Here is a 57,671-nt window from a genome sequence, read left to right on the forward strand (position 1 = left end):
CTGATGACTCAGAACAACCTGAGCAAATCTCAGTCTTCTCTGGGCACCGCGATCGAGCGTCTGTCCTCCGGTCTGCGTATCAACAGCGCGAAAGACGACGCTGCTGGTCAGGCGATTGCTAACCGTTTCACCTCTAACATCAACGGTCTGACCGTTGCTGCACGTAACGCCAACGACGGTATCTCTCTGGCGCAGACGGCAGAAGGCGCACTGAGCGAAATCAACAACAACCTGCAGCGTATCCGTGATCTGACCGTTCAGGCACAGAACAGCTCTAACTCTGCTTCCGACATCGACTCCATCCAGGCTGAAGTTAACCAGCGTATGGAAGAAGTGAACCGCGTAACGACTCAGACAGACTTCAACGGCATCAAAGTGCTGAACACCGGTTCAGGCACCAGCAGCTACAGCTTCCAGGTGGGTTCTAAAGACAGCGAAACCATCTCTATCGGCCTGAGCAGCTCTGATAGCTACAACCTGTTCAGCGTCAGCACTGCGACCGGTGCTACAGGCGGCATGGTGAACGGTAACGCACGTACCACCTCCGCAGAAGGTTTCGACGTTCTGAGCGGTACTGTGACCTCCGGCGGTACGACCAACGGTAGCCCACTGGCAGACATCGATGCGGCAATCAAATCCGTAGACAACCAGCGCAGCCTGCTGGGTGCGTCTCAGAACCGTTTTGAGTCTACAATTACCAACCTGAACAACACCGTGAACAACCTGTCTGCTGCCCGCAGCCGTATTCAGGATTCAGATTACGCGACCGAAGTGTCCAACATGTCTCGTGCGCAGATCCTGCAGCAGGCTGGCTCTTCCGTACTGGCTCAGGCCAATCAGGTTCCGCAGACCATGCTGTCCCTGCTGCGTTAATCGCCGTTATGACAGACAAAAAGCGCCGCATGTCGGCGCTTTTTTCTTTTAAAATCAAGGTGAAATAAGAAAATAAAAAAATATCAAAAGATCTAAAGTTTGCAAATGCCCTGTCGATAACCTTTATGAAGGCGATGAAGCCCCTGGCAGCTAGCCGGAACTCATAATCAATTAAAGGATACTTACCATGGCAGTGATTAATACTAACACTCTGTCGCTGATGACTCAGAACAACCTGAGCAAATCTCAGTCTTCTCTGGGCACCGCGATCGAGCGTCTGTCCTCCGGTCTGCGCATCAACAGCGCAAAAGACGACGCTGCTGGTCAGGCGATCGCTAACCGCTTCACCTCTAACATCAACGGTCTGACCGTTGCTGCACGTAACGCCAACGACGGTATCTCTCTGGCGCAGACGGCAGAAGGCGCACTGAGCGAAATCAACAACAACCTGCAGCGTATCCGTGATCTGACCGTTCAGGCACAGAACAGCTCTAACTCTGCTTCCGACATCGACTCCATCCAGGCTGAAGTTAACCAGCGTATGGAAGAAGTGAACCGCGTAACGACTCAGACAGACTTCAACGGCATCAAAGTGCTGAACACCGGTTCAGGCACCAGCAGCTACAGCTTCCAGGTGGGTTCTAAAGACAGCGAAACCATCTCCATCGGCCTGAGCAGCTCCAACGCATTCAACCTTTACAATGCCACTGGCGCAACCTTTACTACTACTGGCCAAACCATCAACGGTAATGCACGTACAACAGCAGCAGAAGGTTTCGACGTTCTGAGCGGTACTGTTAACGCAACCGGTGGAGTTGACGGTGGCCCACTGGCAGACATCGATGCGGCAATCAAGTCCGTAGACAACCAGCGCAGCCTGCTGGGTGCGTCTCAGAACCGTTTCGAGTCTACCATCACCAACCTGAACAACACCGTGAACAACCTGTCTGCTGCCCGCAGCCGTATTCAGGATTCAGATTACGCGACCGAGGTGTCCAACATGTCCCGCGCGCAGATCCTGCAGCAGGCTGGCTCTTCCGTACTGGCCCAGGCCAACCAGGTTCCGCAGACCATGCTGTCCCTGCTGCGTTAATTGGAGTGGCGTTAAAAAGGCATCTTCGGATGCCTTTTTTTTTGGCCAATCGCCAGATATAGAGAGGTTTCTGCCAGTTTCTTTGCGCCATGCTTTGTTAGCCATCATGCAAAATAATCCGATAGTTTATCGCGTCTTACGTACGCGCTAGCGTTCTGCCACAAAAAGGATCCTACATGCCACGCTATCTGGTCAGTGTTGATAAATTTGAAGCCTATACCCCGTGCACTCTCGAAATTCTTGACCTGATAGCATTCTGGCTGGCTTCTGGGTTAGAGGTTGATATTTGTACGGAATCTGCAGGCAGGGGGCTCAAGGATAAAATCAGTATGCTGCAGGCAACGGGGCGTTGCCGGCTCGTCACAGAGGAGACGGGGGAGTTGGCGTCCCAATATGAGATGATTTTTATCTGGAAAGGTTTTCTGAGCCAAAAGCTACTGTCCACTCTGGCCGAGCAGCGCCTGCACTGCGCCCTGGTTTTCCGCCATTTCAGCGACTATGACGATCTCTATATTCCCTACGGGCCACAGCGCGAAAATGCGATGGCGTCATTGACGCTGGGGTTGTCAGAGCTGACCTGCGAGCAATTAAAGATCACCGGTATTGATGAACAGCAACTGATGCTAATGCCCTGGCTGGTACCGCCATCATTTACGAATTATGAACCAAAACCACAGGTAAAGACGTTAAGACAGATCCTTTTTATTGGATCTGAGATGACAGCGGAGATGTACGAGCTTCAGCAAAAAGCAGCAGTCAAAGGGATTTCACTCCACTGGCTTGACGACAAAAACCAATTGCATTTGCTCGAACCGGAATGGCTTTCTCAGTATGACGTGATAATTGGCAACGAGTACGTCGTGCCAAAGGCGCTGGCGTTGGGGATCCCACTGTTTCTTGCGGTTAATAACTATGTTGAGGGGTATCTGGGGGCTGATAATCTTGAACGTCATGCGTTTGATCACTTCAGCGGAATCTCTCTGCGTAACTGTCCTGACAGCGATGAGTGGCTCTCGTTGTTGCAAAGCGGCTATCCTCAGGCCGCAGAATGGGCGCTACATAATCGCCTCTACTGGGAGCAGAAATATGGCATATCTGGTGTAATGGACAGGCTTTTATCCAGAACGCTGGCGGTGAAATGCCCCGTGCTGGATAGTCAGGCCTGTTACGCGTTCACTCTCCATCGCAAGGCGCTGTTGGCACACCAGTCTTTAAAATACTCCCTAACCCGCTGGCTGGCGGATCGTCAGATTAGCCCTGCACGACGTCAGGCGATGAGCGAGATCGTTTTGAAGACACCTGGCGCATCTGATATAGGCGTGGTGGTGGTCTCCCGCGACGGAGATGCCGACGCTTGCCGACGTACACTCTCTTCCCTGAGCCAACAGACGCTGGCGGCACTGAGTGTTGATGTAATTGCTGAAAAACCGCTAGCAGAGGTGGGGGAGCCTGTTCAAGTAGCGACCTCGGGCTGGGTAGCATGTGTCAATAGTCTGCTACCGCAACGACGAGCCGGAATGCTGCTGGTGCTCCCGGCCGGATTTAGCCTGAATAACGACGCATTACTCCATTTTGCGCTTTTCAGAGTGACCTCACCTGACTCTCTTGTGGTCTATTGTGATGAGATGATGCAGCAGGCCAACGAAGAACCGAACATCACACTGCGTCCAGGGGTGAATATCGACTTGCTGAGAAGCTTCCCCTACGTTGGGCAGACGTTACTGATTAACCGGGAGGCCGCGCAACAGCTCGGTGGCCTTAATGAGCAGTATCCAGAGATGGCGATTATTGATCTCTTATGGCGTTTTGTTGAAGCGGTTGGCCCTTGCGCCATCGGACGTGTTCCGGAAGTTCTGGTCAGTGCCAGTCGGCTCGCTACCGTGTGGATCCGGGATGAGGATGTTCAGGCGGAACACGAACGGATAGTCGCAGCGCATATGGCACGCCTTGGTATATCGGTGACGGTGGAGCGGGGGGATGATACCCCTGTTTCACGGGTTCGCTATCACTGGAGAGCCACACCTCTCGTCTCCATCATTATTCCCAGCCGGGATCATGTTTCGCTCCTGCGCCGCTGTATTGAAAGTCTGATGGAAAAAACCGAGTATGCTCAATACGAACTGCTGATTGTGGATAATCAGTCAACGGATCCGGATGCCTGTGATTTTCTCCATCAGCTCGAACAGTTGGGAATCGACCAGGTTCGGGTACTTCGCCATCACCATCCGTTCAATTTTGCTCAAATCAATAACCTGGCTGCACAACATGCCAGAGGCGATCTCCTGCTGTTTCTCAACAACGACTGCGAAATTATTGAAGGTGACTGGCTGCATGCCCTGGTTGAACAGGCATTGCGGCCGGAAATCGCGCTGGTGGGGGCTCGTCTTGAATATGCCGATGGCCGCATTCAGCACGGCGGTTATCTGACAGGAATTATGCAGGGGGTGGGAACGGTCTTTGACGGTGCCGAGGGAGGGAGCAGCGGCTATCAGCACTACCTTAATGCACCACATAATCTCACGGGAGTCAGTGCCGCCTGTCTGATGGTCAGAAAAGAGGTCTTCTTCGCACTGAATGGGTTCACTGAAGAAACATTCCCTCTCTATTTTGCCGATATTGATCTCGGGTTACGAGCGCAGCAACTAGGTTATTTAAATCTCTGGACTCCTTTCGCCAGAGTGAAGCATATGGGAGGGGCGACGCGTCTTCTGCACCATAAATTCCAAGTTCAGGAGCGGCCTGTAGCCGCAGATTATGCCGCGCTGCGTAAGACCTGGGGTAAGAAACTTCTGGCGGATCCCTCGTACCATCCGCTGATGCAAAAAACTGGGACTGCATTTACCCTCAGTGAAAATACCGCTCGTTTCCATCAACCGTTGCCGGGGCGTCCACTACCTGTTGTGCTTGCACATCACATTAACTGGCAGGGAAATGGTCACCATCGCGTGTTGCAACCCTTCAACGCGTTGGAGCGCCATCACATGATGGAAGGGGGGATAATAGGTGCAATTCCGGGCGTAATGGAAGTCGCGCAACTTGAACCTGATGTGGTGTTGCTTGAACTGCCAACTGGTGGGCGCTTCCCGGAAGTAATGCAGCAGATGCGGGAGGCCACAGGTGCGAAAATCATCGTCGAGTACGATGACTATCTGTTAAACCTGCCGATGAAAAACGGTAATAACAGCAAGTTCCCGCCAAATATGGTGAAAAGTCTGCGCAAAATTATGGATAGTGCAGACTGGGTAGTGGTGTCTACTGAACCACTCGCCGAGGCTTACAGCCGTTTCCACGGCGATATCCGCATTGCGCAAAACCGTCTGGCACCGGATCAATGGGGACATCTTCAGGGACAGCGACTGACGGGGAAAAAGTTACGTGTCGGATGGGCCGGTGGCAGCTCGCATGCAGGTGACCTTGAGATCCTGCTTCCGGTAATCAAAGAGCTTGAGAACGAGGTGGATTGGGTCTTTATGGGAATGAAACCCCGTAATGTTCGCTGCGAGTTCCATCCGGGGGTTCCCTTTGATATGTATCCAGAGAAACTGGCAAGCCTAAACCTTGATCTTGCTCTGGTACCGTTGGAAATGAACCATTTTAACGAATGTAAGAGTAACCTACGTCTGCTGGAAATTGGTACCTGTGGCGTTCCGATCATTGCGACCGACATTGCGCCGTACCGCTGTGGACTGCCAGTAACGCTGGTTGAAAACCGCTTTAAAGACTGGGTAAACACAATTCGAGCCCATATCAATGACACCACGTTGCTGGCCCGTCAGGGCGATGCATTACGTGAAGCAGTTCACCGGGACTGGTATCTGCGTAAGAGCGGGCTGGATGAGTGGCAGAGGGCCTGGCTAGCAACTGGGAAGTAATAAAAAAGGCGCGGTTAACGCGCCTTTTTTGTGCATCAGCTCTTACCTTCGAACCCAGATATCAAGACGCTTACGCAGGGATGCCTCAGTAAGGAGCCCCTCGTTATGAACCCAGGAATGCAGGTTATCTGCCTGCCGCGATGCCAGTACTGTGTCCAGATGCTTGGTGATGGCTTCTGTCCAGCTTTTGGCGCTGTTTTTCACCCGTGTTACCGGCTCCGGGGTTTGCATACCTGGGATATCGCTGCAGATAACCGGATACCCGCAGGCACCAAATTCCAGCAGTCTTATCGAACTGCGATGGCGGTTGCGGGCGGTGTCAGCCAACGGCTCAACCACCACATCCAGTTTAAGGGATGCCAGTGCTTGCGGGTAGTGCGCGAAGCTCGTCCCAGCATGGTATTCCGCGACGTACTGGCGCAGGGAAGGTGGGCAATAACCCATTACCACCCAGTCGACGTGGTCAGCGAGTTGTCTGACGACAGAGTGGATAATATCCAGATCGGATGCGGTGGAACGGTCACCGACCCAGCCGATGCGCGGTTTTACACCAGAGTTACGCTGAACGTTGAGTTTACCCCACATAAGTGGTGAGAGACCGGGAGAAACAACCTGAATTTCCTTATGCCAGGCGGCGCAGCTTTCTGCTAGCGCATTAGAGGAGACCACAACGCGATCGACATGGCGTAGTGTCGCCTGGAGATCGGTGTGATGGTCTGCAGGTAAAAAATCGTCCAACACAAAAACGGTAAATTGCCCGGTGGCTTTACGCAGACGCTCCAGCCACTCCTGCGCCGCAGGGGTGATCGTTTGCTGAAGGATCAGGCTTGTCGGGGCAATTCTCGCCATTTCTCCAATCGAAGGAGGAGCTAAAGGGAGTAAGGTTCTTGCCAGCGCATGATTATCCAGCATTTCCATTTGAGCGATCAGGTGGTGAGCGCTGGAACGGGAACGATCAACAGGCAGCGTCAGAAGGATGGGGAGGGGCCGCCAGTGTAAAGGATCCCATGTTCCAGGTGCGTCAAGCTGAAGCTGAAAGCCAGCGTTGTTGCGGGACAGGTTCGGATTGTAGGCAGGATCGTTAGCAATAACCGGCAGCCATTTTTGATACATCGCATCCTGTTCACCCATAAAACGCTGGCGTTTTTTCTCCTGGGTTGCTTTATCCACCGTATTTTGACTGACGCTGCCCTCATGCATCACGACAGCATACGGTGTCCAGACGGTAAGATAGCCCGCTTCACGAACTTTAAGGCAGAGATCGACATCGTTATAAGAGACGCGGAACTGCTCCTCATCTAGTCCACCCACCTGTTCATAAACGGCTTTACGAATTAACATACAGGCCGCTGTGACCACGCTGTAGTTTTGATCGGTCTGAAGGCGATGCATATAGCCTGTTTTATCCGGTGTACTGTCGATAAAAGGGTGATCGGCAGGACCACGCAGTCCCATCACCACCCCAGCGTGCTGGACATTGCCGCCAGGGTAAAGCAATTTGGCACCGACAATGCCGACTTCTGGTCGCAGCCCATGGTTGAGCAGATGATCGAGCCAGTAGCCATCAATAATGGCTGTATCATTATTCAGCAGTACCAGATACTCGCCGTGCGCCTCGCGGGCGGCCATATTGTTGATGCCGGAGTAGTTAAACGGATGCGGATATCGCAGTACGCGGATGCGTTGTGGATCGATGGTAGCAATCCCCTTCAGCCACTCAAGCGCTTCCCGCGTTTCGCTGTTGTTATCCACAATAAGCACTTCATAATTTTTATAGCGCGTCTTTTCCAGCAGGGTGGTAACACAAGGGATTAGGACCGCCAGCTGATCTTTTGTTGGAATGATGATGGAAACCAAGGGGGTATCAGCGTGGTTATAGCGCAGGGCATAAATGCCCGGTAGAGGGGTTTCCACCTCCCCCTGGGGATAACCGCGCTGGCGGAGATGGTTACGCAGGATAGCCTTCTCTTCATCCTTAGCAATCTGCACCTGACTATGAGCAGCGACGAGCGGTTCAGGCAGATGGCCTGCGACATGGAGCCCTTTTTGCTCAATAAGCCGTACAATATATTCAAATTCCCATGCCTGTCGGTACATTCTGTTGAATCCGCCAAGAGACACCAAAGTCGAACGTTTAAAAATCCAATGACGAGCCAATTCAGTAGGATTACTTAACAACAGATCAAGGTTAAAGTCGGGGCGCAGGATTGTTCCCGTGAACTGACCCCCTTCATTACAGACTTCATCAAAATAGACGGCATCGCAACTGTTTGCGCTCTCAAGTAGCAAATCGAGCGACAATAACCCGCCACTAAGTAGCGTTTCTCCGGCGTCAATCACCATGACCCACTCATATTGTGAATCAGTGAGGTAACCATTAATTTGGGATACGCTATTAACACGGTTGGTTTCGAGTCGGTCAACCTGATAAGAAAATGCTGCATAGGAGTCGCCAAAGACAACACAGTGAAGGCTCAGACCAAACCCTTGCCAAGACTGAATACTGGCAAGCGTAGTTTCAACTGCTATGTTATCGCCGTGGTAGCGGATTAGAATGCAGAGCGTTTGATTAACATTCCGCTCACGATGCCAGGACAGTGCCAGATCGTAGTGTTGGGGAGGAAGAGATTTTTCTGCCACCCAATTTTTAATCTGAGAACTTTGATACGCCTGTATCGAACGGTGCAGAGAGTGATGTAATGCATGAAGGAGGTTAACGGTATGAGTATCCTGGGGGGATGAAGCCGATGCAATTGTTACGAACTGATTCTGATCTTTATTTCCCTTATACCATCCGAGTTTCTTTATAAGCTGCGGCATGAGTGAGTAGGTTCGGGCAACCTGGTCACGTTGGTGTTTTGCCATCTGACTGATCTGGGCATCAGATATACGGAAAGATGAGAGGGGTTCGAATATAAAAGCAAGATCGCCTTTGTTAAACAACTTCATCATCAATGCTACGTCAGCAAAGTAGGGCATTTCCTGACGATCGATATTGAAAATCTGATCACCAAACGCGAGCAAATCATCTCTGTAACAGAGAAAAACGCTTGGTTCACCGATGAAATTGACTTGGTAATCACACAAGAAAGAGATGAGATCGTTGCCGTTTAGCAGGGTATCCTGTGTGAAGGGAAACGCTGTAGCGATAACATCAGGTAACGTATTGCCATTTTCGTCTATCCGTGTTCTTCGGGAAGAGGCGATGACACAGTTGGGGTTATGCGCAAGAATACCAACCAATCTGGAGACACAATTTTCAGTTAAAACATCATCATCATAAAGGAACTTAACATATTTTCCTTTTGCGTGGCTGAGACAATGTAATACATTGCCGGTTTCCAGTAGGCGTTCGCGGTTTCGGAACCAGCGCACAGGCTTTTTCTGAGCTTGGCTGAGACGTTCACAAATTATTCGAATTGAATCGTTTTCACTGTCATCACAAACGATAATTTCGGTATTCTGCCAGTCCTGTGCCATTGCGCTAAGCAATGCTTGTTCGAAGAAATCTGATTTGTAGGCAGGAATTAAAATACTGACTAGATCTTGCTGAGACATAGTATTTCCGGTGTTAGTCGTTGTTATATTCTGACGAAGCGTTATCTGCTTCAAAATTGAGTCTGACGTAGTATTTTCGACCCTGTTCATCGCGAAAAAAGGCATTCCTCAATTCGCCGTGTGTCAGGGCACGCAAAAGATCAAGGTGTTCCTGCAGAGTACCCGTTGCATTTAGATCAAGCTCACAAAGAGTTTCAAAGTCACGAATGCTGTTGTAGTTCCCCTCACTGGAAAGCCGTACTGTGGAGTAATTTCCTGCAATAATATCAGCCAGATGTTGCTCTAATAATGTTTTTTCCATCGTGATTATTCGTCGGTAGACATCCAGGGACGTATCTGATTGCAGAATGTCGACCGGAGCCTGAAACAGAACTGGACCATGATCAACATCGCTGTCCATAAGATGGACTGTCACACCTGCAGGTTTTTTATTAATAATTGAGAATATTTGTGGAAACCAGCCCCGATTGAACGGATTTAGCCCTGGGTGAATATTGATACAGGTCACAGCATTAACCAGCCGTTCGGGAAAAATTTGCTTGCAGTGCAAGCTAATCACAAGATTGGCTTTCAGTATAATGTTTTCAAGGCTGACAGGATCTTTCAGATTGATAGGCGTTGCTCCGAGTTTTTTCATTACACCCGGATGCTGATTTTTAGCGGAGTAAAATAGTTGAAATACAATATCGTCCCGCCCCGGTAACCTGTTCAAGAGCTGTATAAGATATTCGGATAACTCAGGATTATCGGAAATAACCATGAGGTGCATGTTTTGCCGTTGGTTGGAATTATCAGTCATTCTGAATCTCATCAGGTAGGAAACCACGCCGGAGTCACGTGTAGGCTCAGAATGAAAATTGTAATGGAGGTGCTTCAGATTCATAGGTCAAACAACACTCAGTTTATGAGCTTGCTTTTGCTATTGACCTTATGGTCTGTATCAAATGAGAGCAAATATAGACGTAAAACCTGCGCCTTTTCGACCGATTATCTCCTGGATTTAGGGAATAAGATGGACAGTAAACGACTAAACTGCGGCGCAATAGGTAATGAACAATAAAATTTTTGTGACGAGCCCTTTACTTCCACCTTTGGAGGAGTTCATCCCCTATCTGGAGAAAATGTGGGCCAGTAAAGTCCTCACGAATGGGGGGGGGTTTCATCAAGAACTTGAGGCTACTCTCGCTGATTACCTTGGCGTGAAGTATGTCAGCTTGTTTTCTAATGGTACACTTGCGTTGCTTACTGCGCTACAAGCGCTACGTATCTCTGGTGAGGTAATAACTACTCCCTATTCCTTTGTTGCAACATCTCACACGTTATTGTGGAACGGTTTGACGCCTGTATTTGCCGATATTAACCCTGAAACCTTTAACATCGATCCCGATAAAATTGAAGAACTGATCACGCCGCACACAACCGCTATTATGCCTGTTCATTGCTATGGTATTCCATGTCAAGTTGAAAAAATACAAAAAATTGCGGATATATACGGTCTGCGTGTTATATATGATGCGGCGCATGCGTTTGGTGTAAAGAAAAATGGTGTAAGCGTGCTTACTCATGGTGATTTATCTGTTCTCAGTTTTCATGCGACGAAAGTCTTCAATACATTTGAAGGGGGGGCGATTATTTCTCATGATCTTAAAACCAAACAGCGAATAGATTATCTGAAAAATTTCGGGTTTGCAGGTGAAACCAAAGTAGTTGCGCCAGGAATCAATGCCAAAATGAGTGAAGTGTCTGCTGCATTTGGCCTGCTGCAGCTTAAACATATCGATCGGGCACTAGGAGCGCGTAAAGATATCTATAACCGTTACATGTGCTATCTTGCTGATATTAAAGGGATTTCATTTTATCAATTTAAGGGGGATTATGAATGGAATTACGCCTATTTCCCGGTGCTTGTTGAAGCGGATTTTGCTCTTAGTCGAGATGAGCTCTACGAAATGCTAAAGCTGGATGACATATATGTGAGACGTTATTTCTATCCACTTATTAGTACATTTCCTATGTACCGACATCTTGATTCCGCAGCGCCTGAAGAATTAGTTGTAGCGAGTAGTATTGCGCAAAAAATACTGTGTCTACCGATTTTCCCTGATTTGACAGAAGCGGAACAGGATAAAATTATTGCAGCCGTACGTCGTTTGAGCGTGCAGGCGAATAATGAAACGAAAGGTTCGCAAAAAGTTGCCTAATGAACACTGGATATAGATTTTGAATCATAATTGCTATGAGCCACGATGAGCGCCTGGTTTCTGCCGGGCTGTATACAAACATAGTGTTGATTATTGTCATAATACTGCGTCAGATCAGAAACTGTACATTGTTCATTGGTGCAAATAACCCCCCATTTCACCCACTATTCTCCCGATTAAAACCCCTCCAGAATTGGATAATCATGCCGATAACTCAACTAACGCAGGGCTGTTTATCGTGAATTCACTCTATACCGCTGAAGGTGTAATGGATAAACACTCGCTGTGGCAGCGTTATGTCCCGCTGGTGCGTCACGAAGCATTGCGCCTCCAGGTGCGCTTGCCGGCGAGCGTGGAACTCGACGATCTGCTACAGGCGGGCGGTATCGGGTTATTGAATGCAGTTGACCGATACGACGCTCTGCAAGGAACGGCATTTACGACTTACGCAGTTCAGCGTATTCGTGGTGCGATGCTGGACGAGCTGCGCAGCCGTGACTGGGTGCCACGCAGTGTTCGCCGCAACGCACGCGAAGTGGCGCATGCGATGGGGCAGCTGGAACAGGAACTGGGACGCAACGCAACGGAAACCGAAGTGGCGGATCGTCTTGGCATTGCTGTTGAAGAGTATCGTCAGATGTTGCTCGATACCAATAATAGCCAACTCTTCTCTTATGACGAGTGGCGAGAAGAGCATGGCGATAGCATCGAGCTGGTGACGGATGAGCACCAGCAAGAAAACCCGTTACACCATTTAATGGAAGGGAATTTACGCCAGCGCGTCATGGAAGCTATTGAAGCTCTGCCTGAACGCGAACAGCTGGTATTGACCCTTTATTACCAGGAAGAGCTTAACCTCAAAGAGATTGGCGCTGTTCTGGAGGTGGGAGAGTCGCGGGTGAGCCAGTTGCACAGCCAGGCCATTAAACGCTTACGAACCAAGCTGGGTAAGTTATAGGTGATTGATTCACCTTAAAAATGCCGCACAACGTATTGACAACCAGGAGTTATCATGACGGTGCAGCAATCTAAAAGACGGCCTTTAAGCCGCTACCTGAAAGACTTTAAACACAGCCAGACGCATTGCGCCCACTGTAACAAGCTACTCGATCGTATCACGCTGGTTCGCCGCGGCGAAATCGTCAATAAGATCGCGATTTCTCGCCTCGACACGTTGATGGACGAAGCAGCATGGCTCGAAGAGCAAAAAGAGTGGGTGGCGCTTTGCCGTTTCTGTGGCGATCTCCATTGCAAAGAGCAAAGCGACTTCTTCGACATTATCGGCTTCAAGCAGTTCCTGTTTGAACAAACGGAGATGAGCCACGGCACCGTTCGCGAATACGTGGTTCGCCTGCGCCGCCTCGGGCAGCATCTGACCGTGAACAACATTTCCCGCGATCTGCTCAAAACCGGTTATCTCGACGAGAACCTGGAGCCGTGGTTGCCTGCGACCAGCACCAACAACTACCGGATTGCGCTGCGCAAGTACGCACAATATAAGGTACAAATGCCGGGTGCCATAAAGCAGAAAGCCCACGCCGGAACAACTTCTGATATATATTAAAAAAGAATAAGATGTAGCGCAGTCGCCTTTGACGTTGCAGGCGATTTCTCTACACTACGTAAAAATTCCACTATATCGGGGTATTTATGAAATTTGCACTTCTGGGTCGTCAGGCGCTGATGGGTGTTATGGCCGTTGCGCTGGTTGCGGGCATGAGCGTGAAAACGTTCGCCGCAGAAAACCTGCTGAATAAAGTAAAAGAGCGCGGTACGCTGCTGGTCGGGCTGGAAGGTACCTATCCTCCGTTCAGCTTCCAAGGCGATGACGGCAAGCTGACCGGTTTTGAAGTGGAGTTTGCTGAAGAGCTGGCGAAACACCTCGGCGTGAAAGCGTCCCTGAAACCGACCAAATGGGACGGTATGCTGGCGTCGCTGGATTCGAAACGCATTGACGTGGTCATCAACCAGGTCACCATCTCTGACGAGCGTAAGAAGAAGTATGACTTCTCCACCCCGTATACCGTGTCCGGTATTCAGGCGCTGGTGAAGAAAGGCAACGAAGGCACCATCAAAACGGCTGCGGACCTGAAAGGGAAGAAAGTCGGTGTCGGTCTGGGAACCAACTACGAAGAGTGGCTGCGCCAGAACGTTCAGGGCGTGGATATCCGCACCTATGATGATGACCCGACGAAATACCAGGATCTGCGCGTGGGCCGTACCGACGCCATTCTGGTTGATCGCCTGGCAGCACTGGATCTGGTGAAGAAAACCAACAACACCCTGGCGGTAGCGGGTGATGCGTTCTCTCGTCAGGAATCCGGCGTGGCCGTTCGTAAAGGTAACGAAGACCTGGTGAAAGCGATTGATTCCGCGATTGCTGACATGCAAAAAGACGGTAGCCTGAAGGCGCTTTCCGAGAAGTGGTTCGGGGCAGACGTCACGAAATAAGTTTCTGACGTAAAAAAAGGCGCTTTTAAAAGCGCCTTTTTTATTTCTTACGCGTCTGCGTGCATAATGAAAAATATCACATTTTGTCTGAGTTACCGGAGCATCCATGTCACTACAGAATTTAACGCGCTTTCCCCGCCTGGAGTTCATCGGCGCGCCGACGCCGCTGGAGTATCTCCCGCGATTTTCTGATTATTTAGGGCGCGATATTTTTATTAAGCGTGATGACGTGACGCCCATGGCGATGGGGGGCAACAAGCTGCGCAAGCTGGAGTTTCTGGCGGCGGACGCCCTGCGCGAAGGCGCGGATACGCTCATCACTGCCGGGGCCATCCAGTCCAACCACGTTCGCCAGACGGCGGCCGTGGCGGCAAAACTTGGGCTTCACTGCGTGGCATTGCTGGAAAACCCGATTGGCACGCGGGCTGAAAACTATCTCACCAACGGTAACCGCCTGCTGTTAGACCTGTTTAACGTGCAGGTTGAGATGGTTGACGCGCTGACCGACCCGACCGCCCAGCTCGATGAGCTGGCGACGCGTCTGGAAGCGCAGGGTTTTCGCCCCTACGTTATTCCCGTCGGCGGTTCGAATGCGCTGGGCGCGCTGGGGTACGTGGAAAGCGCGCTGGAAATCGCGCAGCAGTGCGAGGGGGCGGTGAGTCTCTCCTCCGTCGTGGTCGCGTCCGGCAGTGCGGGCACCCATGCCGGGCTGGCGGTGGGGCTGGAGCAACTGCTTCCCGAGGTCGAACTGATTGGCGTGACGGTGTCCCGCAGCGTGGCGGATCAGAAGCCGAAAGTGGTTACGCTACAGCAGGCGGTTGCAGAGCAGCTGGAGCTGAAGGCCAAGGCCGATATTCTGCTCTGGGATGACTATTTTGCGCCGGGTTACGGCACGCCGAACGAAGAGGGAATGGAAGCGGTGAAACTGCTGGCGCGCCTCGAGGGCATACTGCTCGATCCGGTCTATACCGGCAAAGCGATGGCCGGACTGATCGACGGCATTGCGCAAAAACGCTTTAAGGATGAAGGGCCGATTTTATTTGTCCATACCGGCGGAGCGCCTGCGCTGTTTGCCTACCATCCTCATGTCTAAAAATCAGGTCGAAAAATAATAATGCAAGAAAGTATTCAACTGGTTATTGATTCTCTGCCGTACCTGCTGAAAGGTGCGGTATTTACGTTGCAGCTCAGTATCGGCGGGATGTTCTTTGGGCTGGTACTGGGATTTATACTGGCCTTAATGCGCTTGTCGCCTGTCCTGCCGGTGCGCTGGCTGGCGCGCTTTTATATCTCCGTGTTTCGCGGTACGCCGCTTATCGCCCAGCTCTTTATGATCTACTACGGCTTACCGCAGTTCGGAATCGAGCTGGATCCGATCCCGGCGGCGATGATTGGCCTGTCGCTCAATACCGCGGCGTACACCTCCGAAACCCTGCGTGCGGCCATCTCCTCCATTGACAAAGGGCAGTGGGAAGCGGCGGCCAGTATCGGGATGACGCCCTGGCAGACGCTGCGCCGGGCCATCCTGCCGCAGGCGGCACGCGTGGCGCTTCCGCCGCTCAGCAACAGCTTTATCAGCCTGGTGAAAGATACCTCCCTGGCGGCAACGATTCAGGTTCCGGAGCTTTTCCGTCAGGCACAGCTCATTACCTCCCGTACGCTTGAGGTCTTTACCATGTATCTGGCCGCCTCGCTGATTTACTGGGTGATGGCGACGGTGCTCTCTGCTCTGCAAAACTACTTCGAAAACCAGCTTAACCGCCAGGAGCGTGATCCAAAATGAGTGCAATTGACGTCAAAAACCTGGTGAAAAAATTCCACGGTCAAACGGTGCTCCACGGGATCGATCTGGAGGTCGAGCAGGGCGAAGTGGTGGCGATTATTGGACCGAGCGGTTCGGGTAAGACGACGCTGCTGCGCAGCATTAACCTGCTTGAACAGCCGGAAGGCGGTACCATCCGGGTCGGGGAGATCACGATTGATACCGGGAAATCCATCAGCCAACAGAAAGGGTTGATACGCCGCCTGCGCCAGCATGTCGGCTTTGTTTTCCAGAACTTCAACCTTTTCCCGCATCGTACGGTGCTGGAGAACATCATCGAAGGGCCGGTGATCGTTAAAGGTGAGCCAAAAGAAGAAGCGACGGCGCGGGCTCGCGAACTGCTCGCCAAAGTAGGGCTGGCGGGGAAAGAGACCAGCTATCCGCGTCGCCTGTCGGGCGGGCAGCAGCAGCGCGTGGCGATTGCGCGCGCGCTGGCGATGCGCCCGGACGTGATCCTGTTTGATGAACCGACCTCTGCGCTCGATCCGGAACTGGTGGGCGAGGTGCTGAACACCATTCGCCAGCTGGCACAGGAGAAACGTACGATGGTGATCGTGACCCATGAAATGAGCTTTGCGCGCGATGTTGCTGACAGAGCCATCTTTATGGATCAGGGACGGATTGTGGAGCAGGGGCCAGCGAAAAGCCTGTTCGCTAACCCTCAACAGCCGCGAACCCGTCAATTCCTTGAAAAATTCCTTATGCAGTAGCATTTTTGCACGCATTTGCTCCAGAAATTGACTCTGGAGCAAATTATTCTCCCTCTGCGCGAGGGCTTCTGTTTTTTTATTCCATCCAGATCGGATAAACCTTATCGATAGTAAAGTTAATTGTGCTATTGCCGATATTTTGTGGCTAGAAAAAAGTTTTATGTGTTAGCTTATATTCACCATAATAATGATTATCTGTTCAGAGGCTTCATTTAGTAAGTATGAAGGATTTAGACTTTTTCACCTGGCGACGGGATTGCTCCCTCCGGTTTCAGGAATTGACCTGTGCCGCCGAGGTATATCAGGAGCTGGAGCGACAAACTCAGGCGCTGGAATTCGATTATTACGCGCTCTGCGTGCGCCATCCCGTGCCATTTACCCGCCCTAAGATCTCCCTGCAAACCACTTACCCAAAGTTGTGGATGGCGCAATATCAATCCGCGAACTATTTCGCGATTGATCCGGTTTTAAAACCGGAGAATTTCATTCAGGGCCATCTCCCCTGGACAGATGCATTATTCGCCGAGGCGCAGGAATTATGGCACAGCGCCCAGGATCACGGTTTACGCTCGGGAATAACGCAGTGCCTGATGCTGCCAAATCATGCGCTTGGTTTCCTGTCAGTGTCTCGTACGCGTGTACAGGAAGGGCCATTAGCCCATGAAGAAATAGAGCTGCGGTTGCAAATGCTGGTGCAAATGGCCTTAACCTCGCTGATGCGTTTTGACGATGAGATGGTCATGCCGCCGGAAATGAAATTCAGCAAGCGCGAGCGTGAAATTCTGAAATGGACTGCGGAAGGGAAGACGTCAGCGGAAATAGCGATCATTCTCTCGATCTCAGAGAATACCGTTAACTTCCATCAGAAGAATATGCAGAAGAAATTCAACGCGCCCAACAAGACGCAGATCGCGTGCTATGCGGCGGCAACGGGACTGATTTGACGCAGTAAAACGTTCTGCGTGACAGACGAGCGAACGGCTGAATGCACTGCATCCAGCCGTTTTTTGTTACTGACGGTACGCTTGCTTGATTTGCTTAACGGTGTTAGCAAATACCGCTGATTCAGCCTGGTCTTCCATCTCCGCGATTTGTTTTTCCATTTTAATGATCACACGACCGGCATCAGCCTGGCCCATCGCCTGCAGCATCAGCGTTAGCAGCGCTTTCAGGCAGTTTACTTCCTGTGCCAGTTCCTGGTTATTCTCCGCAGTGGCAAATTCAGGTGTGCTCATTTATTTTCCTCATTATTAAACGGCGCTAAAGCGCGACGACGAAAGTCAAGGCGGCGGAGTATACCACAAGCTGAAGCAAAAAATGCAGCGGTTGTTTTTCGTACTTTTACGCTGATGTTTAATTGCGTAAACAGATCGTACCGGTAAACTCATTCCGCTAATGATTATTAATTGTTTAGGTCGGGTTCGCTTGCCGTTAATTATTGTTACAAAAAGTTGAACCCTGTTTTTGCGCAGGTTAAGCCAGCCCGTTTTTTGTAACTTTTTGAATACAGATGGTTAAAAAAAGCTGCAAGAGCCCTGAATGCACGGGCTCTCTTTCCACCGCCTGTACAGCCTAATTTCCAAAAACGAGAGCAAAATCGAATAGCCGGTTTTTTAACGTTTTAATCTTGTCAGGAAAACCGTTAATATAAACCAAATTATCACACAGTAGCGTTATCCCTATTCTGGAGACATTTCCTTTGATCAACGTCCTTCTTGTTGATGACCACGAACTGGTGCGCGCAGGGATACGACGCATTCTTGAAGATATTAAAGGTATTAAAGTTGCCGGTGAGGCATGCTGTGGCGAAGATGCGGTAAAATGGTGCCGTACCCACTCCGCCGATGTGGTGCTGATGGATATGAACATGCCCGGTATCGGTGGTCTTGAAGCAACACGCAAAATCGCGCGTACCTTTGTAGACACTAAAGTCATCATGCTGACGGTGCATACCGAAAATCCACTGCCCGCGAAAGTGATGCAGGCGGGGGCCGCGGGTTACCTGAGTAAAGGTGCTGCACCGCAGGAAGTCGTCAATGCTATCCGTTCCGTGTTTGCCGGACAGCGTTATATTGCATCCGACATCGCTCAGCAGATGGCGCTGAGTCAGATCGAGCCCGAGAAAACCGAATCACCCTTTGCCAGTTTGTCCGAGCGTGAATTGCAGATTATGCTGATGATCACCAAAGGTCAGAAGGTGAATGAGATCTCGGAACAGCTGAATCTCAGCCCGAAAACGGTAAACAGCTATCGTTATCGGATGTTCAGTAAACTGAACATTCATGGTGACGTCGAACTGACGCATCTGGCCATCCGACATGGTTTGTGTAATGCGGAGACGTTGTTAAGTCAGTGAGTGATGTGTTCGATTCAAAAGCATTTCTGAAAACCGTAACCAGCCAGCCTGGCGTCTATCGCATGTATGACGCTGGCGGTACGGTTATCTATGTGGGGAAGGCAAAAGATCTTAAAAAACGCCTTTCCAGCTATTTTCGCAGCAACCTGGCCTCCCGTAAGACCGAAGCGCTGGTCTCACTCATCCAGAATATTGATGTCACCGTCACGCATACGGAGACAGAAGCGCTGCTGCTTGAGCACAACTATATTAAGCTCTACCAGCCGCGCTACAACGTCCTGCTGCGTGATGATAAATCCTATCCGTTCATCTTTCTGAGCGGAGACACCCATCCGCGCCTCGCTATGCACCGTGGTGCAAAACATGCGAAGGGTGAATATTTCGGGCCGTTCCCCAACGGCTATGCCGTGCGAGAAACGCTGGCGCTGCTGCAAAAAATCTTCCCGATCCGCCAGTGTGAAAACAGCGTTTACCGTAACCGTTCGCGCCCGTGCCTGCAGTACCAGATTGGCCGCTGCCTGGGACCGTGCGTGGCCGGGCTGGTGAGTGAAGAAGAGTATGCCCAGCAGGTGGAGTATGTGCGCCTGTTCTTAGCCGGCAAGGACGATCAGGTGTTAACGCAGCTGATCGCGCGGATGGAAAAAGCCAGCGCCGCACTCGAGTTCGAAGAGGCCGCGCGTATCCGCGATCAAATCCAGGCGGTGCGCAGAGTCACGGAGAAACAGTTTGTCTCAAATACCGGTGACGATCTCGACGTCATCGGCGTGGCCTTTGACGCCGGAATGGCCTGCGTGCACGTGCTGTTTATTCGCCAGGGCAAAGTGCTCGGCAGCCGCAGCTATTTCCCGAAAGTGCCTGGCGGTACCGAACTGGGCGAAGTGGTGGAAACCTTTGTCGGCCAGTTCTATCTGCAGGGTAGCCAGATGCGCACGCTGCCTTCTGAAATCCTGCTCGATTTTAATCTTGACGATAAAACCCTGCTGGCCGATTCGCTCTCTGAACTGGCGGGGCGCCGGGTCAATGTACAAACCAAACCGCGCGGCGATCGCGCGCGCTATCTGAAGCTGGCGCGGACCAACGCGGCAACGGCGCTGAGCACGAAGCTGTCGCAGCAGTCGACGGTGCACCAGCGTTTAACGGCCCTGGCGGCGCTGCTGAAGCTGCCGGAAGTGAAACGGATGGAGTGTTTCGACATCAGCCATACGATGGGTGAACAGACGGTCGCGTCCTGCGTGGTGTTTGATGCTAACGGTCCGCTGCGCGCCGAGTATCGCCGCTATAACATCACCGGCATCACGCCGGGCGATGACTATGCGGCGATGAATCAGGTGCTGCGTCGTCGCTATGGTAAAGCCATAGAAGAGAGCAAGATCCCGGATGTGATCCTGATTGACGGTGGGAAAGGGCAGCTCGGCCAGGCGAAAGCGGTATTTGAATCGCTTGATGTCAGCTGGGATAAAAACCATCCGCTGCTGCTGGGCGTCGCAAAAGGGGCCGATCGTAAGGCCGGTCTGGAGACACTGTTCTTCGAGCCGGAAGGTGAGGGCTTCAGCCTGCCGCCGGACTCTCCGGCGCTGCACGTCATCCAGCATATTCGCGATGAATCGCACGATCACGCTATCAGCGGTCACCGCAAAAAACGGGCGAAGGTGAAAAACACCAGCTCACTCGAGACGATCGAAGGCGTGGGGCCAAAACGTCGCCAGATGCTGCTGAAGTATATGGGCGGATTGCAAGGATTACTCAACGCCAGCATGGAGGAAATTGCAAAAGTGCCGGGTATTTCGCAAGGGCTGGCAGAAAAGATCTACTACTCGTTGAAACATTGAGGGCTCTGTAGCAACATAGAGCTAAATTTTACTGACAACAAATAGTTACCGTCACTATGCAATATAACATCCCTACGTTGCTCACTCTTTTTCGTGTCGTACTCATCCCGTTCTTTGTGCTGGCGTTTTACCTGCCGGTTGTCTGGGCACCCTTTGCCTGCGCATTGATCTTCCTTATTGCAGCGGTAACAGACTGGTTTGATGGTTACCTGGCGCGCCGCTGGAATCAAAGCACCCGTTTTGGCGCCTTCCTCGATCCGGTGGCGGATAAGGTGATGGTTGCTATCGCCATGGTTCTGGTGGCCGAGCACTATCACACCTGGTGGGTGACGCTGCCTGCGGCAACCATGATCGGCCGTGAGATTATTATCTCTGCGCTGCGCGAGTGGATGGCGGAACTGGGGAAACGCAGCAGCGTGGCGGTCTCGTGGATTGGTAAAGTGAAAACGACGGCGCAGATGGCGGCGCTGGTTTGGATGCTCTGGCGTCCGAACGCCTGGGTTGAGTGGGCGGGGATTGGTCTCCTGTGGGTGGCGGCAGTGCTGACGCTGTGGTCAATGCTGCAATATTTGAACGCTGCGCGCGGGGATTTGCTTGATCAGTGATCGTTTCGCCGTAATTTTCAGCAAACGATCCGGGGATGCAAAAAATAACGTTGACTCATAACGTCATATCAGTAGAATGCAACGCATCGAACGGTGGCACAGCAAGCCGGACGATAATGAAATCAAGTGGTTAGACATTTACTTGATGACATGCGGGAATAGCTCAGTTGGTAGAGCACGACCTTGCCAAGGTCGGGGTCGCGAGTTCGAGTCTCGTTTCCCGCTCCAGATTAAAGACATGCGCAACAGCGGGTGTCAGTTTGAAAAGTTTTACGGCGCGTTAGCAAAGCGGTTATGTAGCGGATTGCAAATCCGTTTAGTCCGGTTCGACTCCGGAACGCGCCTCCACTTTCTTCCCTGGCCGGATGGTGGAATCGGTAGACACAAGGGATTTAAAATCCCTCGGCGTTCGCGCTGTGTGGGTTCAAGTCCCACTCCGGCTACCATGGGAAACAAAGAATAATCAAAGCAATAAGCAGTGTCGTGAAACCACCGAAAGGTGGTTTTTTTGTGCCTCCAGTTTAGCGCGAAGTGAGCGTATCTCATCGTCATCACGATCGTGCTGTGCCCGGAAATTTGCTGCCATACCAGAACGTTAAGCCTAACTCTCTAATATCAAGCCCGGGAAGCAGGGCGATTTTCAGCTAACCTGCAACCAATCTTAAACAAACATTTCACTCACCAGACACAGGTTGCCGCTGCTGATAAGCTGGTTGGTATCCACCCTGGAGAGCGGAAGGTTATTGTCATGCAATATGAAGAACAGCAGCTTATCAACGGCCTATTCGAGCGTCTTAAACAGGCCGGACAACAAAACAGCCAACGGGATGCAGATGCAGAGCGTCAGATCGCTGAATTTGTCAGGCAGCAGCCTGCGGCCCCCTACTATATGGCGCAGTCGATTTTGATTCAGGAAGCGGCGCTGAAACGTCTGCAGGCCCGGGTTCAGGAGCTTGAAAGCGAATTAGCCGCGCAAAAAAGCAAACCCTCGACGGGCGGCAGCTTCCTCGGCGGCCTGTTTGGTGGCGGGAAAAGTAACCCGCAGCCTGACAACAGCTGGAATGCCCAGCCGCAACAGCCGCCGGCGCAGGATTACTCTCGGGCGCCAGCGCCAGCTACTCGCGGCGGCGGTTTTATGGCTGGCGCGCTCCAGACAGCCGCTGGCGTGGCCGGTGGCATCGCGCTTGCCGAGATGCTTACCAGCATGTTCCATCAGTCGCGGCCGGAAGAGATCGTGAACATCATCGAAGAACCGACAATGCCCGTCGGTGGTGAACCGTTTGTCGGTAATCAATACGGCGACGTTAATAACGTCTCTGACACCCGTTTCCTCAACCAGAACGATCCGTTCGGCAGTAATAACGATGCCTGGCAGAACGACGATGTAGATGACGACTACAGCAATGACGACGACAGTTTTATTTAACGACGTTATCGTGTCACCATCGAAATGAAGTTAACCCTGAAAGTTGGGTATCCAACTTTCGGGGTTTTGCGTTTCCGGGTCAAAAAAGCCTTCGAGGCTAAGCCTGAAGGCTCATAAATCACATTCTTTTTACTGCTTTTCTTACTAACAAACCTGTAAGAATTGCCGGAAGCAATCCAAACAAAGAGGCGATATCGACTAACGTATCCTCCAGTTCTTCTATCCCGTATGTCCCGAAATGGTCCATCACGGCATAAGCCCATTCGACAGGTATCAAAATAAAAAGCCAGCGCGTATATAAAAGAAAACTGATAAGACCGATTGCAAGGCTGAAGGTGATTTCTATAAAAGTCCTCATGTTACTGTTATTGTCCCGTAAGCTTTAAAGCTCGTGCAAGGTACCGGCATCATAGTTGTTTTCATAAGAGCTTCGTACAAGTAATCAAAGTCACTCAGATGAAGAAGGGTTATACAGCCTTCGCTTAACCCTCTTGGTCCTATCGGATGGAGGCGGAAATGGCCACGCCGGACACCTTCAACAAATACTTGATCATCTATCTGCCAGTCATCTTTGTATAAGGCAAACCATTTTGAGCGATCGGTGCCATAAATATTTTTCAGGGCAAAATCACTTAGTCCTCCGAGCCTGCCTCCGCTCTGTCGGTTCACGATGAAGTAACGTCCTGGCGGGATAGGTCCGATTTCTGGTTTGCTTGCCATAGTCGGATTGTTTCTGCCATAGAGCTGGCCTGAGAATGCCGGAAAGTTTCCTATACCCGGAACGGTAAGAATAGATGACGGTAAGCCATTCAATGCATAGCGAGCAATAATCATGCTGTAACCCGAATATTCCAGCCGTCAGTAAACTGGATATTCCCGTCGCAGTGCTTCCATGTGATTCTCTCATAACGCAGTTCTATCGCCTCAAGGTGATTGTGTTTTTCCATTGAGGGATTTTTTACGTTATGCATTACAGGCGTTATCCCTACGATTTTCACATTTTCTAAAAGCATGTTGAAATACTCAACTTCCTGCCCTGCATCGTTGATACGGTACCATTTGATTTCAGCTGACTTTAGGGTCTGGCCAGTTGCTACAGCCCGGTAAAGGTAAGGCGAGGATGAATCAAACTCTTTTTCGATTGTTAGTGGGGAGTGGACGCGGGTACCGGTTAGTTTCCCTGTATTGCCATCGGTTGGAATGTGTAAACCATGGCCAAACGATAAAACCTCAATGCTACCTTCACGGTGCTGAACATCTACAGAACCTGTAATATTCGCACCTCCGTCATCTTTGAGCCATAAATATGCGGGTATAGCCATTCTGAACGCTCCTTTTCAGTGAGTTTGACGTGATTGTCAAAGACTAATAAATCAACAAACTCAGGCCTTCTCAAGGCATTGCGTGCTATACTTTTCGTGAATATCTCATTGTTATTTATATGAAAATATTTCTAATGGTTCCTTAGGTATCAAATCACACCCCCGCCCAAATACGCCTTTCTCACTTCCTGATTCCCCAGCAATTCCTCACCGCTGCCGCTCAGCCGGATCTGTCCGTTCACCATCACATACCCGCGGTCAGACAGCTTCAACGCATGGTGCGCATTTTGCTCCACCAGAAAAATGGTCATACCGCTGCGGGCCAGCTCGCGCAGCGTCTGGAAGATCTGCTTCACCACAATCGGGGCTAAGCCCAGGCTGGGCTCATCCAGCAGCAGCAGCTTTGGACGGCTCATCAGCGCCCGGGCGATCGCCAGCATCTGCTGTTCCCCGCCGGACATGGTCATCGCGCGCTGCTTGCGCCGCTCTTTAAGGCGAGGGAAAAGGTCAAACATGGTTTGCATGTCTTCAGCCGCAAACTGATTGCCGATGGGAATGGTCCCCATCAGCAGGTTCTCTTCCACGGTCATATCGGGGAAGATTCGTCGCCCCTCCGGTGCCTGCGCAATGCCGCCGGACGCAACGTAGTGGGTGGATTGATGGCTGATATCTTCACCACAGAACAGGATCTGCCCGCTGCGGATACGGGGTTGACCAAAGATGGACATCAGCAATGTCGATTTACCCGCACCGTTTGCGCCAATCAGCGCCACGGTTTCCCCCTTATTCACCTCAAGAGAGACCTGCTTCAGCGCCTGAATGACGCCGTAAAACACATCCACCTCGCGAAAAGCCAGCAGCGGTTCGCTCATAGGGAGACCTCGCTTTCATCCGTGCCCAGGTAGGCGGCAATGACCTTTTCATCATGCTGGATCTGCTCGGGTTTCCCCCTGGCAATCACATCGCCGTGGTCGAGCACGATAATGTCGTCCGAAATGTCCATCACCATCCCCATATCATGCTCAATCAGCAATACCGTGATGTCATGATGATCCCGCAGAAAGCGAATAATGCCGCTCAGCTTGTGCGTTTCAACCGGGTTAAGCCCGGCGGCGGGTTCATCCAGACAGATCATTTCCGGCCCGGTACACATTGCCCGCGCGATTTCCAGTCGCCGCTGCTGGCCGTACGACATCTCTCCCGCCAGGCGATTGGCGCACTCCACCAGATCCACCACTTCCAGCCAGTAGAAGGCTCTGTCCAGGGCGTCGCTTTCCGCCCGCCGGTATGCCGGCGTATTTAAGATCCCGGCGAGCAGATTACGGTTAACGCGCATATGCTGCGCGACCAGTAGGTTTTCCACGACCGACATCTCGCGAAAAAGACGGATATTTTGAAACGTGCGCGCCAGCCCGGCACGGTTGACCAGGTGGGTTCCGCCGAACATTTTGTAGAAAAGACGCTGCCCGAACTGCGCGGGGTTAATCCAGTCGCCGGGCTGGAATTTTTGCCCGAGGACCTGAATCACGTTGGTCGTTTTATGGCGGGTATTAAACAAAATGTTGCCGCCGGAGGCTCTGTAGAAGCCCGTCAGGCAGTTAAACACGGTTGTTTTTCCCGCCCCGTTGGGGCCAATCAGGGCGGTAATGGAGCCGCGCTGCACGTCCAGGTTGACGTCGTTTAGCGCCTTAATCCCGCCAAAATGCATCATCAGATGCTCAACGCGTAATATCGTTTCGTTCATGGTGCGACGCCCTTACGCACGGCAAACCCGCTGCGGTTAATGCGGATCAAACCGCGTGGACGCCAGATCATCATCACCACCATCAGCATGCCAAACAGCAGGACGCGGTACTCGGCAAAACTGCGCAGCAGCTCCGGCGTTACCGTGAGCACAAAGGCGGCCAGCACTACGCCCAGCGTCGAGCCCATCCCGCCCAGCACCACAATGGCGAGGATCAGCGCCGATTCAAAGAAGGTAAAGGAGGTTGGATTCACGAACCCCTGATAGGTGGCGAAGAACACCCCGGCAATGCCTGCGGTGGACGCGCCCAGCGTAAAGGCGGAAAGCTTAACCAAAACATGATTCAACCCCATTGAGCGGCAGGCAATTTCGTCTTCGCGCAGGGCTTCCCACGCCCGACCAATCGGCATGCGCGTCAGGCGGTGCTTGATGTAAAGCACCAGCATCACCACCAGAAACAGCACCGCGTAGATAAAGATAAACTTCATGTTCGGGTTGTAGGTCAGGTGGAAAAACTCGTGGAAGGGCACGCCGCCTTCTTTTGCGCGTCGCCCAAACTCAAGACCGAAAAAGGTGGGGGGTGGGGCCGACACGCCGTTGGGGCCGCCGGTGAAGGTCAGCCAGTTGTTCAGTATCAGGCGAATGATCTCCCCGAAGCCGAGGGTGACGATGGCCAGATAGTCACCGTGCATGCGCAGTACCGGGAAGCCGAGCAGGGCACCTGCGGCAGCGGCCATGATTGCCGCGAGCGGCAGCATGCTCCAGAAGCCCAGGCCGAGATACTGGTATCCCAGCGCCAGGCCGTACGCACCAATCGCATAGAACGCGACATACCCCAGATCCAGCAGACCGGCCAGGCCCACGACGATGTTCAGCCCCAGACCGAGAAGCACGTAGATCAGCCCCAGAATGGCGACGGTCAGAACATACTTGGTGGCGACAAACGGAAAGCAAATCGCAAGGGTAATCACCAGGGGAATAATCCAGCGCATGCGGCTTTTGTATTCCGGGGGGCGGACATATACGCCCGCGCTATCGGCCTCGAAGCGCGCCTGGAAGCGGGCCCCGGCAGCGGTACCTAAAAAAGCGCTCAGCAGAAAACGCCCCGACATGACGATACCCACCATCCAGGCCAGGCGCTGCCCGGCGAAGGTAAAGCTGTACCCGTCCAGCACCACACCTGCAATGGGGCCGAAGATAATCAGCGCAATCAGCCCGGAGAAAATCGCGTCCAGAATGCAGCGTTTAAGTGAAAAACCGTGTGACGTCATCATTGTCTCCCTCACACTTTGGCCACAATCGGGCGCCCGAGCAGCCCCTGAGGGCGGAAAATCAGGATCATCACCAGCAGGCCAAACGAGAAGACGTCTTTATAGTCCGAGTTCACCATGCCCGAGAACTGCGCTTCCGCCACGCCCAGGATAAGGCCGCCGAGCATGGCGCCGGGGAGGGAACCTATGCCGCCCAGTACCGCCGCCGTGAAAGCTTTAATGCCGATCACGAACCCGACGTAGAAATCAAAGGTGCCGTAATTCATGGTGATCAGCACCCCCGCCAGGCCCGCCATCGCCGCGCCGATGACGAAGACCAGCGAAATAATCCGGTCGGTGTTAATCCCCAGAATGGAGGCCATTTTGCGATCCTGCTGCACCGCACGGCACATCCGCCCCAGCCGGGTACGGTTGATTATCCAGGTGAGCACCAGCATGCCGGCAAACGAGGCCACCAGAATAAACACTTTGGTGTAGGTTATCTGCACGAACCCTTCGCCCAGATGCAGGCGAATCACGCCGTCCAGCATGGTCGGTACCCCTTGCTGGCGCGGGCCCTGGCTCAGCTGCGCGTAGTTTTGCAGGATAAGCGATATCCCGATGGCGGAGATCAGCGGTGCCAGGCGCGTGGAGTTGCGCAGCGGCTTATAGGCGATACGCTCGATGGTCCAGCCGTACACCCCGGTGACCACAATGGTGAACACCAGCGTGCCGAGGATCAGCAGCGGGAAGGACTGCAGGCCGAAGAACGAGAGCAGCGCCAGGCCAATGGCGCAGAGATAGGCGGAAATCATATACACTTCGCCGTGGGCGAAATTAATCATGCCGATAATGCCGTACACCATGGTGTAGCCGATGGCGATCAGGCCGTAGACGGAACCCAGCGTTAAGCCATTGATTAACTGTTGCAGGAAGAATGTACTCATTTTAGCGCGCTCGTTTTATAGGCTGCGCGAGCCGCGCAGCCTGATGTTTATTACGCGCCGACGGGCGAGCCCATCGACGTTGAGCGTGACTCCGTCCCGTTACTCCACTTCCTTATATTTTCCTTTGTCGTCCCACTGGTAAACCACGTAGTCAGAGACTTTCAGATCGCCTTTGCTGTCCCAGGCTTTTTTGCCCATCACCGTGTCGACGGAATTGGCCTTCAGCCACTCGCTGGCTTTGGCAGAGTCCTTGCCGCCGGTGGCCTTGAAGGCCGCGGCAATCGCCTGTACCGAGGCGTAGGAGTAGAGGGTGTAACCTTCCGGCTCGAATTTACCGGCGCGGAATTTCTCGATTACCGCTTTGCCGTCCGGGATCAGGCGCGGATCTTTACCGAAGGTCATGTAAATGCCATTGGTATATTGCGGGCCGCCCGCCGCGGTCACCATCTCTTCGTTGACGATACAGTCCCCGGAGAAGAATTTCGCCTGCACGCCCTGCTCACGCATCTGGCGAACCAGCGGGCCGGCTTCCGGATGACAGCCACCGAAGAACACGACGTCCGGTTTTTGCGCGCCGATCTTAGTGACCAGCGCGTTAAAGTCTTTTTCACCGCGGGATAACCCCTCGTACATCACATCCTGAACCCCGCGTTTCGCCAGCGCCGCTTTGGTGGCGTCAGCCAGGCCCTGACCATAGGTGTCTTTATCGTGAATAATCACCACCCGTTTGGCTTTCAGCTTGTCGATGATGAAGTCGCTGGCCACCTGGCCCTGCTGGTCATCGCGGCCGCACATACGGAACATGTCGCTCATGCCGCGTTCGGTAATCAGGGGGTTGGTTGAACCGGGGGTAATAGCGATGATCCCCGCATCGCTGTAAACCTCGGTGGCGGGCATGGTGGAAGAGGAGCAGAAATGACCGACCACGGCGTTGACTTTATCCTGGTCGACTAAGCGGTTGGCCACCGCCACCGCCTGCTTAGGCTCGCAGGCGTCATCCCCCTGAACCAGTTTGATCTTTTCGCCGTTAATGCCGCCGGCGGCGTTAATGTCTTCAGCGGCCTGCGTTGCGCCGTGCCAGTATTGATCGCCATAGGTGGCATTAGGACCCGTGAACGGCCCGGCCACGCCAATCACGATATCTGCCCTGGCGGAAAACGCCGTCACAAGGCAACCGGCCAACACGAGAGAAAGCGGAGTTCTGATAAATTTCAGCGACATTATTATGTTCCTTAGCAAAGAGGTTTTTGCACCACGGCGTAAACCCGAACGCCCGACGGCGCAGCCAATCCGAAACACGAGCAAGAACAAAATGCACTAAACGAACAAGATACAGACGGCATCCTGCATATACGGCGAGGTTTCCCTGCGCAGCGTCGCGCGAAGAACATTAAGCAAAAACGTTGCCAGAATGGTTAAGCCATTGACGGGCCTGTGACATGTTTGAGTATAGAGCGCCGCGTTATGCCGCCTTGCGGGAGGAGAAGAAATTACAGCGGAGATCACATATCGTTAACAATAAAGCCCATAAGTTGTGCAAAGGTCACGATTTGCACGTTTTTGCAGCAATAAAGACCTAAACTTCAGCCCGGAGAGGCGTGAGATATGTGTTAGGATCGTTTCCTTTTTATCAGGAGTGTCAGCGATGACTGAAGGCCCATTAAATGAAAGCGAAATGGCGTGGCTTGAAGAGACGTTAATGTCTTACGGTCATGACGATGCGTCCGTGCTTGACGTGTCTGAACTGGACGGCATGTTTACCGCAGTGCTTTCCGGTCCTGTTGTCGTTGAGCCAGATACCTGGCTGGTGGCGGTGTGGGGTGGCGAGAAATACATTCCGCGCTGGAAAAACGATCGCGAGATGAACCGTTTTATCGATCTTTGCTTTAAGCATATGAACGATATTGCCGAGCGCCTGAGCGAATATCCGGACCAGTTTGAACCGATGTTTGGCTATAACGACATTGACGGTGAGAGCTATACCGTGGTGGAAGAGTGGTGCTACGGCTACATGCGCGGCGTGGCGCTGACGGACTGGTCAGCCTTGCCGGACGAGCTGAAGGCCGATCTGGATGTGATTGCGCTGCACGGTAGCGAAGAGATCGGCGACCAGCTGGATGAATTGACCGAAGAAGAATATACCGCCAGCATTGAACGTATTCAGCCTGCGGCGCTGCGCTTGTATAACTACTGGGTGAACAATCCGCAGCAGCCGGAGGTGAAGAAGCCGATGGTGAACGGCACGAAGGTTGGGCGTAACGATCCGTGTCCTTGCGGCAGCGGGAAGAAGTTCAAGAGCTGCTGTTTGCACTGATAAAAAAGGGGCTGATGACAGCCCCTTTTTTCATTAACCCACTTCCGGCAGCATTCCCGCCGCAATCAGTACCTGCACCAGAATAATCACCACCCCACAGCCAAACACAATGCACAGCAGCGGTTTTCCGCCCGCCACGCGGTAACCCTGCTGCGGATGCTGCTGGCGGCTCTTCCACGCCAGCAGGGAAGGGAGGAGCAGGGCAAGGACCGAGAGCGCCACCCCCGCATACCCCAGCGCCATTACAAACCCGCGTGGATAAAACAGCGCAAAGGCCAGCGGCGGCAGGAAGGTGATGGCCCCGGTCTGTAATCGTCCTGCGGCGGTATTGCGGCGCTGGAACAGGTCGGCCAGATAGTCAAACAGGCCAAGCGCCACGCCCAGAAACGAGGTTGCCAGCGCCAGGTCGGCAAAGAGGTGTACCGCCAGCTCCACGTGCGGGGAGGTGACGACCTCGCGCAGCGCCAGCAGAAAACCGTTCAGGCCTGCGTGCTGTGCCATCAGGCCAATAAAGGTTGAAGCGTCGATGCTGCCCAGGGTCACCAGCTGCCAGAAAATGTAGGCAATCAGCGGGATCGCGCTGCCGATAACAAAGACGCGGCGCAGCTTGCGAATATCGCCGTTCATATAGCTGACGATGCTCGGCACGCTGCCGTGGAAGCCAAACGAGGTGAAAATGACCGGGATGGCGGAAAGCGCCAGCCCTTTTTCCAGCGGCAGCGTCAGCAGATTGACCTGATGAACATGCGGTGCCAGCAGGACCAGCATGACAATCAGGAACAGAATTTTGGCGCTGAACAGGAAACGGTTAAACAGATCCACCAGCGATGTGCCAACGCAGACCACGCCGCCGCCGATGAGCGCAAAGAAGATGGCGCCCGTCGCCGGGGTAATGTCAGAACCAAACCAGTCGTTAACGCTTGAGGCGATTAACTCCCCGGCCCCGCTGATGTAGGCGGCGGTCAGGGCGTACATCAGGAACATCATGCTGAAGCCGGTTATCCACTGGCCGTAGCGTCCCAGGTAGCGCGCCGCGAGAGAACCCAGACCGGTATCGGCGGGCACATGCTGGTAAACCTCAAGCAACAGCAGGGCGGTGTAGCACATCAGCGCCCAGAGCGTCCCCAGCAGCAGCAGGGTCATGCCAAATCCCACGCCCGCGGCTGCCAGAGGCATGGCCAGCATTCCTGCGCCAATCGTCGTTCCGGCGACGATAAAAATACTTCCCAGAGTTCTGTTTTTCACGCTTTCCTCTACAACGCTTCTTAACCGCGACAAAATCTGCGGCGCAGAGTAAGGGAAAAGCCGTAACTCGTCAAATCACCGTTACAAGCAGTGTAATGAATGCTTTACACATTATTGTTCCTCTGACCCTTTATAGGCTTCCGCCTACTACATGAGGGCAATGTTGCTGAGCAACATTTCGGCGTAACGTAAACAATAAATATAAATTATCAAATAAAGTGAGGGTTTTATGGCGGGGGAGAATCCTTTTACCGCGGCATGGAGCCGTGGAGGCAACCTGTTGTGCCATGGCCACTGGATAATCCACTGGCAGAACCAGCCCCTGATACTTCCGGAGTCCCGCCGCGAAAAAGATATGGGCACCTGGGGAATCTATTCGGTTATTGATCCTGAGGATGAGACCTTTGCACAAGGCTTACAGGAAGATGAGTGGATCATAGCGAATGTCGACTGGTTGACGGATATGTTTTTCGAGATGGGTATTGCGCTGGAGACGGCCAGCTACCGCTATTTTTACCAGGCCGTGAATCCTCACGACTGGCGCTGCACCAGCTGCGCTGGGTGTATGTAAATTAACGCGGTGCAGGGAACCCGCACCGCGCTGAAATTAATTCTGCGTATCCAGCGTGGAAAGTTCTTTATCAATAAAGTAAAGACCTTCGCCTGATTTCCCCACCAGAGATAATTTATCCAGCACGGATTTAAACAGCTTCTCTTCTTCATGCTGTTCGGCGACATACCACTGCAGGAAATTGAAGGTTGGATAATCCTGGCTGGTCATCGCGGCATGAACCAGTTCGTTAATTTTCTGGGTGATCAGCTGCTCGTGCTCGTAGGTGGCGCGGAACAGTTCATCGAGAGAATTATATTCAGCAAATGGAGATGCCACGGTTTCAATGCGCGGCAGGCTGCCGGTATCCGTCAGATAATCAAACAGACGCTGCATGTGGGTCATCTCTTCCTGCGCGTGACGACGCAGAAACGCGGCAGCGCCTTCAAAGCTGTGATAGCTGCACCAGGCGCTCATCTGCTGGTAGAGAAGGGATGAATACAGCTCAAGATTCATTTGTGCGTTGAGCTTGTCGATCATTTCAGTTTTCAGCATGGTGGCGCTCCGGGTTATTATTTCTGGTTCACAATGAGCGACACTATAATTTGTTATTTAATTATTTGCAAAACGTAAAATATTTATTTTATTTATTTAAAATACGAATGGGAATAAAACGCATTGGCGATTTTATCATTTATTAATGAGAATTGTTTTTGTTCGTAATGAAATAAACTGCCAGCCTGCGCTGGCAGTCTGGATTAATACCACGGATTGTTTGACTTAGGGTTCACGGCATAACCCATACATTTATACTGGATAGTCACGCTCTCGTTCAGACACAACGAGCCGCTAATGAGGGTGCAGGTTTTAATGGGCTGACCATAGGCTGAGGCCGTGGCATACCCCATGCTCTGACATGCTTTTGCCGCCGTACCGTTATTCACATACTCATCGGAATACGCATTTTGCAGCGCTGCCTGACCGTAGTTAAGGCGGACGATGCCGTTCGGCGCATCGAGGCTGCTGACTTCAGCCTGGCGGTTAATACTGCACCCCGCGAGCAGGAGGAGTGTGCCGGCTACAATGACTCTTTTCATGGTTCGCTCTGAGTGGATGGAAATACGTTATCGTACCCGCAGATGCCCGCCGCAATGGCTTGAATAGCCGGACAATCTGCCCTCACTCTTCGCAACGGGTTGATGGTGAACGCGATCAGACCCCACTCTGATTAAATTGTGATTTATATCACAAAAACATTGATTTTTGTGATGATGGTCATATTATAAGCGCATTGACGATAAAGTTGTATAACAAGTTGATGGAGCATCACTGTGAAACTGCGCAAAATCCTGAAAAGTATGTGGGCCAATTACTGCCGCACGTTCAAAGACGTGCCGCCGGGCGCCATGTTCTGATAAAAAAACCTGCTTCGGCAGGTTTTTTTATACCTGCAGACGTTGAAGGGAAGATGTCAGGGGGCGTGTTTTGATACTATGGCGGCCTTTAAATAAGGAGAAACCCCATGTCACAAAACCTGAGCGCCGATCAGGAACTGGTCTCTGACGTTGTCGCCTGCCAGCTGGTTATCAAACAAATCCTGGATGTTCTGGACGTGATTGCGCCGGTTGAAGTGCGCGAGAAGATGTCTACCCAGCTGAAAAACATCGATTTTGCCAGCCATCCTGCTGCCGCTGACCCGGTAACGCTTCGTGCGATCCAGAAAGCCATCGCGCTGATCGAGCTGCGATTCACGCCGCAGGGTGAGTCCCACTGACGCAGGGAAATGGGCGACGGCATGCGTCGCCCTTTGATGTTATCAGAAGAACGTCTGGACCAGCAGGTAGCTCGCGGCACACGCGCAGCTTACCCCAATCAGCCCTGGCAAAATAAAGCTGTGGTTGATGATAAATTTACCGATGCGGGTCGTGCCTGACCGGTCAAAGCCGATGCAGGCCAAATCGCTGGGATAGGTCGGCAGGACAAAATAGCCGTAAGACGCCGGGAAAAAGGCGATCAGCATTTTCGGGTCGATGCCCAACATCAACCCCATCGGCGCAACCGCCGTCAGCGCCGCCGCCTGGCTGTTCACCAGTTTTGACACCAGAAACAGCACAATCGCATATGTCCACGGGTGGCTTTTCACCACGCCTTCCAGGGCCAGCTTTAACTCGTCGAGATGCGCCTGGAAAAAGGTATCGCTCATCCACGCCACGCCGAATACCGAGAAGATCGCAACCATACCGGCCTTGAACACCGCGCCGTTGGAAATCGCGGAGGCATTGACCTTACAGGCCATCAGCATCACGGCACCCGCAATTAACATCATCATCTGGATGACAAGGTTCATCGACAGCGCCGTCATTTTGCCTTTCAGTTCAAAGGCGGGGCGCAGCTCAGGGAAGGCCCCCAGCAGAACGACCACGGCAATGCCGGCAAAGAAAATCCACGTGGACCAGTAGGCCTGTTTTGGGAAACGCTGATTCATTAACGTCTCTGTTCCGCCGTAGATAAACTCGCGCTGCTTAGGATCTTTTAGCTTTTCCTGAAACTCCATGTCGTCCGCCAAATCTTTCCCGCGGCGTAAACTCCACAGTGCAGCAATAGCCACGCCGAAAAGTGAAGCAGGAACCGACACGGCGAGAATTTCCAGAATTCCCCACGCGTGGCCGATCCCATGCTGGGCTGCCAGGATGGACACCAGCGACACGACGGCAACGGAAACGGGGGAGGCCGTGATCGCCATCTGCGACGCGACCGACGCCACGGCCATAGGGCGCTCCGGGCGGATCCCTTTTTTCAGGGCGATATCCGCAATAATCGGGAACATGGTGTAGACCACATGGCCGGTGCCGCACAGAAAGGTCAGCATCCAGGTGGTAAACGGAGCGAGCAGGGTGATGTGCTGCGGGTGTTTGCGTAGCAGACGTTCCGCAAACTGCATCATGACGTTGAGACCGCCCGCCGTTTGCAGGGTAGCGGCACAGCCAATCACCGCGAGGATGGTCAACATGACGTCAACCGGGGGTTTACCCGGCTGCAGACCAAAGACGAAACATAAAATAAAAAGACCAATACCGCTGATTAACCCAAGCCCCATACCGCCGAAACGCGTACCCGTCAGCAGGCAGAGGAGAATGACAACAAACTCAATGGTGATCATGATGCTCCCTCGTCAATGATTATGTAATTAAATAAATCATCACACGTTGTGTGGTTAATCATTGGGAGCCAGATCTGATTTGTTAAATTTCAGCAAAAGCAGAAGGTTGGAGAGGGGAAGGGGACCTGCTCCCCGGGACGGAAGCAGGCCAGAAACTCAGTGGTGCTGCACCGCCACAATGTCGAGCAGGTGACGGTCGGTTTGCTCAGGACATAAGCCTGCCTGCTGCGCGTTATGCAGCTCATCCGCCAGCGTCTTCAGCAGCAGGCCATCCTGCTGCTGCTCTTTATCCATATCGCGTAAGAATCTCAGCGTCGTAATGTCCTGCTGCGCTTTGGCTTCATCGGCCAGTTTGTTGAGGGTGCTGCAGCGTTGTTCATACTCTTCAAGCGTTTTCTGAAACAGTTCTTCCAGACAAGAGTAGCTCTCGTTTATCCCATCAAGGGCTTTAACAACAGGGTTTGCCCCGGCAGCTTTCAGGAAGTTAAAAACGCGCATCATATGGGTGACGTTACTTTGTGCCTGAGAGCGAAAGAAGGTGGCAGAGCCCGTGAGGCTATTCTCAGCGCACCAGGCACTTAAGTGAAGGTGCAGGTTGGAGGCGTAGAACTCAAGGTTCATCTGCGCGTTAAGTTTTTGCATCATCGTTTGGGTAGCCATACTCATATCCTTATTGACGGTGGGACGTGATGTCCGTTGCTTAACCTGAGCACCAGGCAAGTACGAAGAAAAAGAGCAGAATTACGCTTTCTGCAGTAAACGAAGTCGACCGAAATTCACTTCCTGTGTTCGATATAAATAAGCATACCCTTGTCTTTGGTCTAAGAAAACTCTTAAATTGGCTGTGTTTACCATACATTACAAACTTTAATATAGTACAGAAATACAATTAGCTCGCCATAGATCGGTGTTTAGATAATCCTCTGATAATCAACATTTTTTATCGAAGAGATATGCTGTTACTCTTTCGGTAATATTAAACCGGAATAATGCTCCGTAAAAAAATGAATCAAGGATTAATTATTCCGTATATCAGGTGCATTAATAAAATTGCGCTAAATCAAATTCTGTGGAGTAAATAATTTTCAGTGCGTGTGGCATTTTTGATGAAAAACATACTGCACTTTTCTGACGTCCGGCGTTCTCGTGCCCGATCCGGGGCATCAGGGATATCTTAGCTAATCTTATGGATAATCCTGCTTACCCTCATTTCATTTGTCTGACAAATACTGCCTTTTTTATGTCATTTTTCGCTGAATTTATGTACGCAATTACTGTAATTCTGCGGTGTGATGGGGCTCTCTTATGGATGATTAATTTCCCGCTAAAACTATCACCAGCAATAACGCTTATAACGAGGTAAGCGCTAATGCCTTGTTTTAAGTCCGATTAAATAAGAAGCACGCAGATATTCCCTACAGAAAAGAAAGCTAAAGCTGGAGTTTACCATGCACAAATTTACTAAAGCGCTGGCGGCCATCGGTCTGGCTGCGGTTATGTCACAATCCGCTATTGCTGAGAATTTAAAGCTCGGTTTTTTGGTAAAACAGCCCGAAGAGCCCTGGTTCCAGACGGAGTGGAAATTCGCCGATAAGGCCGGGAAAGATTTAGGTTTTGAAGTGATTAAAATCGCCGTGCCTGACGGTGAGAAAACCCTGAACGCCATCGACAGCCTGGCGGCCAGCGGTGCGAAAGGTTTCGTTATCTGTACGCCGGATCCAAAGCTGGGCTCGGCCATCGCGGCAAAAGCCCGCGGTTACGACATGAAGGTCATTGCCGTTGACGATCAGTTCGTGAACGCCAAAGGCAAGCCGATGGACAGCGTCCCGCTGGTCATGATGGCCGCGACAAAAATCGGCGAACGTCAGGGCCAGGAACTCTATAAAGAGATGCAAAAACGCGGCTGGGACGTCAAAGAGACCGCAGTGATGGCTATTACAGCGGATGAGCTGGACACGGCGCGTCGTCGTACAACCGGGTCAATGGACGCGCTGAAGGCGGCCGGTTTCCCGGAAAAACAAATCTACAAAGTCCCCACCAAATCTAACGATATCCCGGGCGCTTTCGACGCCGCCAACTCCATGCTGGTTCAGCATCCGGAGGTCAAACACTGGCTGGTGGTCGGCATGAACGACAACACCGTGCTGGGCGGCGTGCGCGCGACGGAAGGTCAGGGCTTCAAGGCACCTGACGTGATCGGGATTGGTATCAACGGCGTTGACGCCGTCAGCGAGCTGTCCAAAGCGCAGGCCACCGGCTTCTACGGCTCACTGCTGCCAAGCCCGGACGTTCACGGCTATAAATCCAGCGAGATGCTCTACAACTGGGTCACCAAAGGGGCTGAACCGCCGAAATTTACCGAAGTGACCGACGTGGTGCTCATTACCCGCGACAACTTCAAAGAGGAGCTGGCGAAAAAAGGACTGGGCGGGAAGTAATACGCGGTGATTGTGCCCCTCATCCTGCGTGAGGGGCCTGACGTACACACTACAGGAATCACGGAGACGTTATGCGACAGTCTGATCCGTATCTCTCTTTTCGCGGCATCGGGAAAACCTTCCCCGGTGTGAACGCGCTGACCGATATCAGCTTCGACTGCTATGCCGGCCAGGTTCACGCCCTGATGGGGGAAAACGGTGCGGGAAAATCCACGCTGTTGAAAATCCTCAGCGGCAACTACTCGCCAACAACCGGCACGCTGGCGATCCGCGGCGAAGAGGTCGCTTTTGCCGATACCACGGCGGCGCTCAATGCCGGGGTGGCCATTATCTATCAGGAGCTGCACCTCATCCCTGAGATGACCGTGGCGGAAAACATCTATTTAGGACAGCTCCCGCACAAAGGCGGCGTGGTGAATCGTTCGCTACTTAATTATGAAGCGGGGCTGCAGCTAAAACACCTGGGGCTGGACGTCGATCCCCAGACGCCGCTGAAATATCTCTCCATCGGCCAGTGGCAGATGGTTGAAATTGCCAAGGCGCTGGCGCGTAACGCCAGAATAATTGCCTTCGATGAACCCACCAGTTCGCTCTCGAAGCGTGAAATCGAAAATCTGTTCCGCGTGATCCGCGAATTGCGTCAGGAAGGCCGGACGATTTTGTACGTTTCGCACCGCATGGAAGAGATATTTGCTCTCAGCGATGCCATCACCGTGTTTAAAGATGGACGCTACGTGCGCACCTTTACCGACATGGCGCAGGTGAACCATGACCAGCTTGTTCAGGCGATGGTCGGACGCGATCTGGGTGATATCTATCACTGGCAGCCTCGCCAGTACGGCCCTGAGCGTCTGCGCCTCGATAGCGTAAAAGCGCCGGGCGTCAGAACGCCGATTTCGTTATCCGTACGCAGCGGTGAAATCGTCGGCCTGTTTGGTCTGGTAGGCGCGGGGCGTAGCGAATTGATGAAAGGGCTGTTCGGCGGTACCCGTATTACCGATGGGCAGGTCTCCATTGACGGCGAGCGGGTAGACATTCAGAAACCGGCCCACGCGATCGGGGCGGGAATGATGCTCTGTCCGGAAGACCGGAAAGCAGAGGGCATTATTCCGGTGCACTCGGTACGCGACAACATCAATATTTCCGCCCGCCGTAAGTTTATTCGCGCAGGTTGCCTGATAAACGATAGCTGGGAGTCGAGCAATGCCGACCACCATATTCGTTCACTAAATATCAAAACGCCGGGTCCGGAACAGCTGATCATGAATCTGTCAGGCGGAAACCAGCAGAAGGCCATTCTGGGCCGCTGGCTGTCGGAGGATATGAAGGTCATCTTGCTGGATGAGCCGACGCGCGGTATCGACGTGGGGGCAAAACACGAGATTTATAACGTGATCTATGAGCTGGCAAAACGCGGCGTGGCGGTGCTTTTCGCCTCCAGCGATCTGCCGGAGGTGCTTGGCGTGGCTGACCGCATTGTGGTGATGCGTGAAGGCGAAATTGCCGGCGAATTACTTCATGAACAGGCGAATGAACAACAGGCGTTGAACCTCGCCATGCCTAAAGTTAGCCAGGCCGTCGCCTGAGTAAGGAGTTAATGATGTCCTCTGTTACTACATCCGGAGTGCCGAAGTCGAAGTCGGCGTTGAGCGTTGGGCGTATCTGGGATCAGTACGGCATGCTGGTGGTGTTTGCCGCACTGTTCGTCGCCTGCGCGATCTTTGTCCCCAACTTTGCCACCTTCATTAATATGAAGGGGCTGGGTCTCGCCATCTCCATGTCCGGGATGGTGGCCTGCGGGATGCTGTTCTGTCTGGCCTCCGGCGATTTTGACCTGTCGGTGGCGTCGGTGATTGCCTGTGCAGGCGTTACGACGGCCGTGGTGATCAACATGACGGAGAGCCTGTGGATTGGCGTTTTTGCCGGTCTGTTACTCGGCGTCATCAGCGGCCTGGTGAACGGTTTTGTTATCGCGCGCCTGAAGATTAACGCCCTGATCACGACGCTTGCGACAATGCAAATTGTCCGCGGGCTGGCCTATATCATCTCCGACGGTAAAGCGGTGGGGATTGAAGACGAGCGCTTCTTTACGCTGGGTTACGCCAACTGGCTGGGTCTGCCTGCGCCTATCTGGCTGACCGTGGCCTGCCTGATCCTGTTCGGCTTCCTGCTTAACCGGACCACCTTTGGCCGTAATACGCTGGCGATTGGCGGTAACGAAGAGGCCGCCCGTCTGGCCGGGGTACCGGTGGTGCGCACCAAGATTATTATCTTTGTGCTCTCGGGGCTGGTTTCTGCCGCGGCGGGGATTATTCTGGCGTCGCGTATGACCAGCGGCCAGCCAATGACCTCTATCGGTTATGAGCTGATCGTTATTTCGGCCTGCGTGTTAGGGGGCGTTTCCCTCAAGGGAGGCATCGGAAAAATCTCATATGTGGTGGCCGGTATCCTGATTTTGGGCACGGTAGAGAACGCCATGAACCTGCTGAATATTTCGCCGTTCTCGCAGTACGTGGTGCGTGGTTTGATCCTGCTGGCAGCGGTGATATTCGACCGTTACAAGCAAAAAGCGAAGCGTACCGTGTAACCGTTTTGCACCTCTTTTATTGCTCAACTTATAACCATAGTTGACCCCTTCACCGCCCCGCCAGTAAAACTGGCGAGGCGGTTGTCAAATGGCGAGCGACGTCACACTGTCTATACTTACATGGCTATGAAAGAGGTAAAGGCGTTTACCTCTCGTCAACCGTAAGGAGGAAAAGGGTGGCTGACTTGTTAACCGCACCGCCTGTACTGCCCGGACATTATGCTTTCTTTTTTGATCTCGACGGCACGCTCGCCGGGATAAAACCGCACCCCGATCAGGTGTCTATTCCGGAGGCGGTGTTACAGGATTTGCATCAGCTCTCGCTCATGAATGAGGGAGCACTGGCATTGATATCAGGGCGCTCAATGGCCGAGCTGGATCTGCTCGCCAGTCCATACCACTTTCCGCTGGCCGGTGTACACGGAGCGGAGCGCCGCGACATCCATGATCAAACGCATATCGTTTCACTCCCCGACGCACTCACGCAAACGCTCCAGAAGCGGCTCTCTGCTGCGCTGGCCGACCTGCCTGGCACCGAGCTGGAAGCCAAAGGCATGGCCTTTGCCCTGCATTATCGCCAGGCACCGCAGCACGAAGATGCCGTGCTCGCGCTTGCTCAGACGGTTGCGGATGCGCATCCACAGCTGGCGCTGCAGCCGGGCAAATGCGTGGTGGAGTTAAAGCCGGAGGGGATTAATAAAGGCGCAGCCATCACCGCCTTTATGGCGGAGGCGCCTTTTAAGGGCCGGACGCCTGTTTTCTTAGGGGATGACCTGACCGACGAGGCCGGGTTCCGTGTGGTTAATCAGGCCGGAGGGATCGCCGTTAAGGTAGGGCCTGGTGACACTGTCGCCGAATGGCGGCTGGCGGATGTCGCCAGCGTCTGGCAGTGGGTATCTGATATCGCTAACCAGCAACAACAACAAATAGCGCAAAACAAAGGGGGAAACCATTATGGGTCGCTTAGTCGTCGTCTCTAACCGAATCGCACCGCCTGATGATAAAAAAGCCAGTGCGGGTGGCCTGGCGGTAGGGGTGTTAGGTGCCTTGAAAGCCGCTGGCGGGCTGTGGTTTGGCTGGAGCGGAGAAATCAGTGAAGAAGAGAAACCGCTCACAAAAGTGACGCGCGGGAATATCACGTGGGCGTCGTTTGCACTGAAAGAGAAAGACTACGACGAGTATTACTCGCAGTTCTCGAATGCCGTCCTGTGGCCGGCGTTTCACTATCGTCTTGACCTGGTCAAATTCCAGCGTGAATCCTTCGAAGGCTACGCGCGCGTGAATGCGCTGCTGGCGGATAAACTGCTGCCATTGATAGAGGAAGACGATATTTTATGGATCCACGATTATCACCTGCTGCCGTTCGCGAGAGAGCTGCGAAAGAGGGGAGTGAATAACCGGATTGGCTTCTTCCTGCACATCCCGTTCCCGACGCCGGAAATTTTTACCGCGCTGCCGCCGCATGAAGAGCTGCTGGAAGCGCTGTGTGACTACGATTTGCTGGGCTTCCAGACGGAAAATGACCGCCTGGCATTCCTGGACTCCGTGTCAGGGAAAGCGCGTCTGGTGACCAAAGGCGGGAAAACCCATACGGCGTGGGGAAAAACGTTCCACACCGAAGTGTATCCAATAGGGATTGAACCTGACGAAATCGCGGAGCAGGCCTCCGGCCCGCTGCCGCCGAAGCTGGCGCAGCTTAAGAATGAACTCAAGCACGTGAAAAATATCTTCTCGGTCGAGCGTCTTGATTATTCTAAAGGGCTGCCGGAACGCTTCCTGGCATATGAAACGCTGCTGGATAAATATCCGGAGCATCACGGTAAAATCCGTTATACCCAGATTGCGCCGACGTCGCGCGGTGAGGTTCAGGCCTATCAGGACATTCGCCATCAGCTGGAGACCGAAGCCGGGCGCATTAATGGCCGCTACGGGCAGCTGGGCTGGACGCCGCTGTTTTATCTGAATCAGCACTTCGACCGCAAGATCCTGATGAAGGTCTTCCGCTACGCGGACGTCGGCCTGGTGACGCCGCTGCGCGACGGGATGAACCTGGTCGCGAAAGAGTATGTGGCAGCGCAGGACCCCGCCGATCCGGGTGTCCTGGTGCTATCCCAGTTTGCCGGGGCCGCAAATGAGCTTACCTCGGCGCTGATTGTGAACCCTTACGATCGCGATGACGTGGCGAATGCCCTGAACCGCGCGCTGACCATGCCGCTCACGGAACGTATTTCCCGCCATGCTGAAATGATGGAGACGATCCGGAAGAACGATATTAACCACTGGCAGGCGCGTTTTATTCAGGATCTCCGCGATATCGCCCCACAAAGCCATGAAGGCGATTTACAAAAAAAGATCGCAACTTTCCCTAAACTTGCCTGATATTTCCCTGGGGGGTTAACGCCCCCCAAGCGGCACTAATAACACGTCAACCTGACTTGATGCGACAATGGATTTCGCCGCGCAGGCCGCGCGCGATAAAAAGCTGTGGTTATGATTACCGCATATCACTAAATCAATATTCTGTTTACGACACATGTCGAGAATATGGGCATTAAGTTCTCCTGTCGCAATTACGGTTTCATAGACAGGATAGTGTGCCTTTTCGACCAGCTCGCGCAGAAATTGCTGTGTTTCCTCCTGAAGTACCTCACGAATATCCTCCAGCATGGGGGCAGCCAGCTGATTATACATCTCGGGTTCGGCCGCAAGCGTGATGAGGCTGATGCGGGCATTGTGAGGTCTGGCAATGGAAACTGCCCGGGCGACGAGTTGATGGCTTTCTGGGGAAACGGCAACAGAAACAAGTAGATGGGAGTAACTCATGGCGCACTCCTTGGGTGTCTGACTGACAGCGTTTGATCACCTTTACCGCGATTTTCCGGGTTCTGCAAGGGCTGATTACGACATTAGTGTGAAGCTTATCATAATTATTCATTAATTATTCTTATAAGAAGAATAACTGAAAAATGCGCCTAAATGAAAAAAATTAACAACTTAACGTAAATCACACAATTTTATGCCTTGACTGTTGAATCGTTTTGATGCGTTACAAAATCATTTCGAATGATCACGCTCTGAAATATCTTTTTTGGGCTGCCTGCATAACTCTATGTTTTTTCACAGTAAGAAAAATGTTTCCCGGAGGGGTGAATGATGTAAATGTTTCCGCGCGACGTCCACCCGAGGAAAAGCACGTTGCATGCCAGTTCTGATCACCCTTCTGCATGAGTATTCGTCAATTAAGAATACAAAACAGTGTCGATTGGTTAATAATTGAACAAATTACAAGTCATACTGATGGATTTATGGGTCATATTCACTTAAATTGTGTGACGTAGATCACATTTTTTTAAATTTGAGGATGGCTGGATTGTATGTGTCAAAACTGACGAGTAGAGTTTGCGTCGAATTAGGAAAAATCTTAGTTATTTGTAAGAAATGATAAAACATGTAAGAGACGCATTTGCGTTTCCTCTCTTACGCGTTTCGATGAATACAAACCTAAATTCAACTATGCATTTAGCCTTTTCTTTTTTATACCGGGTGATTTCCCGGCGACATCACGGGGTGCGGTCTTTCCGCATAAAAATAATAGTTGGTTATTCGGGATGGGAACAATGCATACATCCGAGTTGCTAAAACATATCTATGACATCAATTTGTCGTATTTACTGCTCGCGCAGCGTTTGATTAGTCAGGACAAGGCGTCCGCGATGTTTCGTCTGGGTATTAACGAAGAGATGGCAACCATGCTGGGTGGTTTAACCCTCCCGCAGATGGTTAAACTGGCTGAAACGAATCAACTGGTTTGCCAGTTCCGTTTCGATGACTCTCAGACTATAACGCGTCTGACGCAGGAGTCCCGTGTAGACGATCTTCAACAGATCCATACCGGTATTCTTCTCTCTACTCGCTTGCTTAACGAAATCAGCCAGCCTGATGACGTAGCCCGTAAGAAAAGGGCCTAGCAATGAGCGAGAAAAGCATTGTTCAGGAAGCGCGTGACATACAGTTGGCCATGGAGCTGATTACACTGGGTGCTCGTTTACAAATGCTGGAAAGCGAGACGCAGTTGAGCCGTGGTCGTCTCATTAAACTGTACAAAGAGTTACGTGGTAGTCCCCCGCCGAAAGGCATGCTGCCGTTTTCTACCGACTGGTTTATGACGTGGGAGCAGAATATTCACGCTTCCATGTTCTGTAATGCCTGGCAGTATCTTCTCAAAACCGGTTTGTGTAGCGGCGTTGACGCCGTGATCAAAGCCTACAAACTTTACCTTGAACAATGCCCACAGCAGGAAGAAGGTCCTCTGCTGGCGCTGACCCGCGCATGGACGCTGGTGCGTTTTGTTGAGAGCGGAATGCTTGAGCTGTCGCGCTGCAACTGCTGCAACGGCAATTTCATTACCCATGCTCACCAACCTGCAGGCAGCTTCGCCTGTAGTTTATGTCAGCCTCCTTCCCGTGCAGTAAAAAGACGTAAACTTTCCCGGGATGCTGCCGATATTATTCCACAACTGCTGGATGAACAGATCGAACAAGCTGTTTAACCCGAACGTGTGGGAAAGATTCCAGCAGCGGTAAGCGATTACCGCTGCTTTTTTTTACCCCGCGAACGGTCAACGCTGCGAGCTGGACGTCCTTGCCATAGTCACTAGCGGAAGGATGATGTCGTGCTTATCTTATTAGGTTACCTGGTAGTTCTCGGTACAGTTTTCGGCGGTTACATGATGACCGGCGGGCACCTTGGAGCACTCTATCAACCGGCTGAACTTATTATCATCGGCGGCGCAGGGGTAGGGGCTTTTATCGTTGGCAACAACGGTAAATCGATCAAGGGCACGCTGAAAGCAATTCCATTGCTGTTCCGTCGCTCAAAATACACCAAAAGCATGTATATGGATCTGCTGGCACTGCTCTATCGCCTGATGGCGAAGTCGCGTCAGCAGGGCATGTTCTCGCTTGAGCGGGATATTGAAAACCCGAAAGAGAGCGAAATTTTTGCCAGCTATCCGCGCATTCTCGCTGATGCCATGATGCTGGATTTCATCGTCGACTATCTGCGACTGATCATCAGCGGCAACATGAATACCTTCGAAATCGAAGCGCTGATGGATGAAGAGATTGAAACCCATGAAAGCGAATCGGAAGTGCCGGCTAACAGCCTGGCGCTGGTCGGCGACTCGCTTCCGGCATTCGGTATCGTTGCTGCGGTCATGGGGGTGGTGCACGCCCTGGCCTCAGCGGACCGTCCGGCAGCCGAGCTCGGCGCGCTGATTGCCCATGCGATGGTGGGTACCTTCCTCGGTATTTTGCTGGCGTACGGCTTTATCTCTCCGCTGGCCAGCGTGCTGCGCCAGAAGAGCGCGGAAACCACCAAAATGATGCAGTGCGTGAAGATCACGCTGCTCTCTAACCTCAACGGTTATGCGCCACCGATCGCGGTTGAGTTTGGCCGTAAAACGCTTTACTCCAGCGAGCGTCCGTCGTTTATCGAGCTTGAAGAACACGTGCGTGCGGTGAAAAACCCAAACCAACAGACGACAACTGAGGACGCATGAAAAACCAGTCCCATCCGATCGTCATCGTAAAAAAACGCAAGCACAAGGGCGGTGGGCATGGCGCCCACGGCTCGTGGAAAATCGCGTACGCCGATTTTATGACCGCAATGATGGCGTTCTTTCTGGTGATGTGGCTGATCTCCATCTCCAGCCCAAAAGAACTGATCCAGATTGCCGAATATTTCCGCACGCCGCTGGCAACGGCGGTGGCCGGCGGGCCGCGTATCTCTAACAGCGAAAGCCCGATCCCGGGCGGCGGCGATGATTACACCCAGCAGAAGGGTGAGGTGAAAAAAGAGCCGAACATCGACGAGCTGAAACGAAAGATGGAACAGGCGCGGCTGAAAAAACTGCGTGGCGATCTCGATCAGCTGATTGAAGCGGATCCGAAGCTGCGCGCGCTGCGACCGCATCTGAAGATTGACCTGGTGCAGGAGGGGCTGCGTATCCAGATTATCGACAGCCAGAACCGCCCGATGTTTAAAACCGGGAGTGCGGAAGTCGAACCGTACATGCGCGATATTCTGCGTGCCATTGCACCGGTGCTGAACGGCATTCCTAACCGAATCAGCCTGTCAGGCCACACGGATGATTTCCCCTACGCCAGTGGGGAGAAGGGATACAGCAACTGGGAACTTTCTGCCGACCGTGCCAACGCCTCGCGCCGCGAGCTGGTGGCAGGTGGGCTTGATGATGGCAAGGTACTGCGCGTAGTCGGCATGGCCGCAACCATGCGCGTTTCCGACCGCGGGCCGGATGATGCCATCAACCGTCGTATCAGTCTTTTAGTGCTGAACCAGCAGGCGGAGCAGGCCATCCTGCATGAAAACGCCGAAAGTCAGAATGAGTCACTGGACGATTTAAAACAGCCTGGGGCCGTTCCTTCGGCTGCCGTTCCAACATCGCCACCAGCCAATCCGAGGTGATAGCGTGAGCATGGATATTAGCGATTTTTACCAGACATTCTTTGATGAAGCCGACGAATTGTTGGCCGATATGGAGCAACACTTGCTCGATTTGGTGCCCGAAGCACCGGATTCCGAGCAGCTCAATGCCATCTTCCGTGCGGCGCATTCCATTAAAGGCGGAGCCGGAACGTTTGGATTTACCATCCTGCAGGAAACGACCCATTTAATGGAAAACCTGCTTGATGAAGCACGACGCGGTGAGATGCAGCTCAATACCGACATTATCAACCTGTTTTTGGAAACCAAAGATATTATGCAGGAACAGCTCGACGCCTATAAAAGTTCGGCAGAGCCTGACGCCGCCAGCTTTGAATACATCTGCAATGCGCTGCGCCAGCTCGCGCTGGAAGCCAAAGGTGAGGTTGCCGCAGCCGTGGTTCCTGCCGCAAAACTGAGCGTTGTGGATACGGTTGCCGCGCAGGCGTCTGCCTCTGCCGACGCACCGGCGGGCAAACTGCGCGTGGTGCTGTCTCGCCTGAAAGAGAATGAAGTTAACCTGCTGGAAGAAGAGCTGGGTAACCTGGCGAAATTAAGCAACGTGGTTAAAGGCAAAGACAGCCTGGCCGCGACGCTTGATGACGGTATTGGCCAGGACGATATCGTGGCAGTGCTGTGCTTTGTGATTGAAGCCGATCAAATCGCCTTCGAAACCGAAACTGTCGCGGTTGACGCCCCAGCGGCTGCGGAAGAGGTGGCTGTTGTCGCCCAGGCCGCCGCACCGGCTGTGGCCCCTGCGGCCCCGGCGCTCAAGGCGGTGCCAAAAGAGGCTGCTGCACCGGGCCGTGGTGAAAAACCTGCCGCGCGCTCCAGCGAGTCAACCAGCATCCGTGTCGCCGTTGAGAAGGTTGATCAGCTGATTAACCTGGTGGGCGAACTGGTGATCACCCAGTCGATGCTGGCGCAACGTTCAAACGAACTCGACCCGGTCACCCACGGGGATTTGATTACCAGCATGGGCCAGCTGCAGCGTAACGCCCGCGATCTGCAGGAATCGGTCATGTCCATCCGTATGATGCCGATGGAATATGTCTTCAGCCGCTTCCCGCGTCTGGTTCGCGATCTCGCCAGCAAGCTGAACAAGCAGATTGAACTGACCCTGATGGGCAGCTCAACCGAACTGGATAAGAGCCTGATCGAGCGCATCATTGACCCGTTAACGCACCTGGTGCGTAACAGCCTCGACCACGGTATCGAACTGCCGGAAAACCGCATTGCCGCCGGGAAATCCCCGGTCGGGAATCTGATCCTGTCTGCGGAACATCAGGGCGGAAACATCTGCATTGAAGTGACCGATGACGGCGCCGGTCTGAACCGCGAGCGCATCCTGGCAAAAGCGATTTCGCAGGGAATGGCGGTCAATGAAAACATGACCGACGAAGAAGTGGGCATGCTGATCTTCGCACCGGGCTTCTCTACCGCAGAGCAGGTGACCGACGTCTCCGGGCGCGGCGTGGGCATGGACGTGGTGAAACGTAACATCCAGGAGATGGGCGGCCACGTTGAGATCCAGTCCAAACAGGGTTCCGGCACGACCATTCGCATCCTGCTGCCGCTGACGCTGGCGATCCTCGACGGCATGTCCGTCAAAGTGGCGGACGAAGTCTTTATCCTCCCGCTGAACGCGGTGATGGAATCCCTCCAGCCGCGTGAGGAAGATCTGCATCCGCTGGCGGGCGGCGAGCGCGTCCTCGAGGTTCGCGGTGAGTACCTGCCGCTGGTGGAACTGTGGAAAGTGTTCGAAGTGGACGGGGCGAAGACCGAGGCCACGCAGGGTATCGTGGTGATCCTGCAAAGCGCGGGCCGCCGCTACGCATTGCTGGTCGATCAGCTGATCGGTCAGCACCAGGTGGTGGTGAAGAACCTCGAAAGCAACTACCGCAAAGTGCCGGGTATTTCTGCCGCCACCATTCTGGGTGATGGTAGCGTGGCGCTGATCGTCGACGTGTCGGCGCTTCAGGGATTAAATCGTGAACAACGTGTGGCGTACACAGCCGCCTGATTAAGTAGAAGGTAATAACATGACCGGTATGAGTAATGTAACGAAACTGGCGGGCGAGCCATCAGGACAGGAATTTCTGGTATTCACTTTAGGCGATGAAGAGTACGGCATCGATATCCTGAAAGTGCAGGAAATCCGTGGTTACGACCAGGTTACCCGCATCGCTAACACGCCTGCGTTTATTAAAGGTGTCACCAACCTGCGTGGCGTCATTGTGCCCATCGTGGATCTGCGCGTGAAGTTCAGCCAGGGCGACGTTGACTACAACGACAACACCGTGGTGATCGTCCTGAATCTGGGGCAGCGCGTGGTGGGGATCGTGGTGGATGGCGTGTCTGACGTGCTTTCCCTGACCTCTGATCAGATTCGTCCTGCGCCAGAGTTTGCGGTCACGCTGTCGACCGAATACCTGACCGGTCTGGGCGCGCTCGGCGAGCGTATGCTGATTCTGGTGAACATTGAGAAGCTGCTGAACAGCGATGAGATGGCGCTGCTGGATATCGCCGCGAGTCACGTAGCCTAAAACAAAGCCGGGTGGCGCTGACGCTTACCCGGCCTACGTGTTCGGGCCATTTGTAGGCCGGGTAAGGCGAAGCCGCCACCCGGCTTTTTTACATCCTGCTCCACCTGCTCAGCTTTCGTGGCCACCCATACGTTAATGCTCGGGGGCCGTCTTCACTGCAGGATATCGCGGCGAGTCACGTAGCCTAAAACAAAGCCGGGTGGCGCTGACGCTTACCCGGCCTACGTGTTCGAGTCATTTGTAGGCCGGGTAAGGCGAAGCCGCCACCCGGCTTTTTCATGCCATTACGCTTCCTGCTTTACCAGTTCAGCTTCAGCTTCCGCGTCCCGCGCGCCTTCATTCTGCGACAGCATGGCGGTCGCAATACCATTACCCAGAACGTTAATTGCGGAACGGCCCATATCCAGGAAGTGGTCGATCCCCATCAGCAGCAGAATACCGGCCACCGGAATGTTAAAGCTTGGGATCGTCGCAGCCAGCACCACCAGCGAGGAGCGCGGTACGCCCGCAATCCCTTTTGAGGCCAGCATCAGGGTCAGCATCAGCACCGTCACCTCAGAGAAGCTCAGATGAATGTTGTACGCCTGCGCAATAAACATCGAGGCGAAAGAGCAGTACACCATCGACCCCACGAGGTTGAAGGAGTAGCCAATGGGCAGTACGAAAGAGGCGATGTTGCGCGAGCAGCCAAAACGCTCCAGCTGCTCCAGCGTTTTAGGGTAGGCCGCTTCAGAACTGCTGGTGGTAAACGCCACCAGAACTGGATCTTTCAGCATGCTGACCAGGCGGAACACCTCTTTTTTCAGCACCATGTAACCCACGGCCAGCAGCACCATGCAGGTGAGAAGAATGGCAACGTAGTAGCCGCCAATAAAGGAGGCATAGTTCAACAGAATGCCCAGACCCTGCGTGGCGATAACGGATGAGATTGCCGCGAAAATGGCCAGCGGCGCAACGTACATCACGTAGCCTGTGACCTTCAGCATGATATGGGAAACCACGTCCAGCGCAGCCACCAGCGGGGCGTTGAACTTCTGCCCCAGCGACGCGCCGCCAATGCCGAAGAACATTGAGAACACCACAATCTGCAGGATCTCATTGTTCGACATCGCCCCCGCGATGCTGGTCGGAATGGTGTGAGACAGGAACGCTTTCAGCGTCATCCCCCCAACGGCCAGACCGGTATCCACCGCCTCGGTCGGGACGGTCAGGTTCAGTCCGCTGCCCGGATGCTCCAGCGTGACGATAAACAGGCCGACCAGAATTGAGAGCACGGATGAGCTGATAAACCATACCATCGCTTTGCCGCCCACGCGGCCAATGGTGGAGGTTTCGCCCAGCTTCATAATGCCGACGGTGAGCGTACTGAAGACCAGCGGCGCAATGACCATTTTGATCAGTCGCAGGAAAATATCGGTCAGAAGGGTAATATTATCCGACCAGGCTTTGATGGCATCCGCAGATGCATATTCATGAATTGCTGCCCCTGAAAGAATACCCGCCAGCATGAATATCACGAAGAAGAGTGTGAGTTTGTTTGCACTTGCCACGAAAAAAGACCCTCTATGCGCTTCAGATGTAGCCCGCACCGATACATATAAATTTTTTATTACGACGCGGGAAATTATTCGGCACATAAATTGACGCAAAGCGTAGGGGGATACAACTCCTTTTTAAGTTTTATTAATTTTGTTGTTATTGCCCTGACGATATATTGTGATCTGCATCACACTTTAATGGATATATTCTCTCCTGATAGCATGAAAATGCTGAAAAAAATAATTTAACTCTCTGTTATTTAAGGCAATAAGAAGTCAATAAGACAAAGTGCTTATGCGTTAAGGGGCAGGTGGTCGAAGCGATATCCGTAAACTAAATTCTCAATAACCCCCCTCAGAGGAACATTAAGCGGGGCTAACATCTTGAACGACAAAAATAAAACGTGGCAAGGGAACGGAGACGTCTTCTGGAGGGTGGTAAATGAAAAGAAAACTCCTTTTGATCTGCGCAGGCACCTTACTGACTGCAACAACGGTCCATCAGGCGCTGGCCGTCACCAGTAGCGGCACCATCGGCGCGACGCTGACGCTCACGAACGGTTGTCTGATAAACGGATCGCCCACGCAAAACGGCATTAACTTCGGGACACTGGATTTCGGCACCCATCCCGCAACGTTTTCCACTCTGACCACGCAGCTCACCGGCGCCAGCGGCGGAAACACCTTCACTATTCAATGTACGACCGCCAGCTATACGGTGGCGATCACCGGCAACACCAACTCCACCGCACCCGGCACCGTTGTCGGCACCCCGGGAACCCCTGCGCGCTATCTGGTTAACACCGCCAACGCGGCACAGGGCGTGGCATACAGCCTGTACAGCGACAGCGGGTTTAACAGCGTGATTGCCAATAACACCGCGTTGCCGATCGCCTCTACGGCCGGAGGGGTGGACAGTTACACCCTCTACGGACGTATTACCGGCGGCGGTAACAGCGTGACGGTCGTCCCGGGCACCTACACCGACACGATTAACGTCAGCGTCACCTATTAGTCCTGCACCGCCATGAAGGCAACTCTTACTGGTCTGCGCATATGCGCAGAGGGACACGTGCAGCCTTTTTTCGCGCTGATCGTCGGATTGCTGATGGCGCCCGCGGCGGAGGCGGTGACGTCACAGTCCTTTAAGGTCAGCGCGACGATTGTTCCGGGATGCGCGGTGGCCACCGGCAGCGGAGGGGTTCTCGGGACGCTGGATTTTGGCACCCATAACGGCGTCGAGAGCGCACCGGTAAGTACCAGCTTTGTGCCAAACGGGGCGTTGTCTATCGCCTGCACGCCGGGCGTGGCGCTGAGCATGAGCATTAATGGCGGACAGAATTATTCAACCGTTCGCCGCATGAAGCGCTCGAACGGCGCCGACGTGGTGGGATACCGGCTTTACAGCAGCAGCTCGCTGGCCGCGAACAGCGAAATTGGCGTCAACCAGGCGATACCGGTGATCTATAGCAACAGCAATAACATCGCGCTGCCGCTTTTTGGCGTGGCGCTACTGACCGGATTTAGCCCGGCAGGAACGTATTCCGATCAGCTCACCGTGACCTTGTCATGGTAATAAAGGGAGAGTGTTGATGAAGCCAGTTTTCAGACCTGTTTGTCTGGCGGGCGCGTTGGGAATGGCTGTGGCAACCGGTCAGGCGCAGGCGGCAGCCACCATTCTGCTCTGGCCTATCGACCCGTGGCTTGCGGCAGACGCCAACGCCACGGAGCTGTGGATCCAGAACCAGGGAAACAGCGCCACCACGATGCAGGTGCGTATTGTGCGCTGGAAGCAGGAGGACGGACACGAACGCTACGCCGCGCAGCAGGATGTGGTCGCCAGCCCGCCCATCGTCACGATTGGCACAGGCAGCAAGCAGCTTATCCGTCTTATTAAGCAGGCCCCCGTTCCCGCAGGCGTCGAACAAGCCTACCGCATTATCGTGGATGAAATTCCTCAGCCTGATGCCAAAGCAGAACCCGCCATCGGCCTCAAGTTGCAGATGCGTTACTCCATTCCGCTGTTTGTGTATGGCCAGGGGATCCCGACAATAAAAGAGGGGGCGCATCACGCGCTGGTGGAGACCCGGAACCTGAGCTGGCGGGTGACGCGAGCGGATGGGCAGCCGGTAATGGAGGTTCGGAATCGGGGGGATGTCCATGTCAGGCTGAGCCAGGTGGCGCTGGAGCAGGGAGGGCAGAAACGCACGGTCGCGGAGGGATTGCTGGGTTACGTTCTTCCCGGCAGCACCCGCAGCTGGCCGATACCCGCAGGCGTTCGTCAGCCAGAGCGGATGAGCGCGCAGATTAATGCCAGGGACGCACAATGGCAGTCGACGCCCGTCAACTGAAGCCGGCGATGATGATACTGCTTTGCGTCAGTTCCGCGACCTGGGCTGAGTCCGGCGATGACAGCCTTCCGCCGCCGCCCCAGGCACAGGCGATACATGATGAAGCGGTCTTCCAGCTTGCCCTCGTGCTCAACCACTACGATACCGGTCTGGTCGTGCCCGTGACGCAGCGCAAAGGCGCTTTCTTTATCTCCAGCGCTGACCTGCTGCGCGCGGGACTGCCCCCGGAACATGTTCCTGCCGGAGAGGTGAATCTCTCATCGCTTTCTCAGGTTCGGGTGGAGTACGACAGCGCCGGGCAGCGCCTGTTGCTGACCGTTCCCCGGGACTGGGTTGCATCCCGCGTGACGCCGTTCGGCGCGCAAACGGCGCAGGCCAAACCGCACTTCGGGCGCGGCGCGCTGCTCAATTACGATCTCTACACCAACCACACGGAGCATATCGGCGGACAGGCGTCCCTCTGGCATGAATTCCGCTATTTCAATGAGAACGGCTCGTTTTCCTCCACCGGCTATGCCCGGGAAAATTTCACCGGTAACGACGGTCAGCAGGAAGGGTATGTCCGCTATGACACGACCCTGCTGTTCACTAACGAGGATGACGCAATGAGCTGGAGCGTCGGGGACGTGATCAGCGATGCCCTGAGCTGGAGCTCCAGCGTGCGGATGGGAGGGATCAGCGTCGGGCGAGATTTCTCCCTGCGCCCTGACCTGGTGACGTGGCCGCTGCCCGAATTCGCGGGGGAAGCGGCGGTACCCACCTCGGTGGATCTCTTTATCAACGGCTATCGGTCCGGCTCAACCCAGCTTCAGCCGGGCCCCTTCACCCTGACCAATCTGCCCTATATCAACGGCGCCGGGGATGCGGTACTGGTCACGACGGATGCATTAGGGCGCCAGGTCAGCACCACGCTGCCGTTTTACGTCTCCAGCGACCTGCTCAAAAAAGGGCTGAGCGACGGCGCCGTGACGCTGGGCAGCCTGCGGCGTAATTACGGTATCAAGAATTTTGACTACGGCCCTGCGGTAGGCAGCGGTTCGTATCGCTACGGGGTGACGGACTGGCTGACGCTGGAGGGTCATGCCGAAGGGGCGCAGGAACTGGCGCTGGGCGGGGCCGGGACGGTGATTAAACTCGGCCAGTTTGGCGTGGTGAATACCTCTTACTCGCAAAGCCGCATGCGCGGGGAGGCGGGCGGGCAAATCAACTGGGGTTACCAGTACAGCACCAGCGAGTTCAGCGTGGCCACCCAGCACACGCGTCGGGACCGCGGCTTTGGCAATCTGGCCCTCTACGACCAGCCTACGGTGTATGACGAGAACGATAAACCCATCGCCAGCTTCAGCCGCAATACGGACCAGTATTCTCTGACCTTCAACCTGGGACAGTACGGCAACATCGGCGCAGCCTGGATTGGTGTGGAGAGTTTTGATAGTCAAAAAACCGAGCTGCTTAATCTCTCATGGAGCCGTAATTTGTGGGGCGCGAGCAGTATTTACCTCGCCGGGAGCCGGGACCAGCAGCGGGGAGACTGGACGGTCGCGCTGTCGCTGCAGGTGCCGCTGGGGGCACGCGACAGCGCCGCGTTCACCGTCGAAAACACCCCGGATGCGGGCAATACCCAGCGCATTAACTACAACCATTCCATGCCGTCTGACGGCGGCTTTAGCTGGAACATGGCCTGGGCCAACCAGTCAAAATCCAGTGACTATCAGCAGGGCACGCTGGGCTGGCGTAATAACAATATTGAACTGCAGGGCGGCGGCTACGGCGAAAGGGACATGATGACCTGGTGGGGCGAGGCGATGGGCGCGATTGTTCTGATGGACGGCGAGTTGTTCGCGGCGAATAAGATCAACGATGCGTTTGTGGTCATCAGTACCGACGGTCATCCGGACGTGCCCGTCAGCTATGAGAACCAGCCCGTTGGCAAAACGAATAACAACGGTTACCTGCTGGTCAGCGGGGTGTCGGCGTATTACCCGGCAAGCTACCGCATTGATACCCTGAACCTGCCGGCGGACACCCGGCTGAAAGAGACCGAGCGGCGAATTGCGATTCGGCGTCACAGCGGCTATCTGGTCGATTTCCCGATGGAGCAGGAGAGAGTGGCAAGCGTCATCCTCCACGATGCGCGCGGCCAGGCGCTGCCGGTGGGAAGCCAGGTCCGGCGTGCCTCGCGCAGCAATGCGGTGGTGGGGTATGACGGTATTGCCTGGCTGGAAAACCTTAGCGATGTGAATCCGCTGGAGGTGATCGCGCCTGACGGAAAACGCTGCAAGGTCACCCTGACCGTGGGAGCCAACCCGGAGCACAAGCTGCAAACCTACGGTCCGCTGGTGTGTCGGGAGGCGCCATGAAGCGTCTGCTGATGTTGATGCTGTTGCTGTTCTCCGGCGGCGGCTGGGCGGCGTGTACCGTCAGTACGGTTAATGCGTCGTTTGGCAGCGTCACCTCGTTCGCGCTCAGCGGAACCGGGGAGGTGGAAACCACCGGCAGGCTTGTTGTGGCGTGTGATACCGTGCTCAACGTTCTGACCAACGATTCGGTGACCCTGAGCTACACCACGGCGTCAGTCTCGGGCAACAGTCGCGCGACCATGAAACGTACGGATAATGCCGCCATTACGGACGTAATCCCCACCCGGCTGTGCGGATTATCGGCTTGTGCGAGCAGCAGCGAGGTGCAGATAAGTAAAACGTATACCTGGAGCGGGAATACCTTGCTGGGGCTGCTGGGGACAAGGCAGTATAACATTCCGCTCTATTTTCGCACCGTCGCTGGACAAAACGTCACTGCCGGTCCCTATCAGGTGCAGTTGACCTTCAGCATCAGCTACAGCGTCTGTGCCTTCGGTGTTGGAAGCCTTTGTACGAATGCCCAGACGGGAACCTCAACAACCACCATCCTGTTGGATATGACCGTCACCAACGACTGTAGCGCCATGACCACGCCGGACGTCAACTTCAACAGCGCGCCGCTGGTACAAAGTTTCCCCACCGTCTCACAGGCGATTGCCGTCACCTGTACCAAAGGCAGTACCTATACCATCGGCATTAACAACGGTGCTAACGCGCTGAATAACGTGCGCCGGATGGTAAGCGGCAGTAACTACCTCAGTTATGACATCTATAAAGAAGCCACGGGTAACCGCTGGGGCGGCAGCGGCAGCGAACGCTGGACCAGCGCGACGTCGTCGCAGGTCAGTGCTGACGGTTTACTGCGTACCTACAACTACACCGCGAAAGTGCTAACTAATCAGGCCACGCCACCCGCCGGAACCTACACCGATACGCTGATTGTCGACGTGGCTTTCTAACCCCGCGCTTTTCCCTTTCTCAAATGTAAAGTTCCTGTTGGCTGTGCCGATAACACCGTTAATAAATCTATGAGAAGGTGTTGTATGTTGAACCGTATCCGCGTTGTCACAATGCTTATGATGGTGCTGGTCATTTTCGCACTACTTCAGCTTATCTCCGGCGGGCTTTTTTTCTCGTCATTAAAACAGAACCAGGACAGCTTTGCGGCCTCGAACGATCTCCGCCTGCAGCAGAGTGAACTCACCTCAACGTGGGATCTGATGCTGCAAACGCGTATCAACCTGAGCCGCTCGTCCGCGCGCATGATGATGGATCCCAACAATCAGCAGAGCAGCGCGAAAACCGATCTGCTGAAAAATGCCCGGGCGACACTTGCGGATGCCGCAAAGCATTACGAGGCCTTTAAGAAAATCACCCCGCAGCCTGCGATGGAGCAGGTGAGCCAGAATATCGACGAAAAATACAACGCCTACCATGCCGGTCTGGCAGAGCTGATTCAGTTCCTGGAGAGCGGCAACATGGACGCCTATTTCGCGCAGCCGACGCAGGGGATGCAAAACGCCCTCGGCGCGGCGCTGGGGGAATATGCAAAGGTCAGTGGCGATCTGTATCACTCCGCGTTTGCTGAAAGCCAGAATGACTACCGCTTTGCGAAATGGCAGATGGCGGTGCTGGCGCTGGCGCTGGTCATTGTGCTGATCGCGGTCTGGTACGGCATTCGCCATATCCTGCTGAACCCTCTCGGTCGCGTCATCGCCCATATTCGTGACATTGCCGGCGGTGACCTGACCAAAACGCTGACCGTGTCCGGGCGCAATGAGATCACCGAGCTGGCAACCAGCGTTGACCATATGCAGCGTTCGCTTATCGATACCGTCGCCAACGTGCGTAGCGGCACGGATGCCATCTATACCGGCACCAGCGAAATTGCGATGGGCAATAACGACCTCTCATCGCGCACTGAACAGCAGGCGTCCGCCCTGGAAGAGACGGCGGCCAGCATGGAGCAGCTCACCGCGACCGTGAAGCAGAACGCCGATAACGCCCGCCAGGCGTCTC

At 53.5% G+C, this 57,671-nt stretch carries 54 protein-coding genes, 3 tRNA genes and 1 pseudogene (1 of these 58 running past the window's edge); 39 read left to right on the top strand and 19 right to left on the bottom strand.

What is annotated here, in order from left to right:
* The 3 genes from C6A40_RS13530 to C6A40_RS13540 all read left to right on the top strand — a co-directional run.
* On the top strand, positions 1–873 hold an 873-nt coding region (locus tag C6A40_RS13530), incomplete at its 5' end, for a flagellin N-terminal helical domain-containing protein (RefSeq protein WP_239991050.1).
* Between the two features lie 187 nt (positions 874–1,060).
* Positions 1,061–1,966 carry a flagellin N-terminal helical domain-containing protein gene (locus tag C6A40_RS13535; protein WP_058657648.1) on the top strand — a complete coding sequence of 302 codons (906 nt, stop codon included), beginning with the start codon at positions 1,061–1,063 and terminating at the stop codon, positions 1,964–1,966.
* Positions 1,967–2,142: 176 nt separating this feature from the next.
* On the top strand, positions 2,143–5,838 hold the full coding sequence (locus tag C6A40_RS13540; protein ID WP_045335087.1) for a glycosyltransferase: 3,696 nt from the start codon (positions 2,143–2,145) through the stop codon (positions 5,836–5,838).
* A 42-nt stretch (positions 5,839–5,880) separates the two neighbouring features.
* On the opposite strand, the gene C6A40_RS13545 is transcribed toward C6A40_RS13540, so the two are convergent.
* Entirely contained in the window at positions 5,881–9,396 is a 3,516-nt protein-coding gene (locus C6A40_RS13545) for a glycosyltransferase (RefSeq protein WP_045335084.1), read from the bottom strand.
* 13 nt (positions 9,397–9,409) lie between these two features.
* Positions 9,410–10,195 carry a dTDP-4-amino-4,6-dideoxyglucose formyltransferase gene (locus C6A40_RS13550; protein ID WP_232830955.1) on the bottom strand — a complete coding sequence of 262 codons (786 nt, stop codon included), beginning with the start codon at positions 10,193–10,195 and terminating at the stop codon, positions 9,410–9,412.
* Positions 10,196–10,445: 250 nt separating this feature from the next.
* Between C6A40_RS13550 and C6A40_RS13555 the strand changes: the two genes are divergently transcribed.
* From C6A40_RS13555 to sdiA, 8 genes are all read left to right on the top strand, one after another.
* On the top strand, positions 10,446–11,597 hold the full coding sequence (locus tag C6A40_RS13555; RefSeq protein ID WP_114191295.1) for a DegT/DnrJ/EryC1/StrS family aminotransferase: 1,152 nt from the start codon (positions 10,446–10,448) through the stop codon (positions 11,595–11,597).
* A 238-nt stretch (positions 11,598–11,835) separates the two neighbouring features.
* The gene (locus C6A40_RS13560; protein WP_008500338.1) at positions 11,836–12,555 is read left to right on the top strand and encodes an RNA polymerase sigma factor FliA; all 720 of its coding nucleotides are present in this window, start codon (positions 11,836–11,838) and stop codon (positions 12,553–12,555) included.
* A 54-nt stretch (positions 12,556–12,609) separates the two neighbouring features.
* On the top strand, positions 12,610–13,161 hold the full coding sequence (fliZ, locus tag C6A40_RS13565) for a flagella biosynthesis regulatory protein FliZ (protein WP_008500339.1): 552 nt from the start codon (positions 12,610–12,612) through the stop codon (positions 13,159–13,161).
* 86 nt (positions 13,162–13,247) lie between these two features.
* Positions 13,248–14,048 carry a cystine ABC transporter substrate-binding protein gene (gene tcyJ, locus C6A40_RS13570; RefSeq protein WP_021240470.1) on the top strand — a complete coding sequence of 267 codons (801 nt, stop codon included), beginning with the start codon at positions 13,248–13,250 and terminating at the stop codon, positions 14,046–14,048.
* Positions 14,049–14,154: 106 nt separating this feature from the next.
* Positions 14,155–15,141 (top strand): D-cysteine desulfhydrase, encoded by a 987-nt coding sequence (dcyD, locus tag C6A40_RS13575; RefSeq protein WP_023293886.1) that lies wholly within the window; start codon positions 14,155–14,157, stop codon positions 15,139–15,141.
* 21 nt (positions 15,142–15,162) lie between these two features.
* Entirely contained in the window at positions 15,163–15,831 is a 669-nt protein-coding gene (tcyL, locus tag C6A40_RS13580) for a cystine ABC transporter permease (protein WP_008500342.1), read from the top strand.
* Positions 15,828–16,580, top strand: a complete 753-nt coding sequence (tcyN, locus tag C6A40_RS13585; protein WP_008500343.1) for an L-cystine ABC transporter ATP-binding protein TcyN — start codon at positions 15,828–15,830, stop codon at positions 16,578–16,580. Before tcyL ends, tcyN begins: the two co-directional genes overlap by 4 nt.
* Before the next feature lie 221 nt (positions 16,581–16,801).
* Complete coding sequence (sdiA, locus tag C6A40_RS13590; protein ID WP_008500344.1) at positions 16,802–17,524, top strand: transcriptional regulator SdiA; 723 nt, start codon at positions 16,802–16,804, stop codon at positions 17,522–17,524.
* 66 nt (positions 17,525–17,590) lie between these two features.
* Here the strand turns inward: sdiA and C6A40_RS13595 are convergent, their stop codons facing one another.
* Both C6A40_RS13595 and C6A40_RS25610 read right to left on the bottom strand, forming a co-directional pair.
* The gene (locus C6A40_RS13595) at positions 17,591–17,815 is read right to left on the bottom strand and encodes a DUF2594 family protein (protein ID WP_008500345.1); all 225 of its coding nucleotides are present in this window, start codon (positions 17,813–17,815) and stop codon (positions 17,591–17,593) included.
* A 25-nt stretch (positions 17,816–17,840) separates the two neighbouring features.
* Positions 17,841–17,909 (bottom strand): annotated as a pseudogene (locus C6A40_RS25610) (hypothetical protein); the annotation flags it as partial.
* A 370-nt stretch (positions 17,910–18,279) separates the two neighbouring features.
* Between C6A40_RS25610 and uvrY the strand changes: the two are divergent.
* From uvrY to C6A40_RS13630, 7 genes are all read left to right on the top strand, one after another.
* On the top strand, positions 18,280–18,936 hold the full coding sequence (gene uvrY, locus C6A40_RS13600) for a UvrY/SirA/GacA family response regulator transcription factor (protein ID WP_008500346.1): 657 nt from the start codon (positions 18,280–18,282) through the stop codon (positions 18,934–18,936).
* Positions 18,933–20,765, top strand: coding sequence for an excinuclease ABC subunit UvrC (uvrC, locus tag C6A40_RS13605; RefSeq protein WP_008500347.1), 1,833 nt, complete (start codon positions 18,933–18,935; stop codon positions 20,763–20,765). Before uvrY ends, uvrC begins: the two co-directional genes overlap by 4 nt.
* 56 nt (positions 20,766–20,821) lie before the next feature.
* Positions 20,822–21,370: a CDP-diacylglycerol--glycerol-3-phosphate 3-phosphatidyltransferase gene (pgsA, locus tag C6A40_RS13610; RefSeq protein WP_008500348.1), complete on the top strand. Its 549-nt coding sequence runs from the start codon at positions 20,822–20,824 to the stop codon at positions 21,368–21,370.
* 152 nt (positions 21,371–21,522) lie between these two features.
* Positions 21,523–21,598 (top strand) — tRNA-Gly (locus C6A40_RS13615).
* Between the two features lie 46 nt (positions 21,599–21,644).
* Positions 21,645–21,718, top strand: a tRNA-Cys gene (locus C6A40_RS13620).
* 11 nt (positions 21,719–21,729) lie between these two features.
* Positions 21,730–21,816 (top strand) — tRNA-Leu (locus C6A40_RS13625).
* A gap of 302 nt (positions 21,817–22,118) precedes the next feature.
* The gene (locus C6A40_RS13630) at positions 22,119–22,796 is read left to right on the top strand and encodes a DUF2076 domain-containing protein (RefSeq protein WP_045335076.1); all 678 of its coding nucleotides are present in this window, start codon (positions 22,119–22,121) and stop codon (positions 22,794–22,796) included.
* A gap of 118 nt (positions 22,797–22,914) precedes the next feature.
* Here C6A40_RS13630 and C6A40_RS13635 read toward each other — a convergent pair whose 3' ends face one another.
* From C6A40_RS13635 to C6A40_RS13670, 8 genes are all read right to left on the bottom strand, one after another.
* Positions 22,915–23,154: a hypothetical protein gene (locus C6A40_RS13635; protein WP_023325544.1), complete on the bottom strand. Its 240-nt coding sequence runs from the start codon at positions 23,152–23,154 to the stop codon at positions 22,915–22,917.
* On the bottom strand, positions 23,151–23,630 hold the full coding sequence (locus tag C6A40_RS13640) for a DUF2778 domain-containing protein (RefSeq protein ID WP_047074080.1): 480 nt from the start codon (positions 23,628–23,630) through the stop codon (positions 23,151–23,153). Before C6A40_RS13640 ends, C6A40_RS13635 begins: the two co-directional genes overlap by 4 nt.
* Positions 23,627–24,118 carry an Hcp family type VI secretion system effector gene (locus tag C6A40_RS13645; RefSeq protein WP_008500392.1) on the bottom strand — a complete coding sequence of 164 codons (492 nt, stop codon included), beginning with the start codon at positions 24,116–24,118 and terminating at the stop codon, positions 23,627–23,629. Before C6A40_RS13645 ends, C6A40_RS13640 begins: the two co-directional genes overlap by 4 nt.
* A gap of 149 nt (positions 24,119–24,267) precedes the next feature.
* Positions 24,268–24,990, bottom strand: coding sequence for an ABC transporter ATP-binding protein (locus C6A40_RS13650; RefSeq protein ID WP_045335074.1), 723 nt, complete (start codon positions 24,988–24,990; stop codon positions 24,268–24,270).
* A complete protein-coding gene (locus C6A40_RS13655) occupies positions 24,987–25,862 on the bottom strand; it encodes an ATP-binding cassette domain-containing protein (RefSeq protein WP_021240464.1) in 876 nt (291 codons plus the stop codon). The genes C6A40_RS13650 and C6A40_RS13655 overlap by 4 nt, the downstream gene beginning before the upstream one ends.
* A complete protein-coding gene (gene livM / locus C6A40_RS13660; RefSeq protein WP_045335072.1) occupies positions 25,859–27,133 on the bottom strand; it encodes a high-affinity branched-chain amino acid ABC transporter permease LivM in 1,275 nt (424 codons plus the stop codon). The genes C6A40_RS13655 and livM overlap by 4 nt, the downstream gene beginning before the upstream one ends.
* A gap of 11 nt (positions 27,134–27,144) precedes the next feature.
* Positions 27,145–28,059: an ABC transporter permease subunit gene (locus tag C6A40_RS13665; protein WP_008500397.1), complete on the bottom strand. Its 915-nt coding sequence runs from the start codon at positions 28,057–28,059 to the stop codon at positions 27,145–27,147.
* A 99-nt stretch (positions 28,060–28,158) separates the two neighbouring features.
* Positions 28,159–29,280 carry a branched-chain amino acid ABC transporter substrate-binding protein gene (locus C6A40_RS13670; RefSeq protein ID WP_045335065.1) on the bottom strand — a complete coding sequence of 374 codons (1,122 nt, stop codon included), beginning with the start codon at positions 29,278–29,280 and terminating at the stop codon, positions 28,159–28,161.
* Between the two features lie 424 nt (positions 29,281–29,704).
* On the opposite strand from C6A40_RS13670, the gene C6A40_RS13675 reads away from it, so the two are divergent.
* A complete protein-coding gene (locus C6A40_RS13675; protein WP_023293977.1) occupies positions 29,705–30,373 on the top strand; it encodes a YecA/YgfB family protein in 669 nt (222 codons plus the stop codon).
* Between the two features lie 33 nt (positions 30,374–30,406).
* Here the strand turns inward: C6A40_RS13675 and tyrP are convergent, their stop codons facing one another.
* A complete protein-coding gene (tyrP, locus tag C6A40_RS13680) occupies positions 30,407–31,618 on the bottom strand; it encodes a tyrosine transporter TyrP (RefSeq protein WP_045335063.1) in 1,212 nt (403 codons plus the stop codon).
* Positions 31,619–31,847: 229 nt separating this feature from the next.
* Between tyrP and C6A40_RS13685 the strand changes: the two genes are divergently transcribed.
* On the top strand, positions 31,848–32,189 hold the full coding sequence (locus C6A40_RS13685) for a hypothetical protein (protein WP_023293975.1): 342 nt from the start codon (positions 31,848–31,850) through the stop codon (positions 32,187–32,189).
* Between the two features lie 36 nt (positions 32,190–32,225).
* Here C6A40_RS13685 and ftnA read toward each other — a convergent pair whose 3' ends face one another.
* Positions 32,226–32,723, bottom strand: coding sequence for a non-heme ferritin (gene ftnA, locus C6A40_RS13690; RefSeq protein WP_008500403.1), 498 nt, complete (start codon positions 32,721–32,723; stop codon positions 32,226–32,228).
* A gap of 203 nt (positions 32,724–32,926) precedes the next feature.
* On the bottom strand, positions 32,927–33,265 hold the full coding sequence (gene yecR, locus C6A40_RS13695; protein ID WP_021240460.1) for a YecR family lipoprotein: 339 nt from the start codon (positions 33,263–33,265) through the stop codon (positions 32,927–32,929).
* A 234-nt stretch (positions 33,266–33,499) separates the two neighbouring features.
* Here yecR and azuC point away from each other — a divergent pair, with 234 nt between their 5' ends.
* Complete coding sequence (gene azuC, locus C6A40_RS13700) at positions 33,500–33,583, top strand: stress response protein AzuC (RefSeq protein WP_014884364.1); 84 nt, start codon at positions 33,500–33,502, stop codon at positions 33,581–33,583.
* Between the two features lie 107 nt (positions 33,584–33,690).
* A complete protein-coding gene (locus tag C6A40_RS13705; protein WP_008500405.1) occupies positions 33,691–33,942 on the top strand; it encodes a DUF2766 family protein in 252 nt (83 codons plus the stop codon).
* Positions 33,943–33,984: 42 nt separating this feature from the next.
* Here the strand turns inward: C6A40_RS13705 and C6A40_RS13710 are convergent, their stop codons facing one another.
* Together C6A40_RS13710 and C6A40_RS13715 are read right to left on the bottom strand one after the other, a co-directional pair.
* Positions 33,985–35,328 (bottom strand): anaerobic C4-dicarboxylate transporter, encoded by a 1,344-nt coding sequence (locus tag C6A40_RS13710; protein ID WP_008500406.1) that lies wholly within the window; start codon positions 35,326–35,328, stop codon positions 33,985–33,987.
* Between the two features lie 156 nt (positions 35,329–35,484).
* Complete coding sequence (locus C6A40_RS13715) at positions 35,485–35,988, bottom strand: non-heme ferritin-like protein (RefSeq protein ID WP_008500408.1); 504 nt, start codon at positions 35,986–35,988, stop codon at positions 35,485–35,487.
* Positions 35,989–36,776: 788 nt separating this feature from the next.
* Here C6A40_RS13715 and araF point away from each other — a divergent pair.
* From araF to otsA, 5 genes are all read left to right on the top strand, one after another.
* Positions 36,777–37,766 carry an arabinose ABC transporter substrate-binding protein AraF gene (araF, locus tag C6A40_RS13725; protein ID WP_008500409.1) on the top strand — a complete coding sequence of 330 codons (990 nt, stop codon included), beginning with the start codon at positions 36,777–36,779 and terminating at the stop codon, positions 37,764–37,766.
* 71 nt (positions 37,767–37,837) lie between these two features.
* Positions 37,838–39,352 (top strand): L-arabinose ABC transporter ATP-binding protein AraG, encoded by a 1,515-nt coding sequence (gene araG, locus C6A40_RS13730; RefSeq protein WP_025912275.1) that lies wholly within the window; start codon positions 37,838–37,840, stop codon positions 39,350–39,352.
* Between the two features lie 11 nt (positions 39,353–39,363).
* On the top strand, positions 39,364–40,353 hold the full coding sequence (gene araH / locus C6A40_RS13735) for an L-arabinose ABC transporter permease AraH (protein ID WP_171843394.1): 990 nt from the start codon (positions 39,364–39,366) through the stop codon (positions 40,351–40,353).
* A 176-nt stretch (positions 40,354–40,529) separates the two neighbouring features.
* A complete protein-coding gene (otsB, locus tag C6A40_RS13740) occupies positions 40,530–41,333 on the top strand; it encodes a trehalose-phosphatase (RefSeq protein ID WP_045335060.1) in 804 nt (267 codons plus the stop codon).
* Entirely contained in the window at positions 41,308–42,732 is a 1,425-nt protein-coding gene (otsA, locus tag C6A40_RS13745; protein ID WP_008500413.1) for an alpha,alpha-trehalose-phosphate synthase, read from the top strand. The genes otsB and otsA overlap by 26 nt, the downstream gene beginning before the upstream one ends.
* Before the next feature lie 15 nt (positions 42,733–42,747).
* Here the strand turns inward: otsA and uspC are convergent, their stop codons facing one another.
* Entirely contained in the window at positions 42,748–43,176 is a 429-nt protein-coding gene (gene uspC, locus C6A40_RS13750; RefSeq protein ID WP_008500414.1) for a universal stress protein UspC, read from the bottom strand.
* 794 nt (positions 43,177–43,970) lie between these two features.
* On the opposite strand from uspC, the gene flhD reads away from it, so the two are divergent.
* The 6 genes from flhD to cheW all read left to right on the top strand — a co-directional run bounded on the left by flhD (position 43,971) and on the right by cheW (position 49,403).
* Positions 43,971–44,321: a flagellar transcriptional regulator FlhD gene (gene flhD, locus C6A40_RS13755; protein WP_008500415.1), complete on the top strand. Its 351-nt coding sequence runs from the start codon at positions 43,971–43,973 to the stop codon at positions 44,319–44,321.
* A gap of 2 nt (positions 44,322–44,323) precedes the next feature.
* Positions 44,324–44,902, top strand: a complete 579-nt coding sequence (gene flhC / locus C6A40_RS13760; RefSeq protein ID WP_008500416.1) for a flagellar transcriptional regulator FlhC — start codon at positions 44,324–44,326, stop codon at positions 44,900–44,902.
* Positions 44,903–45,025: 123 nt separating this feature from the next.
* The gene (gene motA / locus C6A40_RS13765) at positions 45,026–45,913 is read left to right on the top strand and encodes a flagellar motor stator protein MotA (RefSeq protein ID WP_008500417.1); all 888 of its coding nucleotides are present in this window, start codon (positions 45,026–45,028) and stop codon (positions 45,911–45,913) included.
* On the top strand, positions 45,910–46,839 hold the full coding sequence (gene motB, locus C6A40_RS13770) for a flagellar motor protein MotB (RefSeq protein ID WP_008500418.1): 930 nt from the start codon (positions 45,910–45,912) through the stop codon (positions 46,837–46,839). The genes motA and motB overlap by 4 nt, the downstream gene beginning before the upstream one ends.
* A 4-nt stretch (positions 46,840–46,843) precedes the next feature.
* Positions 46,844–48,880, top strand: coding sequence for a chemotaxis protein CheA (cheA, locus tag C6A40_RS13775; protein ID WP_045335058.1), 2,037 nt, complete (start codon positions 46,844–46,846; stop codon positions 48,878–48,880).
* Positions 48,881–48,899: 19 nt separating this feature from the next.
* A complete protein-coding gene (gene cheW, locus C6A40_RS13780) occupies positions 48,900–49,403 on the top strand; it encodes a chemotaxis protein CheW (RefSeq protein WP_008500420.1) in 504 nt (167 codons plus the stop codon).
* Positions 49,404–49,687: 284 nt separating this feature from the next.
* On the opposite strand, the gene C6A40_RS13785 is transcribed toward cheW, so the two are convergent.
* The gene (locus tag C6A40_RS13785; RefSeq protein ID WP_114191296.1) at positions 49,688–50,953 is read right to left on the bottom strand and encodes a dicarboxylate/amino acid:cation symporter; all 1,266 of its coding nucleotides are present in this window, start codon (positions 50,951–50,953) and stop codon (positions 49,688–49,690) included.
* Positions 50,954–51,383: 430 nt separating this feature from the next.
* Between C6A40_RS13785 and C6A40_RS13790 the strand changes: the two genes are divergently transcribed.
* From C6A40_RS13790 to tar, 6 genes are all read left to right on the top strand, one after another.
* Positions 51,384–51,956 carry a Csu type fimbrial protein gene (locus C6A40_RS13790; protein ID WP_008500422.1) on the top strand — a complete coding sequence of 191 codons (573 nt, stop codon included), beginning with the start codon at positions 51,384–51,386 and terminating at the stop codon, positions 51,954–51,956.
* Positions 51,957–51,968: 12 nt separating this feature from the next.
* Positions 51,969–52,517 carry a Csu type fimbrial protein gene (locus C6A40_RS13795; RefSeq protein ID WP_045335056.1) on the top strand — a complete coding sequence of 183 codons (549 nt, stop codon included), beginning with the start codon at positions 51,969–51,971 and terminating at the stop codon, positions 52,515–52,517.
* A 16-nt stretch (positions 52,518–52,533) separates the two neighbouring features.
* Complete coding sequence (locus C6A40_RS13800; protein WP_045335054.1) at positions 52,534–53,292, top strand: fimbrial biogenesis chaperone; 759 nt, start codon at positions 52,534–52,536, stop codon at positions 53,290–53,292.
* Complete coding sequence (locus tag C6A40_RS13805; RefSeq protein ID WP_045335052.1) at positions 53,268–55,652, top strand: fimbria/pilus outer membrane usher protein; 2,385 nt, start codon at positions 53,268–53,270, stop codon at positions 55,650–55,652. Before C6A40_RS13800 ends, C6A40_RS13805 begins: the two co-directional genes overlap by 25 nt.
* Positions 55,649–56,611, top strand: a complete 963-nt coding sequence (locus C6A40_RS13810; protein WP_045335050.1) for a Csu type fimbrial protein — start codon at positions 55,649–55,651, stop codon at positions 56,609–56,611. The genes C6A40_RS13805 and C6A40_RS13810 overlap by 4 nt, the downstream gene beginning before the upstream one ends.
* Before the next feature lie 84 nt (positions 56,612–56,695).
* Positions 56,696–57,671: the 5' portion of a methyl-accepting chemotaxis protein II gene (gene tar / locus C6A40_RS13815; RefSeq protein ID WP_045335048.1), read on the top strand. Its footprint extends 692 nt past the window's final position; the window shows 976 of its 1,668 coding nt (coding positions 1–976); it begins with the start codon at positions 56,696–56,698; its stop codon lies off the right edge, out of view.

Source organism: Enterobacter sp. GER_MD16_1505_Eko_090 (assembly GCF_003331015.1).
In the GTDB taxonomy this organism is placed as follows: Bacteria; Pseudomonadota; Gammaproteobacteria; order Enterobacterales; family Enterobacteriaceae; genus Enterobacter; species Enterobacter roggenkampii.

Coding starts and splice junctions, on each gene's coding strand:
- C6A40_RS13665 (WP_008500397.1), bottom strand. CDS start 28,059: ATGAGTACATTCTTCCTGCAACAGTTAATCAATGGCTTAACGCTGGGT.
- C6A40_RS13555 (WP_114191295.1), top strand. CDS start 10,446: ATGAACAATAAAATTTTTGTGACGAGCCCTTTACTTCCACCTTTGGAG.
- C6A40_RS13800 (WP_045335054.1), top strand. CDS start 52,534: ATGAAGCCAGTTTTCAGACCTGTTTGTCTGGCGGGCGCGTTGGGAATG.
- C6A40_RS13640 (WP_047074080.1), bottom strand. CDS start 23,630: ATGATTATTGCTCGCTATGCATTGAATGGCTTACCGTCATCTATTCTT.
- tcyJ (WP_021240470.1), top strand. CDS start 13,248: ATGAAATTTGCACTTCTGGGTCGTCAGGCGCTGATGGGTGTTATGGCC.
- C6A40_RS13685 (WP_023293975.1), top strand. CDS start 31,848: ATGGCGGGGGAGAATCCTTTTACCGCGGCATGGAGCCGTGGAGGCAAC.
- C6A40_RS13675 (WP_023293977.1), top strand. CDS start 29,705: ATGACTGAAGGCCCATTAAATGAAAGCGAAATGGCGTGGCTTGAAGAG.
- C6A40_RS13790 (WP_008500422.1), top strand. CDS start 51,384: ATGAAAAGAAAACTCCTTTTGATCTGCGCAGGCACCTTACTGACTGCA.
- pgsA (WP_008500348.1), top strand. CDS start 20,822: ATGCAATATAACATCCCTACGTTGCTCACTCTTTTTCGTGTCGTACTC.
- flhC (WP_008500416.1), top strand. CDS start 44,324: ATGAGCGAGAAAAGCATTGTTCAGGAAGCGCGTGACATACAGTTGGCC.
- ftnA (WP_008500403.1), bottom strand. CDS start 32,723: ATGCTGAAAACTGAAATGATCGACAAGCTCAACGCACAAATGAATCTT.
- sdiA (WP_008500344.1), top strand. CDS start 16,802: ATGAAGGATTTAGACTTTTTCACCTGGCGACGGGATTGCTCCCTCCGG.
- C6A40_RS13595 (WP_008500345.1), bottom strand. CDS start 17,815: ATGAGCACACCTGAATTTGCCACTGCGGAGAATAACCAGGAACTGGCA.
- C6A40_RS13535 (WP_058657648.1), top strand. CDS start 1,061: ATGGCAGTGATTAATACTAACACTCTGTCGCTGATGACTCAGAACAAC.
- tcyN (WP_008500343.1), top strand. CDS start 15,828: ATGAGTGCAATTGACGTCAAAAACCTGGTGAAAAAATTCCACGGTCAA.
- C6A40_RS13805 (WP_045335052.1), top strand. CDS start 53,268: ATGGCAGTCGACGCCCGTCAACTGAAGCCGGCGATGATGATACTGCTT.
- C6A40_RS13635 (WP_023325544.1), bottom strand. CDS start 23,154: ATGAGGACTTTTATAGAAATCACCTTCAGCCTTGCAATCGGTCTTATC.
- C6A40_RS13650 (WP_045335074.1), bottom strand. CDS start 24,990: ATGAGCGAACCGCTGCTGGCTTTTCGCGAGGTGGATGTGTTTTACGGC.
- flhD (WP_008500415.1), top strand. CDS start 43,971: ATGCATACATCCGAGTTGCTAAAACATATCTATGACATCAATTTGTCG.
- C6A40_RS13795 (WP_045335056.1), top strand. CDS start 51,969: ATGAAGGCAACTCTTACTGGTCTGCGCATATGCGCAGAGGGACACGTG.
- cheW (WP_008500420.1), top strand. CDS start 48,900: ATGACCGGTATGAGTAATGTAACGAAACTGGCGGGCGAGCCATCAGGA.
- motB (WP_008500418.1), top strand. CDS start 45,910: ATGAAAAACCAGTCCCATCCGATCGTCATCGTAAAAAAACGCAAGCAC.
- livM (WP_045335072.1), bottom strand. CDS start 27,133: ATGACGTCACACGGTTTTTCACTTAAACGCTGCATTCTGGACGCGATT.
- C6A40_RS13645 (WP_008500392.1), bottom strand. CDS start 24,118: ATGGCTATACCCGCATATTTATGGCTCAAAGATGACGGAGGTGCGAAT.
- C6A40_RS13540 (WP_045335087.1), top strand. CDS start 2,143: ATGCCACGCTATCTGGTCAGTGTTGATAAATTTGAAGCCTATACCCCG.
- C6A40_RS13655 (WP_021240464.1), bottom strand. CDS start 25,862: ATGAACGAAACGATATTACGCGTTGAGCATCTGATGATGCATTTTGGC.
- tcyL (WP_008500342.1), top strand. CDS start 15,163: ATGCAAGAAAGTATTCAACTGGTTATTGATTCTCTGCCGTACCTGCTG.
- C6A40_RS13710 (WP_008500406.1), bottom strand. CDS start 35,328: ATGATCACCATTGAGTTTGTTGTCATTCTCCTCTGCCTGCTGACGGGT.
- uspC (WP_008500414.1), bottom strand. CDS start 43,176: ATGAGTTACTCCCATCTACTTGTTTCTGTTGCCGTTTCCCCAGAAAGC.
- araF (WP_008500409.1), top strand. CDS start 36,777: ATGCACAAATTTACTAAAGCGCTGGCGGCCATCGGTCTGGCTGCGGTT.
- dcyD (WP_023293886.1), top strand. CDS start 14,155: ATGTCACTACAGAATTTAACGCGCTTTCCCCGCCTGGAGTTCATCGGC.
- C6A40_RS13705 (WP_008500405.1), top strand. CDS start 33,691: ATGTCACAAAACCTGAGCGCCGATCAGGAACTGGTCTCTGACGTTGTC.
- C6A40_RS13630 (WP_045335076.1), top strand. CDS start 22,119: ATGCAATATGAAGAACAGCAGCTTATCAACGGCCTATTCGAGCGTCTT.
- C6A40_RS13550 (WP_232830955.1), bottom strand. CDS start 10,195: ATGACTGATAATTCCAACCAACGGCAAAACATGCACCTCATGGTTATT.
- C6A40_RS13670 (WP_045335065.1), bottom strand. CDS start 29,280: ATGTCGCTGAAATTTATCAGAACTCCGCTTTCTCTCGTGTTGGCCGGT.
- araH (WP_171843394.1), top strand. CDS start 39,364: ATGATGTCCTCTGTTACTACATCCGGAGTGCCGAAGTCGAAGTCGGCG.
- C6A40_RS13810 (WP_045335050.1), top strand. CDS start 55,649: ATGAAGCGTCTGCTGATGTTGATGCTGTTGCTGTTCTCCGGCGGCGGC.
- C6A40_RS13545 (WP_045335084.1), bottom strand. CDS start 9,396: ATGTCTCAGCAAGATCTAGTCAGTATTTTAATTCCTGCCTACAAATCA.
- fliZ (WP_008500339.1), top strand. CDS start 12,610: ATGACGGTGCAGCAATCTAAAAGACGGCCTTTAAGCCGCTACCTGAAA.
- araG (WP_025912275.1), top strand. CDS start 37,838: ATGCGACAGTCTGATCCGTATCTCTCTTTTCGCGGCATCGGGAAAACC.
- C6A40_RS13715 (WP_008500408.1), bottom strand. CDS start 35,988: ATGGCTACCCAAACGATGATGCAAAAACTTAACGCGCAGATGAACCTT.
- yecR (WP_021240460.1), bottom strand. CDS start 33,265: ATGAAAAGAGTCATTGTAGCCGGCACACTCCTCCTGCTCGCGGGGTGC.
- otsA (WP_008500413.1), top strand. CDS start 41,308: ATGGGTCGCTTAGTCGTCGTCTCTAACCGAATCGCACCGCCTGATGAT.